40 protein-coding genes (1 of these 40 running past the window's edge) are annotated in these 57671 nt (G+C 41.8%); 18 read left to right on the forward strand and 22 right to left on the reverse strand.

Annotation, left to right across the window (positions count from 1 at the left end; translation table 11 throughout):
- Positions 1 to 877: 877 nt before the first annotated feature.
- The 12 genes from ACESPU_RS11430 to ACESPU_RS11485 all read left to right on the forward strand — a co-directional run bounded on the left by ACESPU_RS11430 (position 878) and on the right by ACESPU_RS11485 (position 15755).
- Entirely contained in the window at positions 878 to 1414 is a 537-nt protein-coding gene (locus ACESPU_RS11430) for a DUF4255 domain-containing protein (RefSeq protein ID WP_158532588.1), read from the forward strand.
- A gap of 90 nt (positions 1415 to 1504) precedes the next feature.
- On the forward strand, positions 1505 to 2260 hold the full coding sequence (locus tag ACESPU_RS11435) for a hypothetical protein (RefSeq protein ID WP_158532589.1): 756 nt from the start codon (positions 1505 to 1507) through the stop codon (positions 2258 to 2260).
- Between the two features lie 19 nt (positions 2261 to 2279).
- Positions 2280 to 3788 carry a phage tail sheath C-terminal domain-containing protein gene (locus ACESPU_RS11440; RefSeq protein ID WP_005867035.1) on the forward strand — a complete coding sequence of 503 codons (1509 nt, stop codon included), beginning with the start codon at positions 2280 to 2282 and terminating at the stop codon, positions 3786 to 3788.
- 37 nt (positions 3789 to 3825) lie between these two features.
- The gene (locus tag ACESPU_RS11445; protein WP_005861441.1) at positions 3826 to 4278 is read left to right on the forward strand and encodes a phage tail protein; all 453 of its coding nucleotides are present in this window, start codon (positions 3826 to 3828) and stop codon (positions 4276 to 4278) included.
- A complete protein-coding gene (locus ACESPU_RS11450) occupies positions 4278 to 4781 on the forward strand; it encodes a phage tail protein (protein WP_005861439.1) in 504 nt (167 codons plus the stop codon). The genes ACESPU_RS11445 and ACESPU_RS11450 overlap by 1 nt, the downstream gene beginning before the upstream one ends.
- A 161-nt stretch (positions 4782 to 4942) precedes the next feature.
- Complete coding sequence (locus ACESPU_RS11455; RefSeq protein ID WP_005867031.1) at positions 4943 to 5599, forward strand: hypothetical protein; 657 nt, start codon at positions 4943 to 4945, stop codon at positions 5597 to 5599.
- Positions 5600 to 5604: 5 nt separating this feature from the next.
- The gene (gene vgrG / locus ACESPU_RS11460) at positions 5605 to 7362 is read left to right on the forward strand and encodes a type VI secretion system tip protein VgrG (protein ID WP_217773512.1); all 1758 of its coding nucleotides are present in this window, start codon (positions 5605 to 5607) and stop codon (positions 7360 to 7362) included.
- Between the two features lie 90 nt (positions 7363 to 7452).
- Complete coding sequence (locus tag ACESPU_RS11465; RefSeq protein ID WP_228002619.1) at positions 7453 to 7779, forward strand: GPW/gp25 family protein; 327 nt, start codon at positions 7453 to 7455, stop codon at positions 7777 to 7779.
- The gene (locus ACESPU_RS11470) at positions 7776 to 11147 is read left to right on the forward strand and encodes a hypothetical protein (protein WP_373133368.1); all 3372 of its coding nucleotides are present in this window, start codon (positions 7776 to 7778) and stop codon (positions 11145 to 11147) included. The genes ACESPU_RS11465 and ACESPU_RS11470 overlap by 4 nt, the downstream gene beginning before the upstream one ends.
- A 63-nt stretch (positions 11148 to 11210) precedes the next feature.
- Positions 11211 to 11900, forward strand: coding sequence for a hypothetical protein (locus ACESPU_RS11475; RefSeq protein WP_226766670.1), 690 nt, complete (start codon positions 11211 to 11213; stop codon positions 11898 to 11900).
- Positions 11901 to 11902: 2 nt separating this feature from the next.
- On the forward strand, positions 11903 to 13621 hold the full coding sequence (locus ACESPU_RS11480; RefSeq protein WP_057325979.1) for a hypothetical protein: 1719 nt from the start codon (positions 11903 to 11905) through the stop codon (positions 13619 to 13621).
- Between the two features lie 10 nt (positions 13622 to 13631).
- Positions 13632 to 15755, forward strand: coding sequence for a hypothetical protein (locus ACESPU_RS11485; RefSeq protein ID WP_057325980.1), 2124 nt, complete (start codon positions 13632 to 13634; stop codon positions 15753 to 15755).
- A 1-nt stretch (position 15756) separates the two neighbouring features.
- Here ACESPU_RS11485 and ACESPU_RS11490 read toward each other — a convergent pair whose 3' ends face one another.
- Genes ACESPU_RS11490 through ACESPU_RS11500 form a run of 3 tightly spaced genes read right to left on the reverse strand, consistent with a single transcriptional unit; the run spans position 15757 to position 20798 of the window.
- The gene (locus ACESPU_RS11490; RefSeq protein WP_005867019.1) at positions 15757 to 17064 is read right to left on the reverse strand and encodes an ATP-binding protein; all 1308 of its coding nucleotides are present in this window, start codon (positions 17062 to 17064) and stop codon (positions 15757 to 15759) included.
- Positions 17061 to 17648, reverse strand: coding sequence for a DUF4157 domain-containing protein (locus ACESPU_RS11495; protein ID WP_005867018.1), 588 nt, complete (start codon positions 17646 to 17648; stop codon positions 17061 to 17063). Before ACESPU_RS11495 ends, ACESPU_RS11490 begins: the two co-directional genes overlap by 4 nt.
- A 21-nt stretch (positions 17649 to 17669) precedes the next feature.
- The gene (locus ACESPU_RS11500) at positions 17670 to 20798 is read right to left on the reverse strand and encodes a contractile injection system tape measure protein (protein ID WP_158532585.1); all 3129 of its coding nucleotides are present in this window, start codon (positions 20796 to 20798) and stop codon (positions 17670 to 17672) included.
- Between the two features lie 410 nt (positions 20799 to 21208).
- Here ACESPU_RS11500 and ACESPU_RS11505 point away from each other — a divergent pair, with 410 nt between their 5' ends.
- Both ACESPU_RS11505 and ACESPU_RS11510 read left to right on the forward strand, forming a co-directional pair.
- On the forward strand, positions 21209 to 22501 hold the full coding sequence (locus ACESPU_RS11505) for a DUF1080 domain-containing protein (protein ID WP_008773813.1): 1293 nt from the start codon (positions 21209 to 21211) through the stop codon (positions 22499 to 22501).
- Between the two features lie 104 nt (positions 22502 to 22605).
- Positions 22606 to 25422: an NPCBM/NEW2 domain-containing protein gene (locus ACESPU_RS11510; RefSeq protein ID WP_258989453.1), complete on the forward strand. Its 2817-nt coding sequence runs from the start codon at positions 22606 to 22608 to the stop codon at positions 25420 to 25422.
- Positions 25423 to 25479: 57 nt separating this feature from the next.
- Here ACESPU_RS11510 and ACESPU_RS11515 read toward each other — a convergent pair whose 3' ends face one another.
- The 13 genes from ACESPU_RS11515 to ACESPU_RS11575 form a co-directional block, all read right to left on the reverse strand.
- Positions 25480 to 25863: a hypothetical protein gene (locus ACESPU_RS11515; protein ID WP_005861419.1), complete on the reverse strand. Its 384-nt coding sequence runs from the start codon at positions 25861 to 25863 to the stop codon at positions 25480 to 25482.
- Between the two features lie 121 nt (positions 25864 to 25984).
- The gene (locus ACESPU_RS11520; protein ID WP_009276504.1) at positions 25985 to 27163 is read right to left on the reverse strand and encodes a glycoside hydrolase family 172 protein; all 1179 of its coding nucleotides are present in this window, start codon (positions 27161 to 27163) and stop codon (positions 25985 to 25987) included.
- 33 nt (positions 27164 to 27196) lie between these two features.
- A complete protein-coding gene (locus ACESPU_RS11525; protein WP_158532583.1) occupies positions 27197 to 28612 on the reverse strand; it encodes a glycoside hydrolase family 140 protein in 1416 nt (471 codons plus the stop codon).
- 17 nt (positions 28613 to 28629) lie between these two features.
- Positions 28630 to 29970 (reverse strand): glycoside hydrolase family 28 protein, encoded by a 1341-nt coding sequence (locus tag ACESPU_RS11530; protein WP_158532582.1) that lies wholly within the window; start codon positions 29968 to 29970, stop codon positions 28630 to 28632.
- Between the two features lie 111 nt (positions 29971 to 30081).
- A complete protein-coding gene (locus ACESPU_RS11535; protein ID WP_005867004.1) occupies positions 30082 to 31671 on the reverse strand; it encodes a RagB/SusD family nutrient uptake outer membrane protein in 1590 nt (529 codons plus the stop codon).
- 12 nt (positions 31672 to 31683) lie between these two features.
- Entirely contained in the window at positions 31684 to 34860 is a 3177-nt protein-coding gene (locus tag ACESPU_RS11540; protein ID WP_373133369.1) for a TonB-dependent receptor, read from the reverse strand.
- A gap of 281 nt (positions 34861 to 35141) precedes the next feature.
- Positions 35142 to 36152, reverse strand: coding sequence for a FecR family protein (locus tag ACESPU_RS11545; RefSeq protein ID WP_122297773.1), 1011 nt, complete (start codon positions 36150 to 36152; stop codon positions 35142 to 35144).
- A gap of 68 nt (positions 36153 to 36220) precedes the next feature.
- Positions 36221 to 36793, reverse strand: a complete 573-nt coding sequence (locus ACESPU_RS11550) for an RNA polymerase sigma factor (RefSeq protein ID WP_008773822.1) — start codon at positions 36791 to 36793, stop codon at positions 36221 to 36223.
- A 145-nt stretch (positions 36794 to 36938) separates the two neighbouring features.
- Positions 36939 to 38450: a Gfo/Idh/MocA family oxidoreductase gene (locus tag ACESPU_RS11555; RefSeq protein ID WP_158532581.1), complete on the reverse strand. Its 1512-nt coding sequence runs from the start codon at positions 38448 to 38450 to the stop codon at positions 36939 to 36941.
- 13 nt (positions 38451 to 38463) lie between these two features.
- Entirely contained in the window at positions 38464 to 39135 is a 672-nt protein-coding gene (locus ACESPU_RS11560; RefSeq protein ID WP_009018302.1) for a DUF1080 domain-containing protein, read from the reverse strand.
- A 16-nt stretch (positions 39136 to 39151) separates the two neighbouring features.
- Positions 39152 to 40840: a RagB/SusD family nutrient uptake outer membrane protein gene (locus ACESPU_RS11565; RefSeq protein ID WP_158532580.1), complete on the reverse strand. Its 1689-nt coding sequence runs from the start codon at positions 40838 to 40840 to the stop codon at positions 39152 to 39154.
- Positions 40841 to 40857: 17 nt separating this feature from the next.
- Positions 40858 to 44118 (reverse strand): SusC/RagA family TonB-linked outer membrane protein, encoded by a 3261-nt coding sequence (locus ACESPU_RS11570; protein WP_227713538.1) that lies wholly within the window; start codon positions 44116 to 44118, stop codon positions 40858 to 40860.
- Positions 44119 to 44302: 184 nt separating this feature from the next.
- Positions 44303 to 45361 (reverse strand): FecR family protein, encoded by a 1059-nt coding sequence (locus ACESPU_RS11575; protein ID WP_009018305.1) that lies wholly within the window; start codon positions 45359 to 45361, stop codon positions 44303 to 44305.
- Between the two features lie 323 nt (positions 45362 to 45684).
- Here ACESPU_RS11575 and ACESPU_RS11580 point away from each other — a divergent pair, with 323 nt between their 5' ends.
- The 4 genes from ACESPU_RS11580 (at position 45685) to ACESPU_RS11595 (ending at position 51744) form a co-directional block, all read left to right on the forward strand.
- A complete protein-coding gene (locus ACESPU_RS11580; protein WP_008773829.1) occupies positions 45685 to 46236 on the forward strand; it encodes an RNA polymerase sigma-70 factor in 552 nt (183 codons plus the stop codon).
- Between the two features lie 130 nt (positions 46237 to 46366).
- Entirely contained in the window at positions 46367 to 49186 is a 2820-nt protein-coding gene (locus ACESPU_RS11585) for a TonB-dependent receptor (protein WP_195205472.1), read from the forward strand.
- Between the two features lie 264 nt (positions 49187 to 49450).
- Positions 49451 to 51010 (forward strand): sensor histidine kinase KdpD, encoded by a 1560-nt coding sequence (locus ACESPU_RS11590; RefSeq protein ID WP_005861390.1) that lies wholly within the window; start codon positions 49451 to 49453, stop codon positions 51008 to 51010.
- Between the two features lie 2 nt (positions 51011 to 51012).
- Positions 51013 to 51744 carry a response regulator transcription factor gene (locus ACESPU_RS11595; RefSeq protein ID WP_005861388.1) on the forward strand — a complete coding sequence of 244 codons (732 nt, stop codon included), beginning with the start codon at positions 51013 to 51015 and terminating at the stop codon, positions 51742 to 51744.
- Between the two features lie 53 nt (positions 51745 to 51797).
- Here the strand turns inward: ACESPU_RS11595 and ACESPU_RS11600 are convergent, their stop codons facing one another.
- From ACESPU_RS11600 to murC, 6 genes are all read right to left on the reverse strand, one after another.
- Positions 51798 to 53207 (reverse strand): carbon starvation protein A, encoded by a 1410-nt coding sequence (locus ACESPU_RS11600; protein WP_221734911.1) that lies wholly within the window; start codon positions 53205 to 53207, stop codon positions 51798 to 51800.
- Between the two features lie 115 nt (positions 53208 to 53322).
- Complete coding sequence (locus ACESPU_RS11605) at positions 53323 to 53772, reverse strand: GatB/YqeY domain-containing protein (protein WP_005861384.1); 450 nt, start codon at positions 53770 to 53772, stop codon at positions 53323 to 53325.
- Positions 53773 to 53791: 19 nt separating this feature from the next.
- The gene (gene ftsZ, locus ACESPU_RS11610; RefSeq protein ID WP_057325988.1) at positions 53792 to 55156 is read right to left on the reverse strand and encodes a cell division protein FtsZ; all 1365 of its coding nucleotides are present in this window, start codon (positions 55154 to 55156) and stop codon (positions 53792 to 53794) included.
- Between the two features lie 33 nt (positions 55157 to 55189).
- On the reverse strand, positions 55190 to 56548 hold the full coding sequence (gene ftsA / locus ACESPU_RS11615) for a cell division protein FtsA (RefSeq protein WP_048927970.1): 1359 nt from the start codon (positions 56546 to 56548) through the stop codon (positions 55190 to 55192).
- Positions 56549 to 56553: 5 nt separating this feature from the next.
- Positions 56554 to 57282 (reverse strand): cell division protein FtsQ/DivIB, encoded by a 729-nt coding sequence (locus ACESPU_RS11620; protein ID WP_005866972.1) that lies wholly within the window; start codon positions 57280 to 57282, stop codon positions 56554 to 56556.
- On the reverse strand, positions 57279 to 57671 hold the end of the coding sequence (gene murC, locus ACESPU_RS11625; RefSeq protein ID WP_005861375.1) for a UDP-N-acetylmuramate--L-alanine ligase. Its footprint extends 996 nt past the window's final position; 393 of the gene's 1389 nt are visible here — the last part of the coding sequence; its start codon lies beyond the right edge, outside the window; its stop codon occupies positions 57279 to 57281. The genes ACESPU_RS11620 and murC overlap by 4 nt, the downstream gene beginning before the upstream one ends.

Genomic DNA, 57671 nt, shown 5'->3' on the forward strand with positions numbered 1-57671 from the left:
GTTTTATTATCCTCGCTCCGGAATCCGTTATTGTAGTCCAAAGTCATACTTCTTTGACGGTATCAATCCGGAAAATTAATTTTCCTAATACTTGTACTACTTGTTGAATTATGTAAATCTCTCAAAGAACTCTTTTGTCGCTTTCGTTTTGCGAACGTGGATGCAAAGATAAGGACTTTTATTTTAAACCTCCAAATTATTTCGGAACTTTTTTTCTAAAAGTTTGTTTCATCATTTTGGACCGACGTTCTCTCTCGAATGCGGGTGCAAAAGTAGTGCTATAAAACATAACTACCAAACATTTTCAGTATTATTTTTCAAGTTTTTTTCAAGACTTAACAAGTTATATAATGTACGTGTGATAAAGCCATACTACTCGATTCTCACCCTATTGGAGACATCCTGTTATAGAGACATAGCATGCCGCACTTCTACATGGAGGTATATTATGATTTATTGAGTGGCGATGTGATAATTTTCCATACAATAAGTGCGTGAATGATACAAAAACATAAATCACTGAACATTAACAGTTTAAAAACACGATTATGTTTTACCGGAAAGTCGTACATGTTTATGAGAAAAGTCGTACGTGTTTTCAAAAAAAGTCGTACGTGTTTTTCCGAAGTCACATAATAGAAAATAAGAGTAGATAAAAAATACACAATAAGCATAGCCCAATCTCAGGATCAACATTTCTTTCAATCTTTTTCAGGAAACCGCCAAGACGTAATTATCTATGATAATCAAAAAACAATTTTAATTCTTATCACGAATCGAAACGAAGGTAATTTGCTAGAAAGAATTCAGACAATGAAATTATAAAGCTGAAAAACAAATTTATTCCTTACCTTTAGCACAAATAAAGCAAAAGACCATGATACACGTATTAATAAACACACTCGCAGAGAAAATGAACGAATTTCTTTCCAACTATTATGAACGGGCAGAAATTATAGTGGAAGCCGGAAGTATTGATGCGACTCCAAATGAGGATCAATCGGATAAAATCATACTTTCTATCGTGAATATAGAGCGAGAGACAGCAATGGGAATCTCTGCCCCCTATAGGAACACAAAAAATAACACATTCCAACAAACATCTCCACCATGGTACTTGAATATATATATTATGGTTGCCGCTGTTTTTTCATCTAAAAGATACTTAGAATCTATACAAATATTATCGGATTCAATCTCCTTCTTACAACAAAATTCCATTCTTAAATTACCAGACCAAGGTACCATAACGCTCGAACCCGTAACAATTAGTATGCAAGAGCTCAGCAATATATGGAGTATATTAGGAGGGCATTATTATCCATCAATCCTATGTAAAGCACGAATCATATCTTTTGACGGAACAGAAATCAAGGATATAAAACAACGAATATCAAGTCAAAAAATAAATTAGAAATAATGTTATCAAACATATAGCATTTAATATCATGCCATATTCTTTTTATCTACTTTTGGAATATTATAACTATAAAACAAACCAATGATGAAATTTGACTTTTTGATTAACATTATATTTAGCCATGAATATTATAATGAATGTATTCCTTCTGAAATCTTCGAGATAGAACCCAGGAGAACGAATAGAGTCGTATTAGGAGGACCTAAATATCCTTTTAGGCAAACGGGTCGAAATCAATATGCACTAATTGGAGATCGAGAAGAGCTTCTTGATCACCTTTCAACCTCCCCGGATGGTCTCAACCTTGAGTTTCAAGCACATTCAAAAGATCCGAATTTTTTACTGTATACACAATCCCTGCTACCGGAAGAGCTAAATGATTCAGATATACAATTAAGTGTTATCGATAACCGACTGAATCGGCTCAATGTGATCATTCATGTTACCAAAGAATTATTAAAAACGAAATGCCCAATACAGAAAGAAATCCATTATCACACAAAAGAAGCCTATTGGGATTTTATCTTGATACCTCGTAATCCAGAAAATGCGTCAATGGATATTTTTATGGAGGATAATGGACCGGAAAATATTAGCTTCAAGAATCCCGAGCAAATCCGTTTCATGAATAAGGACATTTTTCGTATCAGCACAGAATATCCGATAAAGATTAAGGAAGAGTCTTATTACCAAAGAAGATCAGATATCACGATTTACGAGAAAAGAGAATATGCTAAAAGAATGCTATTAAGGCATGTTCCTGTTCCCTCTTTGGGACGTTTCCTTATAAAGGAATTACAATCTACCGAGAATTCTATTATACAAATTCTTTATATCTAAATCCTTAAAAAAATAACGTATGGCACAAATGAAAACCCCTGGCGTTTATATCATAGAGAAAAACGCTTTTCCTAATTCAGTCGTAGAAGTCGCTACCGCCATCCCTGCCTTTATCGGGCATACCCAATTCGCACGGGACGGTAACAAGGATTTGACCGGTATCCCTTTCCGTATATCTTCTATGGCTGAGTTCCATTCGTTCTTCGGTTTCGCTCCCACCTTGCGATTCGGAATTCGTCCGGAAGATTCCGAGAGTGAGGACACCACCAATGACATAAACGTATTATTCCCCGACGGAAGTTGCCAGCTTACTTTGCCAAAAACGTTCTATGCTTTATATTATAATATGTTGTTGTTCTACGCTAACGGTGGAGGACCGTGCTATATCGTCTCCGTAGGAGATTATGAGCATGACTTTAAAAGCATAGACTTTACAAATGCGCTCTTAGCCTTAAAAAAAGAACAGGAGCCCACGTTGGTCGTCGTTCCGGAAGCCGTATATATGGAGGAAGGCGATTGTTACAAAGTTCAAACTGCCGCTTTGATGCACTGTGGTAACGATATGAAAAATCGCTTTGCCATATTAGATGTTTTCAACGGATACAAAGATGAAAACGGTGCGGTTATCAAAAGTTTCCGGGAAAATATAGGTAGCAATTTCCTTGCGTACTGTGCCTCCTATTATCCATGGATAAATACATCTATCGTCACCGAGAAAGATATCACTTTTTATAATATAGAAAAGGATAGTTTAGAGAAATTGGAGGAACTGATCTTGAACGAATTCTCAAAGAAGTCCGGTGTAACGAATGAGGCTGTCAATGAACTTATGGACAAGTTCAAGCTTTTGCTTACCATGAAAGAGGACGAGGCGGAACGTTTCCATACCTTATTATACCAAGTCAGTTCCGTATACCGCTCCATTTTGAGAGAGATTCGCTTGAGGATCAATTTACTTCCGCCTTCAGCTTCGATGGCCGGTCTTTATACTATGGTAGATAACACCCGGGGAGTATGGAAAGCCCCTGCGAATATTTCCATCAATAACGTAGTCACACCCGCACTCTCGATCACAAATGCCGAGCAAGAAGATCTGAACGTACCGATGAACGGAAAAGCCGTAAACGCAATCCGTAGCTTTCCCGGTGAAGGAATCAAGGTTTGGGGTGCCCGCACGATGGATGGTAACTCGTTAGACTGGCGTTATATTAACGTAAGGCGTACGATGATCTTCCTAGAGGAATCGATCAAGAACGCCGCCCGTGCCTATGTATTCGAACCGAATGTAGCAAATACATGGGTAAATATGCGTAGTATGATAGACGGATTCTTACGGGGCGTATGGAAACGAGGTGGATTAGCAGGAACTTCCCCCGAAGACGCATATAGCATTCATATCGGATTGGGAGACACGATGACTCCCGAGGATATTCTGGAAGGTATCCTCAGGATATCCGTATTCGTGGCTATTACCAGACCTGCGGAATTTATCGAGATCACATTCCAACAACAAATGCAAAAAAGCTGATAATTTAAGAATTAAAACCTATTAAAGAAATACGAATATGGCAGGAGAAGCACAAGATAATGTATGGCCGTTACCCAGTTTTTATTTTAAGGTAGAATTAGGTAGCCTCGGGGAAATCGCTTTTAAAGAGGTATCTGGTCTGGATATGGAAGCCCAAGTAATTGAGTACCGACATGGTAATAGCCCGGTTTTCTCAAATATCAAGATGCCGGGACTGAAGAAGACGAGCAATGTCAGTCTAAAGAAAGGGGTTTTCAAAGCGGATAACAAATTATTCGATTGGTTTAACAAGATAAAAATGAACACAATACAGCGAGAAGATGTAACAATCAGCTTACTGGATGAAGCAGGAAGCCCTACGATGGTTTGGAAATTATCGAACGCATGGCCGACTAAGGTTACCGGTGTCAGCTTAAAATCCGATGGAAACGAGGCCGCCATCGAAACCTTAGATTTAGCGCATGAAGGATTGACCATAGAAAACGCTTAATGCTAAGGTTTGATCATATTGTCCCTCCTCCGGTAGCGTTTTATTTCAACGTGACTTTCGAAGGATTGATCGAGACCTCTTTCCAAGAGGTCTCGGGACTACAACTTGAAATGGAGACGGAAACGATTAAAGAAGGGGGAGAAAACAGTTTCAGCTATCAGGTGCCTACCCGACGAAAGCACGGTAACCTTGTGTTGAAACGTTCTTTAATGCCTTTGCCTCATGTGCTAGAGACATATGTGGTTAAAGTATTGGAAAATAATGGAAGTGCCCAGATCGTTCCCGTCAATTTAACTATATCATTGCTGGATGCCGGGCATTTTCCCCTAAATAATTGGTCTGTGCTCAATGCTTACCCTGTAAAATGGGACATTAGCGCATTGAATTCCCAAAAGAATGAGTTGGTGATTGAAACATTGGAGATGGCTTATACTAATTTGATCCGTATGTCGATAAGAGATACAGAAGATACGAAAAAAGAACAATTTAAGCAATGGCTATAACTATAAAAGAAATCCAAGTGTCCGCAAAAGTGACACAACAGAAAAAGGAACCCGACCTCCCTCTCTCCCGTGATTTGATACAACAAATCAAAGAGGAGATAATTCGTGAGGCCAAGAAAGATTTGTCTAACCTTTTTTCTTGTAGAAAGGAGCGATAAAACATGAACCAAAAGTTGATCATCGAGGCATATAAATCAATTGAATACAAAGGTGGCGAGAAATTGGGTAATATCACCGTCCAAATCAATCCGGATAGCTATAAGTTAAGCAAATCTACCTCCTATAAGAAAGACGAAAGCATAAAAGAGGATAAGCAACTACCGGAGTATAAACACACCAACCCCTCCACTCTCTCTTTTGATATACACTTCGATGGTACCGGTATTATCCCGACGGGGAAAAAAACCGTGACAGAAAGGATCAAGGATTTGGAGAATATCATTTTTCTACCTAGCGCGGAGATCGATCCACCCAGCCCTTGCTTCCTTAAAGTAATTTGGGGGAGTCTCATTTTCAAGGGGAGATTAACCAGCCTAAATTGGGATTACACCTTATTCTCGCCCAATGGCAATCCTTTACGAGCTAAAGGCTCCTTGTCACTAACAGAGGCGATTAGTAGTAGAGAGACACAAGCAAAAAAGAAAAATCAAAAAGCTGAGGGTAAATTCGTTACTTTTAAACAAGGAGACAGTCTAATCGGGTTATGCGCAAAAGAATATAAAAATTCTGGTTACGCTCCAATGATTGCCTCCATTAATAACCTAATCAGCTTTAGAGATATAAAACCCGGAACTCAATTATGGTTCCCTAAAATATAATGAATATGGATAATTCATTTATAATCAAACTATTCCTAAATGGTAAAGATGTAACGGAGCAATACTCCGTAATCAATGCAAAAATATACAGAGCATGTAATAAGATCGATAAAGCAACGATCTCCATCAGCGCTGATATTATCGACAACAGCCAATTTGAAATACCAGACAACAAAATATTCAATCCGGGTACGGAGCTTAAGTTTCAAGCGGGTCCAACAGATAAGGTCAGCACCTTATTTGAGGGGTGCGTTACAACCCATCAGTTAAAAATCAATAGCGAACAACAAACTCTATTTGTTTTAGAATGTAGGGGGTTCGCATATCCTGCAACCTTTGGACGTAAAAATAATGTATATGAAAATAGTAAAGATGATGCCGTTATCAAGAAGATTCTGGGACAATACGGGCTTTCTGCCAAAGTAGATAGCACCGGTATAGAAATTCCACAACTGGTACAATATTATTGTACAGATTGGGATTTTGTACTCACACGAGCACAAAATAACGGATTAGTCGTTATCACTGACGGTAAACAAGTCAAGGTATGTAAACCGAATATATCCGCCTCCCCGGTCTTAACCATCACCTATGGAGATAATTTAATCGCTTTCGATGGTTCTATATCCGCTTCCGAGCAATACACAGATACAAAAGCCTGCGCTTGGGACGTGAGCCGTCAACAAATTATCAAAGCCACCGCCAGCAAACCTCCTCTCAATGCCCAAGGCGATATCGCCGCAAAGGATCTATCCGGTCTGGCAAATGAAGTGATGCTTTATCAAACCAACGCTCCCATCGGCGACGCTTCTTTACATGCTTGGGCCGATGCGCAAGCTTTATGGAGCGGTCTGGCACGTTTTCAAGGCTCCATCACAATTTACGGGAATGCGTCTATTATTCCGGGCTGTATTATCAAATTAGAAGGATTAAGCAAACATTATAGTGGAAACGCATTTGTTCAATCAGTAGAACATACACTACAAGGAGGCGAATGGAAGACACAAGTCTATATGGGTTTCAATCCGGTAGTCATTACCGAAGAGCCCGATGTAGTGGCTCCCGCAGCTAGTGGTTTCTTGCCCGGCATACGAGGATTACAAATAGGGATCGTTAAAAAGATCGGAGATAATAAAGATTTCGAGAATTTTATATTAGTCGATATACCCTTGTTACAATGTGAGAAGACGGAGATATGGGCTCGGCCGGTCAGTCCGTACGCAAGCAATGGGGTCGGCATGTTATTTCTACCGGAAGTCGATGATGAGGTAGTCCTGCAATTCATCAATGAGGACCCCTGCCACCCTGTGATTATCGGAAGTTTGTACAGTCGCAAACGAAAAACGCCGGTTTCTTTAGATCCAAAAAATAATTTAAAGACAATTGTTACAAAAAACCAGTTGAAAATTACTTTGGACGATGATAAAAAGATTATCACAATAGGGACTCCCGGAGAGAACACGCTCATATTGGATGATGACAAAAAGCAAATTCTGTTATCCGATGCTAATAAGAACAAGGTCTGTATGGATAAAAACGGAATTATGGTAGAATCCGGCAAAGATCTCATATTTAAGGCAAGAGGGAATGTCAAGACAGAAGGAATGGGTATCGAATCCAAGTCTAAGCAAGATACCAAGATAAATGGCTTGAATATCGAGGTTTCCGCACAAATGGGAGTTAAAGTAAAAGGGTCTGCCACCGCCGAAATATCCGCATCCGGCCAAACCGTTGTAAAAGGAGGCGTTGTAATGATTAATTAAATCGAATGATTTATGCAGAACAAAAATAGTTTTTTAGGTAAAGGATGGGCATTCCCCCCAGAATTCAGCCATAATGATAATCCCACCCGCATGTCTAATTATGAAGAAGACATCCGGCAAAGCTTGATCATCCTTCTCTCCACTCGCACAGGGGAGCGAATACATCGTCCGGATTACGGTACGGAACTATATCGTTATCAGTTTGAACAATTAGATCTTACCATGGAGACCATGATTAAAAGCGCTATCGAGAAAGCTGTTCTCTTATACGAGCCTAGAGTCTCGCTTGATCGCATAGAAATTAATAAGGCTTCGATTCAAGATGGCATTCTGATTATCGAACTTTATTATACGATACGTATGAATAATGTCCAACAAGAATTGACCTATCCTATCTATTTTGATTCTAACCGATGAATAAACAATGGAATAAAGATGGATTGACAAGAAAAAAATTGGAGAATGATTTCCGGATACATGAGCCTTTTCAAGTACTCGAGAAAAATCTCTCCAATTTATTGGCTCGTGCCTTTTCGAAATCATCCTTTTTATATCATTACCAATCCTTAGCCATACTCAATGAGATCAAGCAAACAGATACAATTAGGATCGAACAGAGTTTCATTTTGTGGCAAAATGAGAACTCACCGGAAAGTAACAGAGAAATCACCTATCTAAGAAACGCTCTATACCATAAGTTCTCTGATTGGTATCAAAGATTGAATCATCGGATCTTTAGAGATTCCATGTCCGATTTATTTCTGGATATGGAGAAATATAACCAGAGACTTCAGCTAATAACCCTATCCAATCCTAAAACGGTTCGTAGAAGTCTCTACCTATTATTACGTATCCTCCGTAATTTACAAAACAAACGGGAGATTTACATCCAAGAAATCGCTAAAAGCGGAGAGACCGATCCCTCATTAGCTGTTTTAATCGCTTTCTTGAAAAACTATCAATATCTGGTAGATCAGTTCAATAAACGCTGGGAAGCTTATCCGTTATTTTATGTCAACCAAATATTGAAGGAATCTCCCCAAAAAGCGATTATTCCTTCCGCTTGGTTTATCGCCGTGAAGAATAATACCGCACGGCAAGCCCAGTTACCCAAAGGTACAGGTATTATAACACAGGTACCATTTCCTGCGCAAGATATCCAATTTTGTTATCGTACGGACGAAGATTATTCGGTCAATGACATGAAAATAACGAGTATACATTCGTTACTATTGGAAAAAGATCCGAAAAAATATCCAGCGAGCCGATTAGGCTTCGTTACGTCCATCTGGCAAAAACAGTTGAATGACAGGATCGGAAACGTTCCTTCTAAGAAGCCCAATCTGGACTCAGAGCTAATCTTTGAGAACCAATCCTCTATACAAGCCGGACTGATGATCGAATCTCCCATGTTATTACTTCGGGAAGGACATCGGGATATACATATCACATTCGGATTAGAAGAAGACTCCATATCATATTTCAAAGAATTAATCGCTACCACGGAACAATCTTCCCACGAAACCGGGCGTGTATTAAACGACGCTTTCCTATTGGAGTTAAGCACAGAGAAAGGTTGGGCCCCGATATACGCCTACACCTTGACATTCATCAACGAAAACTCCTTTTATCTGAAATTCGTCCTTAATGAGAAATTCGACCCTACAACACCTTGCTCTGAAACTCATGGTTGCCAAACACGGAACCCAGCGCTCCGTATATTGATGAACACGGATGCTTGGTTATTCCCCTACTCTTGGGTACACCGTATTTTTATTACTAGCTTAAAGATAAAGGTACATGTATCCGGCATGTCATCCTTGAAAATCTATAATCCTCTGGGAGAAGTAGACGCAAGCGTACATTTCCCTTTATTCGGGTTAGAAGCTCAAAAAGGCTCATGGTTCGCATTCGGTAATTATGAGATAGCGATCAAGCCTATCCAATCCATAGGTATTACTTTACAATGGGCGGATCTACCTTATTCGGAAGGAGGTTTCTATGATTTGTATCAAGCATATAAGACACCTATCGATAATACCACCTTCAAAGTTGAATGGGAAAAACTAACAGACCAGAAATGGGTAAAATTACCGGGAAGTACATCTTGTCTCTTCAATACGAAAGACAAGCATACTTCCCCTAGGGGAAAGCTCTCGGAGTACAGCGAGATCGTTTACGACAAACCGTTCAAAAACATTACGGTCTCCACGGAAGAAGAGCAATATCAATATACGAAAACCCAGCAAGGCTTCTTCAGGATTAGACTCACAGATCCGAACGGCGGATTCGGGCAGACGGAGTACCGGATGCTCTTTGCGGATATCATGATAAGAAACAGCCATACCCGTAAACAGACCCCGGTGCCCAAACCTCCTTACAACCCTATGATTGAAAGTATAGGTATCGGTTATAGCGCCGAGGAAGAATACTTTTTCAATGGCGATACCCCAAGAGATAGATGCCGTATCTATCATATCCATCCATTGAGGCAAAAGGAATTACATGAAATCGATCTACGTCATCCGTTCCCAATGGTGGAAGTACCCACAGAAGATGGGATTATTCTATTCGGTATTGGTAACTCGATCGGTAACGACCAGATCCGTTTATTCTTCGAGATGGCTGCCTTGAAACGGGAAATCGGAAAAGAATATCTTCCTTGCGTACAATGGTCTTTCTTCAACGGCAAGCAATGGGAGTTTATCAAACCGGGTAATTTACTTTCCGATACAACCGGGAATCTGTTGAATACAGGTTTGGTAGACGTCCTGCTTCCCTCACCTATTAGCGAGGAAATGCTAGACATAAATGGAGATTTCTGGCTTTCGGCAAAAGTATCTTGCCACACGCAAAATTGTTCATCCATACGAAATGTCTATCTAAACCCAGTGAAAGCCCGGTTAGAAATCCCCGAAGAAATGGAAGCCCTGATCAGTGAGGAACTCGAAAGCTTCACGGGACTCGTTTCTTTCGAGAAAAGTATGCCGGGACTTACGGATATTTACCAGATCATACCCGCTAAAGGAGGACGTTCGCCGGAAACGCCAGAGGATATGCGGCTCCGGATCACCCAAGAGATGTCCCATCGGAAACGGGCTGTATTGCCTAGGGATTACGAGCAAATAACATTGGCTCAGTTCCCCGAAGTCAAAAAAGTACTTTGCTTGCCCGGAATAGACAGTAAAGCTCAAAACAGGAGCCCGATCGTAACATTGGTCGTGATGCAAAAGGAGAAAGATAAAAAGATCTTGCCTTTATGCGAACATAGGCTACTCATGCGAATCGAAGATTATATAGGTGACAAGACAAGTCCGTTCATTACCGTTGACGCTATCACTCCGGTCTACGAGGAAGTAACCGTTTGCTGTAACCTCCGGATAAAGCCCGGATATCCCGTAGGAGATATACTCCGCCAGACAGAGGCACGCATTAATAATTGTATCGCGCCTTGGCGAGATAAGGAAGAGATCCCGGTATTTGGGCTTTCGTTCTCATCGACAGATCTTTATAACTCCATACGAGAGTGTGAAGCCATCGTGGACATTGATATATTAAGCGTAGCGCATGTCGTATATACGGCAAAAGACCAACAAAAGAGCTATTATCTAAACCGCTACCCGGAAGAGGCAAGGCAAAATTTCAACGTTAGCCCTTCCCAACCTTGGTGCATATTAGTTCCTTCTGATAGGCATTTGCTATATATTGACCAAAAAGACGAACTACTGGAACAACTCGGACTCGGATATTTAGGAGTTGGAAGTAATTTTATTATTAACAAATAAAACAAACCGGATATGCCTCGTACAAACAGAAATACACTAAAAGAATACTTTAAGCGCGGAAGTATGCCCAACCAAAAGCATTTCTACGAATTAATCGATTCCATGGTCAATATTTCCGACGACGGGATCGATAAAAATCCGGATGATGGCTTACGGTTAGCTCCTTCCAAGGAAAACAGTCCCGTCATCAGCTTATTCACGAACATACAAGACAATATTCCAGAGTGGAAAATATACCTAGGTAACAATAGCCAACTCCATATCATACGTCAAGGGCAAGATGAACCGATACTATCGCTTCATCCAAACGGTCGCATCGAGATGAACCAACCCGGTATGGATATACGTATCAACGGCAGTCTTTCCGCAACCCGCTTCGACGGTGCGATACGGGGTAAATTTCCCGCAGATGGCGAATGGCATACCCTGCAAATACCAACGGAAGGATGTCGTGCCTACCGCATCATGGCTGGATGCGGTAAGTTAAAAAGCGGACAATACGCATTAGTGGAAGCCACGGCTATCCATTGTTACGGAAAACATCGAAAAATCCGTACGAATCAATCCTGGTTCGGTTCCTTTTTTAACAAGATCAAATTCCGTTGGTACGGCCCCGGACAAAAATGCAAGTTGCAAATACGTAGCGGACGGGATTATGGAGACAACATCTTTGTTTGTTTCCAGATAACCGATTTATGGAAAGATTACCGGATGGACGCCTCCGACCGGAGAAACACCTTTAATCAAGAATAGCCATGGATGATCTGCCCAACCTGCAAGAGCTAAAAAAGGAGGAATCCATATTCGATAGCCTCCAAAAGAATGCCTTGGAAACAATCCGGGAGCTTTCAGGGCAACTGTGGACAGACCATGCCCCACACGACCCGGGAATCACGACTCTGGACATCTTAAATTACGCCTTAAGCGAATTGGATTACCAAATGAGTTTCCCATTAGAACAATATCTCACCGGATCGGATAATCGTTTCAATCCGGAGGATTACGGCTTGTTCAGTCCTGAACGGGTTTCCGGGATGGCCCCTGTGACACCCAAAGATTACCGAGACCATTTTTTAGATCAATTAGATAACACTGACTTCTTAGTTAACTTATCGGACATACAAATCCATCCCTATAGATCCAATGATCAGATCTGTCACGGATGGTTCGACATATTTATAGAACTCTCGTCCTTTATCTCAGAAGATCAACACAAACAGGAAGAAAAGAAAATCAAGGAAAAGATTAAGAAACTATATCACGCAAACCGGAATTTAGGTGAACACCTACACGCAATCCATTTCGTAAGAAGGAAACCTTTATTACTCATTGGAAATATCGATATAGACGGTAGCATCTCTCCGGAAAAAACCTTGATCGCCATTTATACGGAGGCGATTCAATTATTCGCACCGGGAAGTCATTATACAGGTAGCGCACTTCCCATATACAAGCTTTTCAAAGGGATCAAGCAGATACAAGGGGTTCTATCGATACACTCTTTGGAATTTCAAGGTTTTGAAGAGGGTGAATACGCCTATACATTGGCATTATCTTCCCCTGAGCAAATCAAGATACGACTTTACCAAAACCAACAAGCGGTAGAGATTAATGCCACAAAAGTATTGAATCGTTTGCATTCGCGGAATAATATCAACCATGCAATACGAGAACAGAAAAAACAAGCCAAATCGATCCTCATGGACAGTCGCCATATTCATCTGAATGATTATAGCGTCACAAATGATTTCCCAATTTGCTACAAGGACTCGTTTACCGATTCATTCAAGGCATATCTTTCTATATTCGACCATCTCTTTTCGGAGGGACATGAAGAAATGAATCATCTAAAAGATTGGATGGCCTTAAATATGGAAACACCCGGTTCCGCTTCTATGGAACAAAACAAAGATCTGCTATTGGATACGTTGGATAAAATCTACGGAGAAAATAGCAACCAGCCTTTTCTCCGCTACTCCCATAAAGAGATAAACCGTCAACGAAGAGTCCGGTTCCTGCGACAACTACCGGAACTTATCCGGGACCGGTATCTGGGCTGTAATCTATTCGACGCAGACTCCCTTTCCGGATTGGAAAGATATCTCTATTCCATACTCGGATGGGAAGATGCGGAAGAGCAAATTTTCATTCTGGAAAACATACTCCTGCATTCACCGGAGGCGACTGATCATTCAGTCCCCTCCCGGGAATTTACCTTAACGGCAATCCTCTCGCAAACAGAACGTACGCAGCAACGGCCGGATTTTCAGCTTCGTCTTGAAGAATTCTTGCGAGAGAAGATACCGGCACATCTACGATTCACGGTTCATTGGCTTCCTCCGAAAGAGCTAGCCCTATTTGTCAAGGACTATAAGGCATGGAGAAAAGCTTGGGCCGATAATGACAACAAAGAGATTGGCCGCACCGGAGAAATCTTAAAGAATAATCTGATACGAATAAATATCGAACTTTAAATTTACCCTTATGTCAACCAGATATCGAACTACCTACCACGGCATTTTATTGGGCTTATTACTTCATGTAATCATGGCACAAGCCGTTAACGCCCAAAGAAGTCTCTCGGAGCGATTGGATTATTTCCGGAGTTTAGGAGAGCGGACCGAGTTGGAACTGGAAGAGATTCGTACCCCGATCGTCTCTTACCAGACTCTTATGGACTCGATCACCCAGCGTATCTTAACGGAACAATGCGGTTATATCGTTTATCCCGCTGAATTGGGGAATGCTTTCACTTTCGTAACAAACCCGGACGCAAACCAAGCGATCTCACGTTTGGGTTATTTACAGTCCCCAAGTTCTTTATTACCCGATCATGTAGAGCAATGCGCATATACACCTTGGCTGTTCGGAAACGAGTTATTAACCGCATCCAAGAATAAAGCCAATGCGGATCCTCTCTGCCGCTTCTTCGATGAAAAGCTTGGCCCAGTCAAAGTAACGCAAGCTTTGTGGTATTATTTCAATAAAAGAGAACCGGAAAAGATCTTGCCTCCCCCTACCGTCGAGAATATGTATTTCTTCAAAGGTAAAACCGGAGATCTGGATAATATGCAATCGTTGCTCAACTCCGATAAACAAGGCTATATCATTTGCCCCGTATGGACAGAAGACGTTACAGGAGTTCTGGACAATCCGGACGAGAATCCCTCCATCAGAGGAAGCGGAACGATTGAGTTTTTCATCAAGGAAGCTCCTCTTTCCATCGCTCTCAACATTACGCCCTGGGAAGAAGACGCCATCGGATACAGGGAAACCGGCTTCATCCCATTCGTCTACGACACCACTTACACGCAGGCCGTAAAGAACTGGTTGCTATCCGTGCGTGAACTGCGCCCCTCCACGGTTCGTACGTTCTTCTGTTATTTCGATAAACGTAGCAAAGAAGAGATCGCCGCACAAAAGAAAAAGGGAAATTGCAGTATTCCCGTATTCAAGGTAGATGGCGCATCATCGGAAACCGAACGCCTATCCGAACGTCTAAGCCAATACAACCAACGAGCTTTTCCGATCGTACCATATTGGCTGCAATCCGTATATGAGCAATTACCGGCAAACCTTATCCGGAAATTCAGCCGAATGGAATATCTAGGGTATGTAGTGGATACAGAAAGCAGGCAACCTAGCCAAGTAAGCGACTGGCAACAACAGGAGTGCTTGATAGATATGCCCGTTTATTCGGATACACCCGTCGATTTACTAGTCCTATTCCGAAACTCAAAAGCGACGAATGATTTCTTAAGATCGAAAGAATCCCAGATGGCTCTTTTAAATAACTTATTCACAAAGGGTACCGGTACGATCAACCGAAACCCGTCTCTCCGGAAACTCAACGGATTGACTCTTTACTTCCCTGATTTCGATTTTAAACTGGAGAACCGGAGAGAACTTGTACAATTCGTGAAGTCCACTAGTTTCGTAATTGATTCCTTTTGCGTGGATGGTAATAAAATATATAAAAACTACGATCTAAATGTCATATTCCCTATCAAGGAGAAAAAACATATCGGTTATCTATCCATTCTATTGAAATACCAATTGGTAGACCGCCTTTGTTTCGTCGATTACGATGAAATGGGCGTTCCCGTAACTACTTGTGAAAATCGAGAGAATAAGCAAGAACCAGTACTCAAGATGGTCATGTATGAGGAAGAATGCGAGGTATCCTTACTAGATAATCTTTTCAACTCTTTATTCTATTTGCTAAATCCTTTTCCGCAAGGCGAGCAACTCACCAGTTGCTCCGATGATCTGGCGCAACTGGCAAATACGGAATTCTCCAACCCGATGCTTATTTATTTCGTATTGGGTGATATATTCCTATTTCTCATACTATTAATCCTAATCACCCTGTATATGACATCCAGTAAGTTCTACATGTTGGCACAACATTATAAGCGATATGTCTTGCCTCTATTACTGGTATTCATATCCGAGATCGTATTGGTATTATACCTAATCACCAATATCGTATCCTCACGGGAAACTTTCGATATATGGACTCAAATGATACTGTTGGCGCTCCCACTCTTCTTTTTTCTCTTAATCATCGTACCGATCGGGCACCGGGAAAGAGAGCCGTTGCCTTAAATCACCACCGGCCCTCTTTATTCAATTCCCGGCGGATCGCCATAGATAAGATATCGGAATCTAGCCGGGGAGTGTCTTGCTTTAGCAACCGAAGGGCACAACGCCTGATCACATTCGAGATGGAGCCACCCGATAACTCATAAGTAGCTGCCATACGGATCATCTTGTCCGCATCCGCAGGTAGCCAAGAAGAGGGAAGCATTCTACGCCATAATTCCTCACGTAAGTCTTGATCCGGCATCGGGAAATAGATAATAGACTGGAAACGACGGGAGAAAGCTTCATCAATATTACTCTTTAAGTTTGTGGCCAAAACAACGGTTCCCGGGAAATCCTCGATCCGTTGCAGCAAATAAGCGATCTCTTGATTCGAATGGCGATCATTAGAAGTGTTCGTCGAGGTTCGTTTACCGAATAAGGCATCCGCCTCATCGAAAAAGAGAATCCAATTCCGGTTTTCCGCTTGGTCGAATACATTCGCAAGGTTCTTTTCAGTCTCGCCGATATATTTGGAGACAATCATGGAAAGATCGATACGATATACATCCATCCCGTTCTTCTTGCCAATCAAGGTTGCGCAAAGCGTCTTACCCGTTCCCGGCGGGCCATAAAACAAAGTGCGGTAACCGGCCTTCAAAAAACGACTCAATCCCCAGTCCGAAAGGATGACCCGATGACCCGTAATCCAATTATTTATCTCCTCCAACTCCTCACGCACATAATAAGGCAATACGGCATCTTCCCAATTCAAAGCCGTACTAATCCGTTTGGCCGGAAAACCCATATTATAGTCCGGCTTATATTCTCCCTCAAAAGATAAACGGTACAAGAAATCCTCCGATATACGCAGTTGTCCGCTCAAGAACGGTTCACCATTCCCGGCTCCTTCCAAGCCAACAACGTGATACATATGGAACCAATGCTCCTCACGAAATAGACGAACCACTTCCAGACGGCGTTCCACACGATCGCCCGCCAACAGGAAAACGGCCGTCTCGCCCGTTGGCAAGAATCCTCCGTGCGATAGTCCTTTCCAACCGCCAAATTCCGTATAAGGACGGTCAAAATTCTTATTATGCACAAAGAAAATATCCAACACCTGCGGAGAAAGATGAGGCATTAAGGCCAACATCAACACCATCCACTCATCGAAAGTAGGATCAACCTGTTCCGGCAACAACGCCTTCCAAAGCGGTCCTGCCTTCGGGAGTGGGATATCATAGACGGAAGATAAATCGCACTCCTGCCGGAAATACAAACGAATGGAGACATCCAATACCCGCTGGAACCAATCGATCCACTCGTTCATAAGACAGAAGCAGCTTTAGCACCCATCACATCCGCCTCGTGTTCCAAGGATAAATCATCGTTAACGGCCATTCCACCTACCTCGGTAGTAGGCTGCACACGTCCCTCGGCTTGCTGGATGACGTGTGTCAACTCATGTCCCAATAGCTGCTGTCCGGCAGACGTATCCGGTTTGAATTGTCCCGGGGCGAAATGGATATCCGTACCTTGCGTATATGCCAAAGCCCCAACCTCCGGCGCTTTCGATGAATCCGGGTGTACACGTACCGATGAGAAATCCGTCCCGAAGGAAGACTCCATGCCTTGGATTACATGATCCGGAATCCCTGTCTGGTTCTTAGTTTGCCGTTGGGCCACAAATTTTCCTTGAAGAAGCTCATCCTCATCTTCCACATCCCGCTGAACGGCGAACTTACCTTGCAGCAAATCATCCTCATCCATTGCGTCACGTTGCATAGTTTCCACCATTTTAGCCTGCAAGGCAGATTGTACCCGGTTATCTTCCATCAATTGTGTTGATTCACCTTTACGGTTTTGAAATACCCGCGAAGGTCCTTCTTGAATCTGTATCCGATCCGCATTCATAATGTTATCTTTTAATGTTATTTACCGCCACTTTACTCTAAGTATTTTTTCCATCCATGGAGTTTTAATGAACCTGAAGTTCCAAGCAATCGAATCTAACAAGACGTCAAAAGCTCTCTCCTCGACCGTTAGCGTCCAATTATTCTTCTCCATCTTTAACACTCCCTTTCTCCGGATAAAAGTACTTTGAAGACCTTCCCAGCTCGTATTCCTCATCTTATCCCAATTCATAAGTACCGCTTTCTTCAATTGCTCTATCATCTCTAATTCATTCTCAGCTAAATCACACGAGCGAGGAAGCGGTTCCGGACTATCATAGCCCGTCAAGACTTTGCTTAAGAATAATTCTGGCTCCGGGATTTCCTTCTCATCCGTTACAAAACGTTGAGACGCAAAAATGGCCTTCACTTGGCATTCTCTCGATTTAAAGCCACGTCTGTCATCACTCAAGTAGCCTAACCTATGAAAAAGTATTGGCAGATAGACGGCTATGATCGTCAAGCCCGCATTGTTAATAGACACGCCATGATCTTCTAACTGGCCATTCAAAACATCCATATCCATATTATTTTTAAGTTGATATATAAAAACTGACAATTCAGATAAATTAGTTGTATGTCGACATATAAAAGTCTCTATCTTATGTAATTCCTCCTCGGGCACAGACTCCCTCAAATGCTGCCAAAAGAGGAACAACAATCCATCTTTGGAGTAATTCCGGTAAACGTTGCCGGAAAGAGCCTGTAACCACCCCAACCAAACGTTCTCTTCCAACCCGAAGTTATTGAGACGAAACAAGCGGATTACCTCCTCGACAAGTAAGCGCAAAGCGGGAGTCGCCCCTGTATATAATTCCTCCAATAATTCCATCTTTTGGGAATTGGACGGATAGATAGAGGGAAAAGCAGTACGGATGGGAAGCTCGGGCGCTTTCCCCGGTTTCGTGCCCAGTAAAGCATCCATGGTACGTGTAAACGCATCCATATTCTCCAACATACACTCATGCAATAACAAGCGCAGCCGAGCGGCATCTCCAAATGTACGATTCTCTTTTACATTCGTAAGGTATTGGATCAAGGATACCTGATTCGGAAAAGCCAGACCGTATTCACGGATGACAAGCAGTAATAAGGAAGCGAAGATACGAGCGGCCTCTATCGGCTCTTCAACCCTTATTCCGGATGAAGGAATATCCTTCAATTGCCGTAATTGGTCCAGTAAGATTTTCGGGTTCGTCTTCTCCAAACCACTCACGTACTCGAATAGATCGCCCAGCGGTTCATCGGAACGGCCTGTGATTATAAATTGTCCCAACCGATACGCTTTCCTCTCCTCATTCAACCAAACAGAGAATAAAAGCTCGGGAGATTCCTTATCCATATCCTCGTACAGCAGGTCTATTATCTCACGTAACTCTTCCGGAACCCACGGATATTCCCCATGTGTTCCCTCATGAAAATAGGAGATCAACTCCCGCACCGTGATATTATAATGAGCAGAGAACTGTCCCAACACCGAACGTACGAATTGTTTCCGGCTAAAAGCGGTTAATGGCCCGCTAAACAGTACCAGAAAAATAAACTCCCATTTCAACAGCCGGAACTCGCCGCCCACCCTTCCTTCCAAACGCCCTTGCTCTTTCCCCTTATCCAGCGTCTGCGCATACCGGATAATGAAATGGCTTTCCACCGGAACGATTTGCCTAACCACCGAATAGATTTGCTCCTCGCGCAAGGAACGGATAAAGCGACGGCACAAACCGGAATTAGACAACCGATCTTTCAAATCTTCCGGGTAATAAACGGATATATCGGAGGGAGAATCATCGAGAGCATTCAAGTACAAAGCAATGATCAATTCCCGAACGGCTGGATAAGCCGTTAGCAGCCCACTTGCCAAGGTACGGTAAAAATATCCCAACAACTCCATTACCGTCAGATTGTAATGCGCCGCCAATTCCTTTAACACGGAGAAGGCGAACTGATGGCGGGAAAATACGCTCCCCCCCCTACCGAGAATAACCTCGAAGATAAACACCCATTTCAGTATCCTGAAATCATTCCCGGCTTTCCCTTCGAGCATACCCAATTCCTTCTCCTTATCCAACGCTCTCGCATAGTCGATGACAAACGGACTCTCCGCAGGGATCATCTGTTCCACGATCTGGTAAATCTGTTCCTCATTATACCCGGATAAGAAAGTCAAGCTCTTCTCCCGCCGCACGAGCAAAGCCTTCAATTCTTCCAGAGAAAAAAGAGAGAGATTTTTAGTGAATTCCTTTTCCGATAATGTCTCTAGCCGGATATCCTTCAAGAGCGACAATAACTCGGGCATGAACAAGCGGGTAGAGGCGAACTTATCTAAATCATACGTCAGCATCCCCAGTAAATCCACAAAAGAAATGGAATAATAGCCGGATAATTCCCGCAGCGTGTACGTCACCATTTGTTTCCGGTTGAAATAGCCTTGATCCTGAGATAATAAATATCCCCATAGGATTATCCAGATGGCGTTTCTGTAATCATTCTTCCCTATCTCCGGACGCTTTATCTCGGGATAAGAGTCTTGCAAGAAACGGGCATAAGCGTTTATAAACGAGCTTTCCGAGGGTGCCACCACATGTACCAAACGTTCTTGATAGATATCATCCAATTGAAAGACCAGACGTTTACGAATGGTAAGCGCCTTTCCCTTCTCACGCAGGAAATGACTTAATTCTATCGGGGATATTCGTACTAATTTATCTAGAAGTTCCGGTAAGGTGAGCCTCTCCTCTTCCAGCCAAGGCCAATATCCGTACGACATATAATAGGTAAATACTTCCAGCCAAGATTGCCTGATGGGAACAACAGCGATTCGGTCGGGATGCTCTTCCTTACTTCGCAAATAAGAAGCGAAAGTCTCGTCCAGTCTCTCTGCCAGTCTACGGGGGAATTGCTCATAGAATTCATCTTCTTCTAGCTCACCTAGATCCAAGTCTAAACTCTCGATCCGGATCAACTCATCTTCCGTATCATAACGGCTTAAAATCTCATCCACGATCCCTTCTAAAGAGGTTCGGTTAAAGGTATCCCAACGACCATATAAATCATGAACGAAAGGTTCCCGATCCGCAACTAAATCTAGTTTTAAGGTGCCTATTGTTATCATATGGTTTGCAGGGTATTTCAGTCTTTATTAGATGCATGCAATATCTATATTATTCTTCGATTAAACAAGTATTATCCAGATTCTTTTCCACAAAAACATATAAAAGTTGATTGTGCCAGAATAAAACTTATGCGTACCTATAGGTAAGCCTGATCGGTACCTATTCTATTCTTAAATTATCGCCACTGATTTTACAATCAGCGGCGGCATTTGTATATTCAGCGGCTGTGAATATAAATTCAGCGCCGCCAAATTAAGAAATAGAGCTTATTCGACAAAGAATATATAGGCTCTTGGAGAAGTATTTCGTAGGGAGAGAAGCGTTTTTCCTCCAACAGAGAGAGATATCAAAGATATTTACGTAAATTTGCCATTCAGTTACAATTTATCAACCTAAATTCTTTATTTACATGGAATCTGTAATGAAAAAAACAGCCGCCACAAGCTTGTTAGCCTCTTGTGCGGTATCGCTGGCCTTGTTTTCCTCTTGTGCCAGTCAAGAACAAAACACACTTACTCCCGAGGAAATCGCTGACGGATGGGTTCTGCTTTTTGATGGAAAGACATTGGATGGTTGGAAAGATTACAACGGGACTACATTGACACAGCCTTGGCATGTAGTGGATGGTTGTATACAAGCCAAAGGAGATGGCAGCGACGCTAGTGGCTACATCGTAACCGATAAAGAGTATGAGAACTTCGAGCTTTCTTGGGACTGGAAATTGTCCAAGGGTGGCAATAGCGGTATGTTGTACCATGTGGTAGAGCGTCCCCAATTCGCTGTTCCTTACGTAACGGGGCCGGAGTATCAATTGATCGACGAGCCGAACTTCCCGGACCCATTGGAAGAGTGGCAGAAATTAGGTGTGGATTACGCAATGCATTTGCCGGATAAATCCAAGATGAAGGTGAATCCGCAAGGCGAATGGAACAACTCCAAGATCGTATTCGATAATGGACATGTGGAACATTGGTTGAACGGACAAAAGATCCTAGAGTTCGAGGCATGGACAGACGATTGGCACGCTAAGAAAAATAGCGGCAAATGGGCCAACGCGCCGGAATACGGATTGGCGAAAAAAGGTGTGCTTTGCTTGCAAGATCATGGTTATCCCGCATCTTTCCGTAACTTGAAGATCAAAGAACTTCCTCGTAAGGCCGGTAAGGAAGTGAACTTGTTCAACGGCGTGGATTTGACGGGATGGGAACCATACGGTACGGAGAAATGGTACGTAAAAGACGGTTTATTGGTTTGCGAAAGTGGTCCCGATAAGCAATACGGTTATCTCGCTACCCGTGATTATTATGATGATTTTGATCTGACCGTAGAGTTTAAGCAAGAGGCTGACGGAAACTCCGGCGTATTCATCCGCTCTTTCGTTGAGGAAGGCGTGAAAGTAAACGGCTGGCAGGTAGAAGTAGCTCCGAAGGGTCACGATACAGGTGGTATCTATGAGTCGTACGGACGTGGCTGGTTGGTTCAGATTCCGGATGAGAAAGAGAATATCTTGAAAGAAGGCGATTGGAACACGATGCGTATCAAAGTACAAGGCGATAACGTACAGACTTGGCTGAACGGACAGGAAATGGTAAACTTGAATGATGAGAAGATCGGAGCGGGTAAAGGCCGCATCGCCCTTCAGATTCACGACGGTGGAGGCATCAAGGTTCTTTGGCGAAATTTAAAACTTACGACATTATAATAGAACGAAGCTAGATTATAAACCAAATAAGGTGTTTCAAAAGAAGTCTTTTTGAAGCACCTTATTTTTATCATTGATAACACCCTCTTTTATCACTGGATTTTATGAATAAACTTATCTTTACAGCTATCCTTTCGGGATTTGCCGGCCTCTACGCCATGGGCCAGAACGAGATCCGGCTTATGGACATGGACCTAAATAAATCCTACCAAACTTACGGTGGCGCCGTCAAAGGGAAATCAGTTACCAACGAGCCCGCCTCTATACAAGGAAAAACGTATGATGACGTGATCGGGGTACAAGCCAAAAGTCATATCAAGATCGATTTACACAAGAATGCGTCACGCTTTCAAGCGCAGGTCGGGATCGCCGACTCACATATCGATTATACGGATAAAAGCCTCACGGTTATCCCTTTTGTTGACGGAACGAAAATGTATTTCGATACCCGAAAAAACGCCAAGACATTTGTTGGTCTAGAAGGTAAAGACGGAAAAGTACATCCGGGCTCGGCCTTATTTATCTTGAAAGGAGATGACAAGGAGCTTTATAACAGCGGTATCGTCAAACTTGGCGATGCCCCGAAAACAATCGATATCCCCCTAAATGGCATAAAGATATTGGATCTTATTGTAGAGCCTACCGACGATGGACCTAGCGGAGATCATGCCTTATGGATCACGCCCCAAATAGAGTATATGGAGATCATCCCCTCGATCGTCTCCACGAGCTATCAAGGGAAAGGGCCGGAAGTATCATCCGGTACGGAGAAGAAATTACTTGATAAAATCAAGCAATTACCCCAACAAGGGCTTCCTTTGGAAAACACCTCTTTCGACTGGCTTTTACAACCCTCACGATCAAAAGCCGGCATATATGCGACTCCCGATGGCAAAAGCATCTTATTGTCAAACGGAATGGTAGCACGTATGTTCCGTGTCTTACCCAATCTTTCCACTCTCGATATCTTTAACCGGATGACCGGAGAAAGTATGCTTCGTGCCGTAAGTAGCGAAGGTAGTTTGACGATTGACGGGAAACGTTGGGAACTTGGCGGGCTGGCCGGCCAGCCCGAGCGCGGATACTTCCAAATGGAATGGGTCGACCAGATGACTACTCGCCCCGGTTCTTTTCTCATTGAGGATTTCCGCATAGAAGAGCTGCAGGAAGATATCAAATGGGCCAGAAGCCGCTGGGCACTGAATAAGAACGTACCTACAGGGAAAAGACTGACTTTCGTATTGAAAGGAGAGAAAGAAACAGAAGGTGTCACCGTAGAACTCCATTACGACTTATACGATCACATCCCGGTTATCCGGAAAAGTATGGAGGTTACCAACAATACCCCGCAGTCCATAGATATCGATGCCTTTCAATTGGAATATCTGGCATTCGCCGAACCGGAGTCGCCCGGCGGTGGAGATCCCTCTAAATTCAGGCTCCCGAACATACATGTAGAAAGCGATTATGCTTGTGGCGGAGAGTTTACCGAGCGGGAAACCGATATCACGGAGAAATGGGTGGCCGATCCGGAATATACCTCCCAACGCAATTATCCTTTGCTAACACCTTGTATATTAGATATATCGCCCAAGATAGGTCCTGATTATACCCTAGCGGCGGGCCAGAAATTCAAATCTTTTAGCGTATACGAGATGCCGTTCGACAGCGATGATCGGGAACGAAAGGGTTTGTTTAAACGACGCTTACATTATACGGTAGCTCCATGGGCTACGGAGAATCCGATCTTCATGCACCTTACCTCTTCCGATCCGGATGTTATTCGTACCGCTATCGATCAATGCGCTACCGTTGGATACGAGATGGTTATCATCAGCTTTGGATCCGGATTGAACGCCGAGGATATCTCAGAAGAAAATATCGCCAAATATAAATCTTTGGTGGATTACGCCCGCAACAAAGGTGTAGAGTTAGGGTGTTACTCCCTCTTATCAAGCCGTTGGATCAGCGACGAGGTAGATGTTATCAATCCCAAGACAGGTAAACGAGGGGGGATGCGTTTCGGTAGCGCTCCCTGCCTTTGCAGCGATTGGGGATATGAGTATTTTCATCATATACGAACCTTCTTCGAGCGTACGGGCATGCGTTGCTTCGAGCACGACGGCTCCTATCCCGGCGACGTATGCGCATCTACCCACCATACCTATCATAAAGGGCTGGAAGATTCCGAATGGAATCAGTTCCATAAGATAACCGATCTCTATCGTTGGATGTGCGAGAATGGCATTTATATCAATGTTCCCGATTTCTATTTCTTGAACGGGTCTACCAAGACAGGCATTGGTTACCGTGAAGCCAACTGGTCGCTTCCCCGGGATCGGCAGATCATCCATGCCCGCCAATTGAATTATGATGGTACATGGGATCGGATGGCTTCGGCATGCTGGAGCTTTGTTCCTCTCGTGGAGTATCAAGGAGGAGGAGAGGCCGCTACCTTGGAGCCCCTCCACGAACACTTGTTCGAATACAAAACACATATGATGCAAAATTACGGAGCTGGTGTCCAAGCTTGCTATCGAGGCCCACGTCTGTATGATACCCCGGAGACCCAAGCGGCCGTAACCGAGGTCATTCAATGGTATAAGAAATACCGCGATATACTCAACAGCGATATGATCCATTTACGCCGACCGGACGCACGAGACTGGGACGGGTTCATACACGTCAATCCCCACAAGAAGGAGAAAGGTCTAGCCATGTTCTTCAATCCGACCCATCAAGAGATCACCCGTACGATCCATATCCCACTCTATTATACCGGCCTGACACAAACAGCCCGCATCCGGGAAAAAGAGCAAAAGCCTGTCACCTACAAACTGAACCGGGACTATACGGTGGAGCTTACGGTTAAAATCCCTGCCAACGGATATACTTGGTATGTGGTTGAAGCAGCCGATTAGAACTAAAATGGCCGGGATAATCGCTACCCCGGCCATTTTATCTATCTATAGACTTCTTTATCTACGTCCGTTACCTAGATGTTTTCTGCCATGTTTATTCCCTTTAGGCTGCTGTTTCTCCAGATATTGTTTGTATTGTTCCTCCGTCAATATCTTTTTCATCTGGGCGTTCTTATCCTCACGCATGGCCAACATCTTTTCCCGTTGCTTCTCACGCTCAGCCTTCATCGCCTCACGTTCTTTCTGAGCCTTTTCCATATACTCTTTTTGAAGTTTACGGAACTCCACCGCTTGTTTCTCATCTAACTTCAAGTCGGCGATCATCTTCTCGCAACGTGCGGACGGATCCATCTTACGCTTGTCCATACGCCTGTTCTCACGAGCGAACACAGAAGTAGAACTCAACAATACAACCAAACACAATCCTATTACCTTTTTCATAAACTACTACTTATTACTTTTATTATAAATTACCTGTTTATGAAGCGCTTCGAAAGAATAGACATCGATAAAAAGGAAAGGTTTAATCGGAAATAACATTTAACATTTTACCACAGGCCATTTACCATCTCGGAATCTCCAAATCATCCTTACTGGGCAATGCCGGGAATTTAGCGTGTGGTTCCACCTGATACCAGAAAGTAGTCGATGAGATATCCGACTTTTGATTATTATACCTACCGTCGTGCCGCCAACCCAAATCTTGAATCGTAACCTTCAGATCCTTTTCAAAACGAACCGGGTCCAAGATATGCCAGCGATACAAGCCGAACGCCGTAACAGCCCGATATAGGCCATCCGGACGGATCACTTGGTGCATTCCCGCATAAGGAGTGGTGAATTCTTGGTATTGATGTGTTTTCTGATTCTCGAAGTTATACGAACCGCAGAAATAATCCTCCGTACCTGTTCCACAGATTGTCGGGTATTCCTTGTCGCCATCCATATAGAACTTGATCTCTCCTTCACCCCACCAACAGTTATCATTGACACGCCAAGCTAAATAAGTTCCGACATATTGTCCCTTTCCCTTGATTCCATCCACCAACGTATGGATAGAGCCTTGTGTCGGGTTGGAACGGCGGAACTGCGCATGGAAATATCCCTCATCCTCCGGCACTTCCGTCAAGGTATAATTAATCTGGTAATACAAACGCATCTCTTCCGCATTATTAATATTCTCCAACGTTATGCGTGCTTTCTTACGGAACGGCATCTTCCAGTAGCAATTGAAAGCGCTCCCGGGATTTACACAGACCGCCAACGAGGAAAGTTGGGCATACTCATTAAAAGCACTGGCGAAGAAATCCCCGACCGGACATTCAACCGAAGGCTCTTTCTCGTCGTCCCAATACATACGGAGTATCGAGAATCGCCAGTTGCCAGTGGGAGTCATCCATATCTGCTGGATAGCCCCCGGGCCATCAATCTCCGCGATAGTAACTGTCTCCCCCGGTTTCACGATAATAAAAGGATTTACTTTCCAGCCTTTCCCCAAATCTTTCGCTGGGCCAGCTGCATTCGCCTTATTCCGGACATCCTTATCTCTCACGGGATCAGCCATCGCTCCTTTCCCTTTCTCCCCCGTAAAATTCTCCGGACTGATCGAACGACTCTGCGCATTCGACAAACGAGAAAGGTTTCCCATATTCATATCCAACCCGTTAAAAGGATACTGCTGGGCATTCGCCCAAAAACTTAACAGCAAAAAGGCTAACAGCAAAACATTGATCTTCTTCATAATGACTTTTATTATTTAAAATTTATACATCGTCTACCTATCATCCGCCTCCAAAATTAAGATCCAATCATTTCCCCTCTCTCCCGCTTCTCCGGGCGCATTGAATGTACGAATTCCCTTATTCTCGACCGCTCCGATCAAAGTTCTCGCCCCATTCCTCGGATTGAACCAATAAGCTTTACCAAAAGATCGCAATTTACTCATTTGTATTCTTACATCCTGCCCTTGACTCAAATAAACTAAAATAAAAGTCTTATCTTTTGCTAAAACTGGAGTGATATAACTTGCGTCATTGTAATTAATTCCAAACAAAACGGATAGATCCGGACGGAAACGATCTAACGGATACATCGTAAACAAAGACTTTACATAGCGCATACATTCGGCTCCCGGCCTATCCAACGCACCATCCCAAAACGTGAGGCATGGTACATGATATTTACCTCCGGGCTTATACATTTGCCAAATAGCGTTATTCCCATATGTATATCCGGCAGCTCCAGACAAATAAGTCCAATAAGCCTGCATACGAATATCATAGTCATCGTAAATTCCATCCGTAAAATAAGTCGTATCCTTAATCAACCCGTTATCACCTATTATGTCCTCCTTTTTCTTCCCGAATTTAGCATAATCAAAATATTCCCAGAAACGAACCGGTATGTCCTCGTATGAAGGTTCCGCATTTACAAACGGTTTAATCGGACTCAATTGAGCATACATACCCGAAAAACGATATACCGGATCCATCCGGCGGTAATGTCCGCTTTGGAGAATATTGAATGATAGCCAAGACTCATTGTGGAACCAATAATGCGAGGAAATCTCTCCTGTCGGATGATAGGACATTAGTTGTGTTCCTCCATTTCCTTCTTGAATTCCTTTCGCCATAGACTGCCAGATTTCAAACTCCTTATCCGTAACTACATTTCTATCGCCACCAAGAATCCATATTACAGCTTCGTTTTTATACCGGGTTCCCAGTATTTTCCCGTACGTATACGCATTATCTGGGTTAAACAAAGCCGGATTTCCGTCTTTCTCTACCACATTACTCGCCCAAGTAGGTAAAAGCCCAATATACAGTCCTCGTTTTCCAGCCTCTCGAATCACGAAATCCACCAACTCAAAGTATCCTTCCGTGATTTGGGTAGGATTCTTATCAATCAAGGGCAAATATCCGTACGCATTCGGTTTATCCAAACCATCCAGTTCAGATAAGATAACAGCCTGTATTACCGTAAAGCCCTTTTTTTGCCGGTTATCCAGATAATGAACGATCTCCTCCTTATCCAATACATGAAATAACTCCCAAGCCGTATCCCCCAGCCATAAAAAGGCACCGCCCTCTTTCTTATAAATAATAAGATCGTTCGGACGGACGATCAAATCTTGAGCCAAACAACCCAATACACAAAAAGCTAGACAAAACAAAAGATATTTTCGCATACTAATTCTTTTTAAGATTAAAAACTTACATTATAAATCTCCACGGACCCCACATTATCGAAGCATGAGGCTGGGCTAACTTTCCCTCTCTCACAAACTAATCGAACATTCCGTAAAATCACTCGATCTAAATTATGAAGGTAAAGCCCCCAGCAAGGGAGCGCACGATAATCTGTCAATGGCTTCGAGGGAGTACGTCCTACTATTTCTTGACCTTTATTTCCAACATACGATAAGGAAACATCCGAAAGCCGGACATCTTTCAAACTACTATCTCCCCAACTCTCTACCGAGGCGGCCGCTTTCATTAAACGTGTACCTCTTATATGCTCCAAACAGATCCGCTCTCCCCGGTTCCCCTCATTCAATGTGACTAGAAACGGATTATCCAATTGATCAAAAGAACAGCTAGATATCAATATATCCTTTACTTCCCCAAACGCTGGAAACCATGCGCCCGGTTGGAGCAATATACCAGAAAGCATATTCCTACGTTTTTGCTCACCGGAAGTCCGATGTGGATATTTTCCCGGACCTCTAAATTCACAATCAACGATCTTTAAACCAGTAGCCGGCATTATCAACCTTATCCCATTGCACGATGAGTTCATATAACAATTCTCTATTACCACATTCTTCCATAGCCCACCCGCAACAGCATCATCACCCGTATTAAAACGGCAATTTCGGATACGGATATCTTTTCCGCCACGAATATGAATCCCATCCCATCCTTCCTCCACTAAAAGATTATCGAAAGAAGCCCTTTCAATATCATAACTCATAAAAGCATAGTTCGACGCTCTTCGTAGTTTAACTCCCGATATCTTAATCCCTTTCGATCTCGACAAAAAGAGAATATGAGGGCCTCTCATCCCTTCTTCACCTTTTTTATCTTGAATATGGGCACCATCGATTACCCCCTCTCCTGTAATTGACACATCTTCAACTTGATCTCCTAAAAGCAATGCCTTGTTCCAATTCCGGGGTTTTACTTTATAATAAGCCTCATCTTGATTAAGATCGGATATAGAACGGTACTTTTCCAAATTATTTATGCCTTTCACTACGGCATTACTTTCTAAGAATAAGTTTACTTTACTTTTCAGCAGAATACTTCCTGTCAAAAACGTTCCCTCCGGAATGATAACCGTTCCTCCCCCTCTCAAGGAACAATCTTCTATTGTCCTGTTGATGAACTGGGTATTGTCTGTTATTCCATCTCCTTTAGCTCCAAAATCCACGATATTATAGGTGCTATCATCATTTGAGGCCCAACCTATCCGCATAAAGAGCATAAACAATACAAAGAGACACACCCGAAAGACTCTTACTTTCGACACATCTATCATCTTCATTATTCAATAAGATTTAATATGATCATAAAGGAATAAAAAAAGAATAGGATTAGCGATCCCAAGAGAACCATCCTATTCCTTTTCTTTGATGAACTTTTCAACAAGTTATATCTACTCGTTCTCGTAACCTATGCTTTGTGTCATATTCGGATTATTCTCCATTTCAACCTTGGGTATCGGGAAATACAAATCTTTCGCATCATAATGCGGATTACCAACACGTGTCTTTCCATACCAACGGCTAATCTCCTCATCCAAGACCTTCCAGCGGCAAACATCTTGCCAATGTTGTACGCCCTCACCGCAGAACTCCATGAAACGTTCCTCCCGAATCGCATCTCTCAAAGCTTCTCCACTAGCCGTTATATCATGGGAACTATCTCCATTATAAGCTCTTCTTCTTACCAGATTCATATAGTTCCGGGCATTTACCTCATCTCCCGTAGCCTGACAAGCTTCCGCATACATCAAATATACATCCGCCAAACGCATCAAATACATATTAATACCAACCCCTAAATTCAACTCATTCACCGTACTTTTCAACGGATTGTATTTTCGCATGCTCCAACCTTGAATGTCAGCCTCCGTATCCTTATATTTCAGAACCTGCGTCTGCTGTCCATTCATAATAACAGGAGTTCCCGGACGCAAAGCGGCGATATCCAAACGAGGATCTCCATTAAAACGTTTAATATTCGCATCATGAAAGAAAATATTACCCCAACCGGCCGCCTCAACATCTCCACTTGCGTTCTGGAAACATAAGGCAGCGATCAATCCATATTGAGAACCTTCTCCATACCAAAAATATCCGGAAGTGTCCCCATTACGGAAATTAATCTCTAAGATCGATTCTCTATTAAATTTCTCCTGATCCTCATTAAACATCTTCGCATATTCATTGAAAGGGAGCAATTCTTTTCCGGAAGAATCAATAACCTCTTTCAACGCTTTCTTTGCCGCATCATAATTACCCATATACAAATTCGCTTGCCCGATGTAACTAGTAACGGCAACAGAGGTTGGACGTGGATAGTCCGCCCGCTCTTCCCATACAGCAGGTAGCAAAAGTTTGGCTGCCTCATAATCTTTCAAGATCTGATCGTAAACCTCGGCCACCGTGCTACGTTCTATATTTAGCATATCCGGAGTCGATGCTACCTGTAAACGAACTGGTACACCTTTTCTATCGCCCTCCCCGTTGCAAGGATATCCCTCTCCAAAAAACGCTACTAACTGTTGGTGTGCCCAACCTCTCCAAAACAAAGCTTCTCCCTTCATCTGCGAAAGCCTTACTAAATCCGCATCTGTAAACTTCTCCTTGTCGATTCTTTCCAATTGCTCCAATACGGTATTCGCACAAGAAATCATTTTATAATAACCAATCCATAACGTCCCAATGTAAGCATTATCAGAAGTCACTTGATTGGTCGCCAACTGGTTCCAGTTGGCGTCACCAGTCCAAGCCATATCTACCGTATGATCCACACAGAATGTCCCTTTCGCCATAACCCTCTTTCCATACAAAGGCACAGCGACCATATTTGCATAAACTGATGTTACGATAGTCTCCATATCCGCCATAGATTTAGGGTAGACACTTGGAGATAACGCACTGGGATTTGATAAATCCAGAAAACTATCCGAACAACTATTAAAAGTTAACGCAGCAGCTAATAATATAACTAATTTCTTCATCTTCCTATTAATTTAGAGGGTTAAACTTAAACCGCCCATAATGGTGCGGGTGGATGGAGCCCGTTTCACAGAATACATATTTCGTTCCAAATATCCACCACCCAATTCAGGATCTCCTTGAAACTTTGTGATAATAAATAAATTATCGCAATTAATATAAAACTTCAAACCTTCTATCTTCAAATGAGAAAGTATTGATTTCGGTAAATTATAGCCGAAATGTAAATTCTTCAATTTAAAGAAAGAACCATCCTCCACAAAATAAGAGGAGACATTCTTGAAGTTTCCATTCGGGTCCTCTTTCGTTACTCGAGGATGTGAAGTAGCCCGGTTCGTCGGACTCCACGCCTCATATACCTTATAAGTCGTATTATAGTCGCCATAGAAACTTCTTTCATAAAGCTTAGCGCTATTAAAGACATCAACACCTGCGTTTCCTAACCAGCCCATACTTAAATCAAAGCCTTTCCATGACAAATTTATATTCAATCCATACATCAAATCCGGCCAAGGATTACCGATATATGTCTTATCCTCATTCGTCACCTTTCCGTCTCCATTTAAATCCTTATATTTCAAATCACCCGGAGCCGTACCTGCTTGTTGGTACAATCCATCCGGAGATTGAGCGTTTAAGGCATCGATTTCCGCTTGGTCTTGAATAATACCATCCACGACATATCCATACATCTGTCCCATCGGTTGTCCATTTTCCGTACGATAAATAGAACTATTCAAAGCCGCATCGCTTCCAGCCCAAATGATCGGATTCACTTGGTCACTTAACTTTACCACTTTGTTCTTGTTGGTAGACAACGTAAAAGCCACGTCATACCTGAAATCTTTATAGGAATCCCTCCATTGAACCATCCATTCGAAACCTCTATTGCTTATCTTTCCGATATTAGCCCGATAAGAAGAAGTCTCGCTAAATGGTTCCGAAGAAGGTCCGGCAGAAGGTGGCACACCTACTGAATATAACATATCGGAAGTTTTCTTATCATAATACTCGATTGTCGTATTCAAGCGATTATCCAGAAAACTTGCGTCAACACCTATATTCCATTGGGCCACGTCTTCCCATTTAATCGTAGCATTCGCAACATTTGAATACCAGAATCCTCTCTGCGTATTTTGCCCATCATATGAATAATATAGATAATTATTCGTAAAAGAAGGTTCATACAAGAATTGAGGAATTGTATTGTTACCAATTTTACCATAACTTCCTCTCAATTTCAATTGAGACATCCATGTTATATTATCCTTTACGAAGCTCTCTTTTCCCACATTCCAACCGACAGAAGCAGAAGGAAACACACCAAACCGATTCTCTGGACCAAAGTTATCATAACCATCCCGACGAATACTAGCCTCTAGCAAATACCTGTCATCATAAGCATAGTTTACACGAGCGAACTGGGATAAACTACGACCTTCCGTTTTCGTTCCGGATACATCTTTATCTCCCGTACCTAAACTAATATCATCCGAAGGCTGAACCAAAAAGCCGTTTTTCCAACCACCTGCCGAAGAAGCCGTCGCCCGATAAGCCTCGTAGCCAACCATACCTTTTACATAGTGTTTCTCCCCAAAAGTATGGTCATAGGTCAATGTATATAACATACGTAAATCATAACCGGAGCCATAATCTTTCGAGTAATAATCCTGTTGAGATAAAGATCCCAAATTCCATGACTCTAAGAACAAATTATTCGCATGGGAGTCAAAATTGGCAGAGAAATTCGCTTGGAATTTTAAATCATTGATAATCTCCCAATCCAAAATCGCATTTGCCCGGGCCCAAAACCTACGTTCATTCTCATGATGAGACATTAGTGTAGCCACATGATTAGGTCCCTCGTAGTAACCACCTGCCGGATGTTTTCCCCAACCTCCACCAGCTTCGTTGGTATTATCATAAGGCACCATCGTAGGAACTTGGCGGTAATAAACATAATCATTATTCGTCTGCCCATACAAATGGGGATCCGTATTATTAAAACCAACAGTCAGGATCTCGGAAAATTTCACGCGTTTACTTATATTTGTCTGGCTAGCCACACGGAAATTACCCGCATCCTCAAATGAATAACGTTCGATAAACTGATTCTTGTAGAACTCCGCAGACATATTAAATGTAGTTTTCTCATTACCACCCGTCATCTGTAAAAAATAGTTTTGCCTAAAAGCATTACGCCAAACCAGATCTTCCCAGTCTGTATCTGGTAGCGAAGCGGGATTATCCCAGCCGGAATTGGGATTATTAGGGAAGCCTGCCGCCAATTTCCGGTCAATAAAGTCCGCGGTATGCAGCATATCCGGCAAATCGATCGGAGTCTCTATTCCAAAGTTTACTCTCGCATTAATAGAAAGTTTCCCTATCTTTCCCTTTTTAGTGGTAACAAGGATCACACCTCCTGCTCCCCGGGCACCGTAAATAGCAGTCGAAGCCGCATCCTTCAAGATATCGATAGATTCTATATCATTAAAATTAGGAGCGCTACCCGGCACTCCATCCACGATCCACAACGGATCTGCGCCATTGATAGAAGCCGCTCCACGAATGATAATATTCCCATTGGAAACATTGACACCTGCCACACGGCCTTGAATAACATGCGACACATCCATATTTAAATCATTAAAATCATCCGTCTTAATAGAAGCCACAGATCCCGTTACATTCGACTTTTTCTGCACGCCATAACCAACAACGACTACCTCATCCAGTTTTTGAGTATCTTCCTTCAAGTTTATCATTAAACTTGATTTTCCGTTCACAGCTACATCTTGAGTATTAAACCCAATATACGAGACCTGTAAAATACCGCTATCATTTATATTTAATGAGAAATTTCCCGAAATATCCGTTACCGTTCCATTCGTAGTCCCTTTCTCAACAACATTCGCTCCGATAATCGGTTCACCGTTACTATCCACGACAGTACCAGATACCAGCTTTACATTACCGGCAGTCTTTAAAGTTACGACAATTGAATGCCCTGTCATCGTATATTGCAAGTCTCTTTGATGCAGTACATCATCTAACAAACGCCGAATCGGCTGATTCGTCACGTTTAAAGTTACCTCTTTCTTTCCTTCCACTATAGCATCCCGATAAGAGAATATATATGTGGTTTGTTTCTCTACAGCCTCAAAAAATTGCTTTAATGTAGCATTCTTCATGGAAAGAGTGACACTTCCTGTCTGAGCTAATACCAAAATAGGATTAAAAAACAGAAATAGAGCCAAAAAAATTATATAGCTACATTGATTTTTTCTACTTTTGAACATATATTATTTTTTAAAATTGATACAATCCGTTTTATGGCTTGATCGCCATTCTCGTAAATGGAGTATTAATTGGGGAACCGGAAAATCTCGACCATTTTTCGGTTCCGTTTTTATTATGAAGAATCTTGTCGCATAAGAACTGATTTAAGGTTATACATTTTATTTTCACTCGCTCAAGGATGTATAAAGATATCATCTCCTCGTATATCATATGTAAAGTCATAATGCCTCTCTAAAAGGTCCATTACCTCTACGATATATTCACTATCAAAATTTCCGGTAAATAAGTCATTCGCTAAAGAAAAATCATTCAAATGGATATTCACGCCATATCTACGCTCTAGTTTGGCCAAGACATCACTTAATTTCGTTGATCGAAAAACGAGGTCTCCTCTTAACCACGCCGTTTCAAATCGATTATCTGTTTTCTCCACGGTTATAATACCCGATTCTTTATTGAACAATGCTTTTTCATTTGGTTTTAGATAAACGACACGAGAAGGGTCTGAACAAGTCTGTATCTTGATCCGTCCCGATATCAAGGCCATTTCCATGACATTCTCCCGCTCATACGAATACACATTAAAACTTGTGCCCAACACTTCTATATCCAGATATTCAGTATGTACCACGAAAGGTTTATCCTCATTCCGAGTCACCTCAAAATAGGCCTCTCCCTCTAAATTAACCTGTCGAAGCTCTCGACCGAAATCGTGAGTGTAACTTAAGCTCGATTCCGCATTTAGTTTTACTTGTGTTCCATCCGGTAAAGTCACCCCCGATCTTTCCCCTCTATCGGCATGAACCACTAAATTGCCAATGCTACCCTTCTGATCGACTGGATTGAAATATAAATAACCAGACAATATACTTAATAAAGGTATTAATAGTATTGCGGCGATACGAGCCAGTTTCCTAAACACCATAACGAATCGTTCTTTTCTCGTTCGATTTTGAATCTCACTGAACATATCTCGTATGATTCTCTCATCAACCTCTTCAAAGGGTCGCCCATTTTCCCATAAATGAGACAATGACAGCGATAATTCATCATCATCAGACAAATTAACCAAAAGCCGTAGTGTTTTCAACTCTTCCGTAGAGATCGTATGATCCATGTGCTTTGAGAGCAAATAATATGTATGTGATTCCTGCATAATATCCTTTTTATAAGGTATACACATGAGCCGTTAATTTATAACATGCCTTTTTAGATGTTATAAAACATAAGAATATTATTTTTCAATTTTATTTATCCGATAAAGAAAAGAGAGAACAGCAAAGCATACTTACCGAGCTCCTTTCTTAAAACATGTAAGGCTTGCGATAACTGGTTACGCACAGATTGTTCTGAAATTAAGGCTTTAGCCGCTATTTCTGTTATAGTTATACCTTGTTCCTTATTTAACTCAAACAGTTCTCGTTGGCGAGGTGTCAACTTTTGTTTCGCTATTTCCAGTCTATGGTTAAATTCCTCAAAAGATAATTTACGTTCAATCGCTGTTTCCTCTCCATCTCCAGACTCATTCAGTACAACATCTTCCAAAAAAAGCGGACTATTTGCCTGCCTACGAAACTCATTCAATAATTGGTTCTTGGCCATCGTAAATAGGAAAGCACTGAAAGACATATCTAAATCAATTTGTTCTCTCCGCACCCACACTTTGATAAATGTCTCTTGTACAATATCTTTTGCAAGAGCATCAGAATGAGTCAAGTGCAATGCGAACGCATATAGGCGTGAAGCGTATGATTCATACAGTTTCGTAAAGTCTCTGTATGAACCGCTTCGTAATCGTTCTAGGTATATCCGTTCTACATCCATCTCCTCTAGCACATATTGACCGAACAAATATAAAATAAAAAAATAAGAAGAGGTTATTTCCTCTTGAAAAGAAATAACCTCTATCTACTACAGATACTCTTTAACTAAATGACATCCAACAGAAGTTCACGACCTTTCTATGTTCTCAGAATGGCATACTGGGTAAACTAAACCCATTATTATAAGTATGCTTAATCCACTCATTCGCAACATCAAGAGCATTAAAGTCCGCAAAACGACGATCAAAACGAGGATCACCATCAACAACTTTAAAATCATCAACTGTTACAATCTTAATTGTGTCAGTAGGAGATATATTGGTAAATTTCATATTCTCTCCATCCCATAACAATTCTCTATGTAGCCCATGAAGACCAGAAAGACGTACCGCAAGAACTCCCATTACTACCATTTCATTAAAAGGTCCGGAGAATTGGAAATTTGAAGATGATTCTACTCGGTTTTCTGGAGATTCTTTACAAGCACGAATCCAATCTTGCTCATGGGCATTCGTAGACCAAATATTGCCATTACCTCCTTTAACTCTTGGTATTGAAGGCTTAGGCTGGTTAAAATGTTCCATATCAGATACGGGCAATAAAGTTGGATTCATTCCATAACAGCCACTCATGATTTTCCCTTTTGTCCCAATAAAAATAATACCACCATTTTCATCTCCCATCATTTGTCCATCTTTTAATTCCTCCGGACGAGGAGGCATTAAACCTCCATCATACCAATATACCTTAACCTCAGGCATTTTTGTGTTTCCTTTTGGGGGACGAGCCGGGAACGTATAAGTTACAATTTGTGCATGAGGTGGCGAATATAAATTACTCAAGGTTGAACTACCTATCACACTTATCGGATACTTCAAATCAAGTGCCCAATAAAGTGGGTCCATAATATGGCAAGCCATATCTCCTAAAGCACCCGTTCCAAAGTCCCACCATCCCCGCCAATTCCAAGGTGTATAAACTGGATTATATGGTCTTTTTTGCGCCGGTCCAATAAACAAATCCCAATCAAGAGTCTTCGGGCATTTCGGATTATCGCTAGGCCGCATTAATCCTTGAGGCCAAATCGGACGATCTGTCCAACAATGAACTTCATATACTTCCCCAATAACACCGGATTGAATCCACTCTGCTATTTGACGACACCAATCAAAAGAATTTCCTTGATTACCCATTTGCGTCGCTACTTTATATTTTTTAGCGAGTTTTGCTAGTAAACGAGATTCATAAACAGAATGAGTTAAAGGTTTTTGAGTATAACAATGCTTCCCTAATGTAATAGCATGAGCAGTAACTCCTGCATGTGTATGGTCTGGAGTAGCAACCAATATCGCATCAATTGATTTTCCGAACTCATCGAACATAACACGCCAATCTTTAAATTTTTTTGCTTTTGGATAATCATTGAAAGTCTTCTCTGCATATCTCCAATCTACATCACATAAAGCCACAATATTCTCTGTACTCATATTCCGTAAATTACCACGGCCCATTCCACCGACACCAACTCCAGCAATATTCAATTTATCACTTGGTGAAGTAAACCCATGCGTTTTACCTAAAACAGAATTTGGTACGATCGTTAAACCTGCTGCTAAAGCTCCTGTCTTCAAAAAATCTCTTCTTGATATATGTCTCATAATAATGATGATTTTAAAGTTGTTTCAGTTGAATATTCCTAAACCAAATATTAGATTCTCCATGTTTCCCTTGCAAACCAATATAACCTTTTGTTGGCATATTCGCATACGGGATTGGTAGCCATTCCGGAATCTCTGTTCCATCTGGATTTGTTGTTCCAGAAGTCCAATCTGCTAAATTAGCCGAAACAATATGTTTTCCATTCAATTCGATATCTATCTGCTGACCTTTAGCAGTGATAATCATTCGGTTCCATTCTCCCGGTTTCTTCACGACCAATTGTTCATTTGCTCCTTTATGTCCATAAATAGAACCACAACGCCAATATTCTGGATATGATTGCCATTCAGGATGATGATCATCCGCTATTTGAATCTCAATGGAAGATGGGATCCAATTACCCTTATCCGTACAATAAATCACAACCCCACTATTTGTATTCACATCTGTCTTGAATTCTAAATCCAAGATAAAATTTTCATACTGCACCTTTGTCCAAATAGATTGATCGGCTGTGGCAGTAAGTATGCCATTTTTAAAGGTCCAAACCGAACTATCATAATCAGCATTTGATAAATCTTTGTCAAATAATGGTCTATAATCAGTTTCGACCCTACACGATATTAATAACAAAAGTATAATCAATACGGTAAATACTCTTTTTACATTTATAAACTGTTTCATATATCGATTCTATTTATTAAAAGCCAGCTGTTGTTTGTTTTAACAAAGGATTCGCATTCAATGCACGATAAGGAATCGGAAATACGTCTTGATTCGTCGCATCCGGAGTTTTATCCCACCACGCACCTTCACTAAAACGATTCCATCGTATTAAATCAATACGACGATGACGTTCTCCTATGAACTCACGACCTAATTCATCGACAAATTCATCATCGGTTAATTTCGAGATATTAGATTCGTAACTAAATTTAGACCAATCTTCCGCTTTATAATAACGTTTCCTAACCACATCCAGCAACCGAGCAGCCCCTATCTTATCCCCTGATCTATATTTACATTCAGCTAACGAATAATAAATCTCTGCCAATCTGATCTCTGGAATAGAGTTCATTTGGAACAAATCTTTCGATTGAGGTAACCAAGGGAATTTTATCAAACGATATCCTGTATTCTCTTCTCCGTAAATTACATGAGATCCTTTGGCTAAACCAGTCTCTCCCTCCGAAAAACGTCCAACTTGATCCACATAAACTAGAGGTTTACCATTATATTCTTCCGTACCAGTTATTACTTCATCTGTAAATCCATACCCTTTTTCATAATCAAATTTATATTGAGTTCCCATCAAGAAAAAGCCCTCATAATCTCCATCATTTGAAATAACTCTAAAAGCTTTCTTTCGGATATCTCCATCCGGGAATTTTTCAAACGGCATACCTAATTTATCTTGGTATAAATTTCCATATAAGTCCCGAGACGGTGCTAAATTACCTCCATTCCAACCTTGCCAGTCATTATCCAAGGAATAACGATCTTGATAGTGCATCCACATATTATATAGCCAAGATGCCTCAAAATAATTTTTCTTAATCGCAAATTCCATAATATTCTCTTTAGATCTATAACCGTTTATCCCCGAGCGGAACGGGCCTCTATAATCAAGGTCAATACTATATTCTCCATATTTTCCATCTAATATAGCCTGAGCCATTTGCTCACATTCATCATATTTTGAGATTCCTATCCATTTTTCCGCATTCAAGTATAAACGGACAAGTATAGAAGCTACTCCTGCTTGATCAAACCTAGATACCCCCCTATTTTTAGGTAAGTCCGGTAATATAGCTAAAAGCTCTGACTCCATAAAGTTAAATACTTCTAGGGGTGTAGATTGAGCCTTCACTTCTTCTATATCTGTAACAATTGGTACATGCCTAAAGAAATCTATTAAAAACATATAATTCCAAACCCGAAGAGCTCTTAATTCGGCTATATATTCATTTTTCGTTTCTTCCGTCAATTTAAACGTAGAGAAATCTAGATTTTCAAAATCAGACAATGTATTATTACATAATGCTATACCTTGAAAAGGAGCAGCCCAACCATTATATACGAAATTCTCCTCCACAGTCCATTTATGCTCATGCAAACGAACATACTCCCCACCATTATAACCATGTTTTCCTCTTGTCGGAATCATTAACTGGTCGGCAGTAACTTCCTGTAAAAAGTATCGAGCATCAGACCAACCCGTACTAAAAGCCTTAGCATAGTTATTCACCAACGCCGCATAAATATTATTGCTATTTTGATAATAGTTATCCGTTGTAATCTCACTAAAAATCTCTTCATCTAAATCTGTACAAGAAAATGAGATTAATCCCATTACGAAAAGAACTATTATATATTTAAACTTCTTCATAATAAATGAAATTAAGATTAATATGAAATTTGAATTCCAAATGTGAATGATCTGGCAATAGGATACACATTTAGACCGCTAATACCTGGTTCTAGACCATTTATATCCACAGATGTCGGGTCCATTACTGAATATTTCGTAATAGTAAACGCATTTTTAACTGTCGCATATACCCGTAAATTGCTAATCCACTTTGTATCTAATTTTGGAGTCCATCCTAAAGTTATGTTATCCAACCTAAAATAATCTCCATCCTCCAAAAAATAATCACACATCACTTTTCCTGACTTAATATGCCCATTCTTTCCATAAGCATCTTCTAATAAATTCATACCCGGTTCAGCAACTAATCCATAATACATTTGATACATATTCAATATTTGATAGTCAAAGCGCCCTTGGAAATATAGACTTAAATCAAATCCTTTATATCGAAATGTATTCCCCCAAGACAAAGAATATCTAGGTGTTCCATGGCCAATATAATCTTTGTCTGTATCACTAGCTTCACCATTAGCGAGTATTTTTTCTCCTCCAATTTTAGCGTCTTTCCAAACCAACATATTGCCATTATCATCAACTCCCGCATATCTTAAGCCATAAAAAGAACCAATTTCCACTCCGTCTTGTAAGCGTTGGGCATAGCCGGGATTTCCGGGAGCTGGCAGTAAATATCGATCCATATATCCTTTCTGATATGTACCATTCGAGAATTTATCCAGTTTAGATTTCGTAAAAGAAGCAACTAGATTAGTCGAATAACTAAAATCTTTCATGTTTACAACATCCCAATTTAAAGTCAGTTCCAAACCTTTTGAACTAGTAGAAGCTACATTTGTAAATATCTGATCAAACATAAAAGGGGGTAGTGGAGCGTCATAATTAGAAATTACTTCTTTACCTTGTTTTACATAGGCATCCAAACTACCTGATAACTTATTCTTTAAAAGAGAAAAATCCACACCCAAGTTATAAGATATCTGCTTTTCCCAATGTAAATCAGGATTAGGATTATTCGTAGGTCCCCACGCTTGGGTCCATTGTCCATTATCGTCTAGCCAATACCCACCTTGCTCATAACGAGCCAACGCTGAATACTTTGGGAAACCAGAGCGCCCTGTAACTCCATATGAAAAACGGAGTTTTAAATCATTGATGGCCTCTATATTTTTAATAGCAGGCAAACTTGACATTCGCCATGCCGCAGAGGCTGCAGGGAACCATCCCCATTTATGATTTGCCCCAAATTTACTATTTCCTTCATATCTAACAGAAGCCGTCAAATAGTAAGTATCATCATAGTTATAAATCAATCGCGCAGGAAAACCTATTGTCTTTTCTTTTTCTTTCAACGAAGATACCCCTAAACGACCTGCTGCCATATTCCAATCTCCAGCTTCCAGATTGTTATAGGACATCGCATCCGAAGGAAAATTTGCATTCTCTGAAGAAAAACTACGATGATTAAACTCTTGATACGAATATCCAGCCATTAATTTAATTGTATGCTTGTCAATTGTCGTAAAATAATTACCGATCCATTCCAATGTATAATCCGTATAATTTTCTTCCTGCAGAGTTCCTCGTCCGGAACGCATATTATCTATAGATTCCTTATGATTTGAATTAACATATATACGTTTAAAATACTCTTGACTCTGTCTAGCTAGAGATAATTCAGTATTTAGCGTCGGTAAAATATTTAGTTTCACTTTAAAATCAGCAAGGGAAAACTGTCTATCACCTCCATCCTCCTTATCTTTCAACCATCCTACAGGATTATAGGTATCAAACCCATACAGAGTACTATATTTAGAAGGATCTTTTTCATCCATCAATGGATGAGTCGGATTCAATTTTACCGCTTGCTGAAATACGCCATAATCCACATATTCCTCATTGATAACTCGTGTGGACAAGTTTCCTTGAATCTCTAGCAGACCTTCTAATGTCTTTGCGGTGAATCCCATTCTAACTCCATACTCTTTTCTAGAAGACGCTATATCCAAGCCATCTTTCTTCTTATAATTGGCTGAAGCTCTAAAGGTCAAATTTTCACCTCCTCCTGAAACAGCTAAATAATGACTTTGACCCAGATTACTCTTATTCAACAATTTGTCATACCAATCCACCCGATGACCAAAATCTACATCTCTTTCATGCGCAAGAAACTCATCCACAGAAAGTACTTCTGGTTGATTAGCTACCATATCATGATCGATATAGCCATCATAAGATATAGAAACTTTTCCAGCCTTTCCTTTTTTTGTTTGCACCAAAATAACTCCATTCGCTGCACGTGAACCATAAATCGCTGCAGCCGAACCATCTTTCAATATTGTAATTGATTCAATATCTTGGTTAGCGACACTTCTTAAATCTGCACCCGGCATTCCGTCTATAATAACCAATGGCGAATTCCCTGCCTCTATGGAAGAAGCACCTCGCATCTGGATATTAGGAGAAGAGTTAGGATCTGCCGCCGCCGCATTCGAGACATTAACGCCTGATACTTTTCCATCGATCATTGACAGCGGACTTGTAAATGCTCCTTGTAAAAAGTCTTTACTAGAAACAGCGGTTACAGCAGAAGTCAACTCTTTTTTGTCAACTGAGCCATAACCAACAACGACTACCTCATCTAATTTTTGTGTATCCTCTTTCATAATGACCTGAAGTACATTTTTATTTTTCACGGCTTCTTCATGAAGAGAAAATCCAATATAAGAAATCTGGAGTACCGCATCGGAAGACACTACAATAGAGAAATGACCATTCAAATCAGACATAGTTCCATTTGCTTTACCCTTCTCTACAATATTTGCACCAATAATAGGCTCCCCCGTCTCATCAACAACAGTACCTGTTACTGTCTTTTCATTTTGATCAGACTTACTGCCTTTTACTGATAGAATCACATCTTTTCCTACTATTTTATATCGTATATTCGAATTCTCAAATATATGATCTAATGTAGTGAACACATCTTTATCCTTTATATCAACAGATATTACTTGATTGATATCAACTAATTTACTATTATAAAAGAAGTGGAAATCAGTTTGACTTTCAATCAGTTCCAAAACTTCTTTTATAGATTGATCTGTCGCTTTAAAAGAAAGTGAGGTGCTTTGAGCATTTGTTGTCATAGCAAATGACATACTAATTGATAAACATACAAGAAATAAGGTCAACTTCATAATTCTTGATATTTTAGATACCAACCTGACAAACGTTGATTTATCTCCATCAAGTTGGAAATATAAATTATTCATCATATTTTTGTAATTGATTTAAGATTAAAAAATAAATTTCTTAGTCGGTTTAAAGACCTTCTATCAAATTGTTTCATATGGGAAGATGCTGGTAACATTTTCCCATATGTTTTTTAGATAGACCAAGTCTACATTCTTGTTCTTTTATTCCATAGGCCCATATTATTTAATTATTATACATTTTTCTTTATTTTCCTTTCCAAAGTATAACTCGAGTACGGTTAGTACCTTTGCTGTCATCTGTCTTCATATCTTCTATACGATAATCAATATTTGAAGATATTCTCAAATAGTCTAGTGTCTGAGATAGCAACCTATTATCTAAAATACCGGTTAAACAATAGCTTTTAATCTCCGCATCCTGAATCACAAATTCAACATTATAGTAATATGACAATTTTTTCAAAGCCTCAGGTAAAGGCGTATCCTTGAACATCAGTTTGCCATCCATCCATGCGGTTTCATACATCGTGTTTATTTTCATCACAGAAATTTCTTCTTTATCCAAGTTGCAAATCGCTTTTTCGGATGGTAGTAACGTCCTATGACTCACATTCCCTGATTTATTCTTCACCTCGAGATTTACGGAGCCCGTCACTAAAGTAGTCGAAATTATATTCTCATCCCCATAAGCTTGTATATTAAATTCCGTGCCTAAAACTCTAACCCTATGCTGATCTCCTGAAGTACTGACAATAAAAGGTTGTTTTTCGTTGTGAGTGACTTTAAAATAGGCTTCTCCTGATAAATATACTTTTCTTTCTTTTTGGTCATAAGACATCGGATAGGATAAAACACTACCCGAATTTAGATAAACAACAGTACCATCCGGTAAATTAAAGCGTGTACGGACTCCCGCATTTGCCTGAAGTGTTATAATTTGAGGATCTCCAAATTCAGAATCAACCTTTCTATGGGAAAATAAGGTTGATAGTCCAATGATAGCAATTATACAAGCCGCAGCGACAGAGAACCTCTTCAGCCAATATAAACGGGTCCGTTTTGCTAATCGTTGTTCCAGCTTTTCGTAGGCAATCAATGGATTTCGGCTAGCGATCCGTTCCATCGCATTGTTCGCATAATATATACGGGCGGTCTGTAATAAGATCCTCTTATTATTTTCATCCGCTTCCAGCCAAGCTTCAATATAAGATTTTTCCTCATTGGAAGCTGTGTCCTTTATATACCGTAAAAGCATCATACCTTCCGGCTCTTGGAAATTAATATGTCTATTTTCAGTTTTCATTCTTATCTGTTTCTATAACTAAGACAATCCTGAAAGAACACACCCTTAACTAAAAAGCAATTTTTTTCAACTTTCTCATTTTTAGTCCAAGGTAACCGCATCAATTTTTTTTACGGAAGACCGTTAGACTTTTACTACTTACTTTCCCATTGGATATATACTTCATCAGTAAAGTAAGTAGTACTTCATCGGTAAAGTAAGTATATCTTGCGATAAGGATGTCCTAAAAGTGATATTTCGATGCGGTTACCCTAATTTTAACCTTGAATATCCAAGATAAAATATATCTTTGCTTACAGAAAAGAAAGGATGAAGAAGGTGCTATGGATGATTCTACTTTAATTGAACAAATACAATTAGGAAGTAAAGACGCTTTTAAACAGATGTTTATCAAATTTTATTCGCCGCTATGCGAATATGCTTCCCAATATGTTTCTGATGAGGATGCCGAAGAACTTATTCAGGAGCTAATGTTATTTATATGGGAAAACCGAAATTCCTTATTTGTAGAGATATCCCTAAAATCCTATCTTTTTATGGCTGTTAAGCATCGTTGCCTCAATGCGATCAAAAGGCAATTGTATCATGAGCGAGTACATAGCCTGATTTATGATAAGATTAAAGATCAATTTGAGAATCCTGATACCTATTTCGTAAACGAGCTTACAGAGAATATCACGAAAGCGATCGAAGAATTGCCTGAGAATTACCGGGAGACATTTAAACTTAGCCGATTCGGAGAGCAATCTAATCCCCAAATCGCAGAGGCCTTGGGGGTTTCTATCAAAACCGTGGAATACCGGATTACACAATCCTTGAAAATATTGCGGGTTAAATTGAAGGACTATTTACCTTTTATAATGTTCTTGTTCTAAGAATACTCTCCATAAATCCAAAGGCCTGCACGATTGTTAATAATATCAAATCCATAAAAGTTATATTAAACTATTTTGAGTGAACCTTGTCTATCTTTTCGTAATTGTAAACAATGTAATCCATATAGTTATGAAATCGGGAAAGTGCCTTTTGATGTTGTTGATGATCCTTTTTTCACCGATGGCTTTCGCACAGCAAAGCGGTGTTAATGTTACCGGATCTGTCGTTGAGCAAGGTAGTGATACCCCCATCGAGCAAGCAACGGTACGATTGCTGAACGTAAAAGACAGTGCCATGGTACGAGGTGTGGTGAGCGCCCGTAATGGTAGTTTTACCTTGAAAAACGTAAAGAAAGGAAGTTATTTACTACACATCACATTCATCGGATACGATCCATTGTACCAACCCTTGCAAATCACCGGAAAGAAAAACCCCGTAAACGTAGGTAAACTTGAATTAAGCGACGGAGCGATCGAGTTGGGAGAAGCCGTAGTTATAGGTAAGGCACCCGAGGTTACCGTTCGCAACGACACTGTGGAATACAACGCGGATTCTTATAAAGTAACCGAAGGCTCCGTTTTGGAGGATTTATTGAAAAAGATGCCCGGTGTGGAGGTAGATAGCGAAGGCAAGATCACCGTCAATGGAAAAGAGGTGAAAAAGGTAATGGTGGACGGAAAGGAGTTCTTCTCCGATGACCCGAAAGTGGCCTCCAAGAATCTTCCAGCCAAGATGATCGATAAATTACAGGTACTTGATAAAAAAAGCGATATGGCCCAAATGACTGGCTTCGACGATGGAGAGGAAGAGACCGTCATCAACCTAACCGTGAAACCCGGCATGAAGCAAGGTTGGTTTGGCAACGCATATGGCGGATACGGAAGTAAAGATCGGTATGAAGGCAACGCCATGGTCAATCGTTTCGTGAATAATGACCAGATCACGTTCATGGGGGGAGCGAATAACACGAATAATATGGGCTTTTCCGATCTAGCCTCAACAATGTTCTCCGGTATGGGAGGCGGTGGAGGCCGACGAGGAGGTTTCGGAGCGGGTAGCGGTATCACCTCTTCCGGAAACGCAGGTTTGAATTTCAGCAAGGAATTCAAGCCGGATAAACTAACTCTTGGGGGAAATACTCGTTATTCCCATTCCGACAATGACGCTCGTAGCAAGAGCGACCGGCAGAATATTCTTCCCGGAGATAGTTCCTCCTACGATAATAGCGAGGCGATGAGCCGTACGAAGAGCGATAACTTTGGCGTAGACTTTCGCTTGGAATGGAAACCGGACACGATGACTCAACTTATCTTCCGCCCGAGTTTCAGCCTCAGCCATAGCATGAATGACAATTTCAGTGATGCTACCACCTTGGATAACGAACGGGATACGGTCAATACCAACAAATCCAACAATTACTCGGAAAGTAACGGGTACAACCTAAATGCCAGCATCGATTTCAGCCGTAAGCTGAATAACAAAGGGCGTGTGTTCAGCGCCACCCTTTCCGGAGGCAATAGCGATTCGTACAGTGACGGCATGAACCGTTCCGACATCGTTTATTTCAACCAGACTGATGCCTTGAAGAATAGCATTATCGACCAGCGCTCACGTTACGACAACAAAGGTTTCAATTACCGGGCCTACGTATCGTGGGTAGAACCGATCGGGCATAATAATTTCATCCAAGCCACTTATAGCATCAGCCAACGGAAACAAGAAGCCTTGAAGAATGTTTACAACCAAGACGCTGATGGTATATATAATGTATTAGATTCCGCCTACAGCCAAAGCTATCGCAATAACTTTATCAGCCAGCGGGCCAGCTTGAGCTTCAAGTCTCAACGGGCAAAGTTCAACTACACGATCGGCTTGAATCTGGACCCATCCTATTCCAGCAGCGAGAATTTCGTTGGCGACACGACCTTATCCAAGATAACCCGTAAGGTGGTCAACCTCTCCCCGATGGCTCAATTCAACTATATGTTCGATAAGCGTACGAATCTTCGTATCATGTATAATGGCCGTACCAGCCAACCGAGCATGACTCAATTACAACCGGTAGCGGATATCTCGGACCCGACGAATATCACGATCGGTAACCCGGATTTGAATCCCCGCTATACGAACAACGTATTTATTCGTTTCCAACAGTTCACGCCGGAGAAACAACGGGCCTTCATGATCATGGCAAACGGTAGTTATATCATCAACGATATCGTAAGTTATACCTCTTATAACCAAGAGACAGGTGTAAAGACCACCACTTACAAAAACGTAAATGGCAACTATAGTGGCAACGTCCGTATGATGTTGAACACCCCCTTGAAGAATAAGAAATTCTCCATCAACTCCATGACAATGGCCTCGTTCGCTAATAGCAACGGATATATCAACGAGGAGAAGAATACGAACCGGAATCTCATATTGTCCGAACGTGGTGGTATCGACTTCCGCTCCTCTTATCTGGATCTGGGCGTAAACGGGAATATTCGTTACAATGCCACCAGCAACTCTCTGCAAAAGGAAAATAACCAAAACACCTTCAATTACGGAGCCGGCGGTTACACGACAATCTATCTGCCCCTCAATTTCAAGATAGAGAGTGACGTGAACTGGTCTACCAACTCTGGCTACGGGGACGGATTCAAACAGAACGAAGTCCTATGGAATGCCTCAGCCTCCAAGTCTTTCTTAAAGAATAACCAAGGGACGCTCCGTTTCAAGATCTACGATATCCTGCAACAACGAAGCAATATCTCCCGTTCCGTTACCGCTAGCTATATACAAGACTCAGAATATAACACGCTAGGCAGTTATTTCATGGTACACTTCATCTATCGGTTCAGCATCTTCAAAGGTGGAGCCAGTGCCAGCGACGTGAAAACGCCGGGTAGAAGCGGACGGGGAAGAGGTCCAATGGGTCCTCCTCCGGGACATCGATTTTAATCCCCTAAGTGGAGACTTTATAAAGTCCGGGCGCAACAAAGAACGCACCGGACTTGTTTTTACGTAGGATAATATATAAAAAACTTAGGATAAAATAACGCTAACTAGTGCATTAACAGCGGAGTTTCAATGCTTAGCTAGCATATATTCTCTATGCCCACAAAGTATTATTAACATTTTAAACGAATTATTTTTACCTTTTTTGTGTAAATATTAAACTAAAACATACGTTATTTGTTGCAATATTAAGAGAAAGATATTGATATGAGGAAGTCGACAATTTGGTTGCTTGCGGTAGTTATGGCTTTTGCCTTCGCCGGGTTATTATACCTACAGGTAAACTATGTGAGCATTATACTTAAGACACGCAGCGAACAGTTCAATGAGACTGTCAAAAGAAGCCTGCGCCAAGTATCTAAGAATCTGGAATTGGATGAGACCCGTAAATACCTCGAGGATGATATCAACCGGGATGAGACAAATTTCATGTATCAAAATGCCCCGGATGCCCAAAGCCTAGGACAAGTGATCAACCATGAGAAATACCAATTACAGATCAAGGATTCTAATGGAACCGTTCAACAAATAGAGATGCAAAGTTTTAGCGCCCATAAGTTCGAGCCGCTCTCTTCCTTGTCAAAACGGCAGTCTGCCAACAGCATCGTAAACACATCTAAAGATTTACAGAAGACACTAAAAAGACGTTACCAGTACCAAGGTGGACTGATAGAGGAGGTGATTTACAACATCTTATACACCGCGAATCTAAAGCCGATCGAGGAACGTATAGATTTTAAAAAGCTGAACAATTACTTAAAAACAGAATTTATTAACAACGGTTTGAACTTGCCGTTTGTGTTTTCTGTTATTAACAAAGATGGAAATGTAGTATACCAGAGCGGAGAATTCCAAAAGCAACCGATCGCCTCTGACGTGATCACCCAAGTGCTTTTCCCGAACGATCCCCCATCGAAACTAAACTACTTGAGAGTTTATTTTCCGACGAAAGGGGATTATATCTCAAGCTCTATTACTTTCATCGTTCCATCGGTTATATTCTCATTGATCCTGTTGATAACCTTCGTCTTCACGATTTACATCGTATTCCGTCAGAAGAAGTTATCCGAGATGAAAAACGACTTTATCAACAACATGACGCACGAGTTGAAGACACCGGTATCCACGATCTCGCTCGCCGCCCAGATGTTGAAGGATTCGGATATAACGAAGAGTCCGGACGTATTCAAGCATATATCCGGCGTAATCAACGACGAGACGAAGCGATTGAGCTTCTTGGTCGAGAAAGTGCTACAGATGTCTTTGTTCGAACGACAGAAAGCAGCGCTTAAATTGAAAGAAATTGACGCGAATGATTTGGTAGCGAACGTGGCTAACACCTTCGTTTTAAAGGTCGAGAAGTACGGCGGTACAATGGATATAGACCTGCAAGCTACAGAATCGGATATATATGTGGATGAAATGCATATCACCAATGTATTGTTCAACTTGATGGACAATGCGGTTAAATACCGCCGCCCGGAAGTTCCGCTTACATTGATGGCACGCACTTGGAACGAGAACGGAAAGCTGTTGATCTCCGTGGAAGATAATGGTATCGGTATCAAGAAAGAATATCTGAAAAAGGTATTCGACCGTTTCTTCCGCGTACCGACAGGCAACGTACATGACGTGAAAGGGTTCGGTCTCGGACTCGCTTACGTACGCAAAATTATTGAGGACCACAAAGGTACGATCCGTGCTGAAAGTGGTGCCGGAAACATTGGAACAAAATTTATTATTACTTTACCTCTTATAAAAAGTTAGTTATGGAAGAAAAACTAAAGATCTTCTTTTGTGAAGACGATGAGAATTTAGGAATGCTTTTAAGAGAATACTTACAAGCTAAAGGGTATGTAACGGACCTATTCTCTGACGGAGAAGCCGGATACAAAGGTTTTACCAAAGGTAAATACGATCTTTGTGTGTTGGATGTCATGATGCCAAAGAAAGATGGTTTCACCTTGGCACAAGAAATTCGCTCTATCAATCCTGATATCCCTATTATCTTCCTTACAGCCAAGACTATGAAGGAAGACATCTTGGAAGGATTCAAGATCGGTGCGGATGACTACTTGACAAAACCGTTTAGCATGGAAGAGCTATTGCTTCGTATCGAGGCTATCCTTCGCCGTGTGAAAGGTAAGAAGATGAAAGATATTCCTTTCTACAAGTTAGGAAACTTCTTGTTCGATACCCAAAAACAAACGTTGGCTATCGGCGACAAGGTTACGAAACTTACTACGAAGGAATGCGAATTATTAAGCTTGTTGTGCGCCCATGCAAATGAGATCCTTGAGCGTAACTACGCCTTGAAGACAATCTGGGTAGACGATAACTATTTCAACGCTCGTAGCATGGACGTTTATATCACGAAATTACGTAAATTGTTGAAAGACGATCCGGGTATCGAGATCATCAACATCCACGGCAAGGGTTATAAATTAATCACTCCTTCCGGGGAGGAACAAGCCCGTGAGGAAGGCATACAAGTGCTTTAATTCACTTGAACAATAACGACAGAAAAGGCTGGCTAAATGTAAGCCAGCCTTTTTTATACTTTCTTTCTTTTCCAGACTAAGAAGATCCCGAAAACGTTCAGTGTAACTAGTAGCCCCAAAAGTTGAGAAAAACCGGAGGAAAGACCAAACCCTTCCGGAGCTACAAAAATATAGGTAGAACATACCGCCGTCATGAATAAGGCGGGAATCAAGGTTATCACATATAACTTCTTTGCTTGTACCAAATATACGGTTAAGGCCCATAGGGTAAATACTGCCAACGTCTGGTTACTCCATGCGAAATAACGCCAGATCATATCGAAGCCATCCTTATCTTTTTGACTATATAATAAGATTCCTATCGCAACGATAAACATGGGAATACAGATCATCAGACGTTTGACCACCGTTTTTTGCTCCATATGCAGGAAGTCTGCGACAATCAGACGAGCCGAGCGGAAAGCCGTATCGCCAGAAGTAATCGGAGCTGCTATCACACCCAGTATCGCTAATACACCTCCGACAGCGCCCAGCCACTCTTTCGTGATACTGTCTACTACGACAGCGGCATTGTTCTCCTCCATTCCGTTATTATGGAAGAAATACGTAGCAGCGGCGGCCCAAATCAAGGCTACGATACCTTCGGTAATCATCGCTCCGTAAAATACGGGACGGGCGTATTTCTCACTTTTCATGCAACGGGCCATCAATGGACTTTGGGTAGCATGAAAGCCAGAGATAGCGCCACAAGCGATACTAACAAACATGATCGGAAAAATAGGCAAGCCTCCCGGATGCGTATTACCAAGTCCATCCGTAATCTCAGGTAACGGCGGCTGGTTAATAAATAACATAACCAAGATACCTACGGCCATAAATAGCAAAGCGATGGCAAATAATGGATAGATCTTTCCGATAATCTTATCAACAGGTAATAGAGTAGCCAGTATATAATAAATGAACACGACGATAATCCAGAACGTAGCATCTAGATATTCCGGAGTCAGTTTAGCCAGCAACCCTGCAGGCCCAGCTACGAAAACAGCACCCACCAAGATCATCAAGATAACCGTAAAGCCCCGCATAAATTGCTTAAAGTTATTCCCCAGATACCGTCCGATCAATTCAGGAAGACTTTCTCCATCATGCCGCAACGAAAGCATTCCCGATAGGAAATCATGGGTAGCGCCCGCAAATATACTTCCCAATACGATCCAAAGGAAAGAAGCTACCCCAAATTTAGCCCCCATGATAGCGCCGAAAATAGGTCCCAGACCCGCTATATTCAAAAATTGGATCATGAAAATCTTCCAAGTAGGCAAGGGTATATAATCGACACCATCTTGTTTCGTGAAAGCAGGAGTAACCCGGGAGGGATCTACGCCAAACACCCGCTCGACAAATTTACCATACGTAAAATATCCAACGATAAGGGCTATCAGACAACATGTAAAAGTAATCATGGTTTTCTAAAGAATTAAATTGTCAAAGGAAAAGGTATATACGAGAAAACCGTACCAAGGGCATTCTAACGAGTAATTGTCAGAATGCCCTTAGTACGGTCTTCGTATGAATCAATTAATTAAGTAAACGCTTAACCGTCTCGGAAATCATCCGTCCTTCGGCTCTTCCTGCCAATGCTTTTGAGGCTACACCCATTACCTTACCCATATCTTTCGGGCCAGCGGCACCGACTTGAGCGATAATAGCTTTCAATTCTTTCTCCAATTCCTCGGCAGACATTTGTTGAGGTAAATATTTCTCAATCACTTTTACTTGCTCCAACTCAACATCCGCTAGGTCTTGACGGCCCTGTTGCACATAAATCGTAGCAGAATCTTTCCCTTGTTTCACCAACTTCTGCATGATCTTCAAGGCATCCGCATCCGTCAGCGTATCATTGGCTCCCGGAGCGGTTTTCGCTTCCAAGAAAAATTTCTTTACATTTCTCAATGTCTCCAAGGCGACTTTATCTTTCGCCTTCATCGCGTTTTTAATGTCTTCACTGACTTGTTCAAATAAATCCATATCCTTATTATATTATTAACTATCGGAAACTGATCACTTGTTTACCCCCCCGCTGAGAATCTTGGCGAGGTTGGTTAGCCGGTTGCTTCGCCGTTGTCGGAGCCGATACTTGAATATCCTCTCCCGCTACTTTGGAACGGGCACGGGCTACGATCTTCGGATCCCGGTTATAAGTCGGATTATCCTCTATCAAAGCGATCAAGGCATCATCGTCCAACTCTTCCTGAGTCAAAACTACCGCTTTCGCACGAGAGGTAAAACGACCCACCTTTTGCGCGGAAGCACCATAATATTTACCAATCAAATCACGCTCCTTACGCTCTTTCTCGATTCGCTCTTCTTCTAAGCGCAATTCTTCTTCCGTCATCTGAGCGGCTTCATTCCTGCGTTTATCAGCGATCAATGGAATATCATCCATCGTAAATCCAGTAGCGAGGATCGTCATTTTCACTTTATTACCTAATGTATTATCCACGGCAGTACCCCAGATAACCTCTATATCACGGTTGAACTCGGACATAAAGTTATGCACGTCGTTCATCTCCTCCATGCGCAACTCGGCTTCCTCGCTGAAATATACGTTGAACAGGATTTTCTTGGCGTTCTTTACGTCGTTGTTGCTTAATAGCGGAGAATTCAGAGCGTCTTCCACCGCTTGGCGAACACGTCCTTCTCCTTCACCAAAACCATTACTCATCAAAGCGACACCACCATCTTTCATCGTGGTGTTAACATCGGCGAAGTCGAGGTTGATAATACCCGGAAGCGTAATGATCTCCGCGATACTCTTGGCGGCGATCGTCAAGGTATCATCGGCCTTGCCGAAAGCGTTCATCACGGAAAGGTCCGAATAAATCTCACGCAAACGCTCGTTATTGATTACCAATAAGGCATCCACGTTCTTCGCGATCTCCTCCACACCATTCAAGGCCTGTATAATCTTACGCTCACCCTCGAACAAGAAAGGAATGGTTACGATACCTACCGTCAATATTCCCATATCCTTCGCGATACGAGCGATAACCGGAGCGGCACCCGTACCGGTACCACCACCCATACCGGCGGTAATAAATACCATCTTCGTACCGTCGTTCAACATACCTCGAAGATCGTCCAGACTCTCCTCGGCCGCCATCATCGCACGTTCCGGCTTATTTCCCGCGCCCAATCCCTGCGTGATCTCACGTCCCAGCAACAACTTGATAGGAACATCCGAACGGTTCAAGGCTTGATTATCCGTATTACATAACACAAATGTAACATCGTGTATGCCCTCCTTATACATATGAGTAACAGCGTTTCCGCCACCGCCTCCAACACCAATCACCTTAATGATTTTGGGAGTATCCGTAGGATAATTAAAATTTAATATTGTATCGTCCATTGTCTTCCGGTTTTATTACATTCGTAGATCACGTTATTTACTCTCGTTATCATCGTCATCGAAGAGGGTTTTACCAAAGGTATCGATTCCTTTTGTCAACCGCCCGAACAAGCCGGGACCTTTTTTCTTCTCTTTCTTCGGCTTCTCCTTGACGGGTTCCGGTTCCGGAGTCGGTTCCACTGTCGGTTCAGGCTCAACCACCGGCTCAATCTTAGGCTCCGGTTTAGGAGGAATATATAACGCGCAATTCTTAGTTCCTTTCGCCAAGAGGCCGACGGCTACCGCATATTCGGGATTGCTGGCGACCACTAAATCACCACTAGCGACAACCCCCTTGCGAACCGCTGAATAGCGAACCTCCATCTTCAAGCGTTCGCTCATAACAGCCGGTAAATTCTTCAAAGCGGCGCCTCCACCCGTAATCACGATGCCGGCACCGAGAACGCTCATCAAGCCTGTAGCCTCCAGACGAGCATATACATTCTCTAAGATCTCATCCATACGGGCCTCGATCACGCCGTTCAACTCGGCCAGCTTAATCTCACGCAAGCCCATTCCATCCGCTAAACTCACTTGGATGGTCATATCATTATCCCGGTCCGCTTTCGCGCTACCATAAGTGATCTTCAAGCGTTCCGCCTCAGACTCTACGACCCTGAGATTGGTTATATCTTTTGTTATCAAATTACCTCCAAAGGGAACAACGGAAAGGCTGGCCAACTTACCACCCTTATAGACAGATATCGTCGTCACGCCGGCACCGAAACCGATCAAGGCGCAACCCAAGTCCTTCTCATTGTCGCTCAAGACAACATCTCCCAACGCAAGGGGTGACACCAGAATACCGGCGATCTCGATTTTCGCTTGTTCCGAGATGCTATTGACAATATTTAATTTCAAGGAAGGACGTCCAACAATCAACTTATAACGAGCCTCGATACGGCTACAAGGCACGCCCACCGGGTTGGACTCTGGCTTATCATCTAAAAAATAGGAAGGAGAAACCACGTCAAGAACGGTCAACATATCCGGACGATAATCCTTACACTCTTGATAAAGAGAGTCTATGATCTCCTCCGTAACCACTCCTTCCATTCCCAACACCTTGCAAACCGTATGCTCGATAGAACGGAGTGACTGGCCACCCAGTCCCACATATACCTGCCCGATCTTGGTCCCCCCCAGTTTATTCTCCAACTTGAGGATCAAGCGTTTTATCTTACTCGCCGTCTCCTTCACGTTATATACACATCCTCTTCGTATGCAGGTGCCGGAGTTCTCAACTTCGTAGGCGATGATTGAAAGAGCGCCCGTCGCATTCTTAGTCCCCACCATTCCTACCATATGGGAGGTACCTAGGTCAATAGCTGCTATAAAGTCTGTGTATGCCATATCATCTATTTTTTAGTACAAACAATCTGATTCTTATATTTTAAATTAATCATACTGTACTTTTCCCAACCCACTTTAGGGATCGCTTGTTCATAGAAAAGCTTTAAATTCGCAAGCTTTTCTTCGAATTCATCCAAAGTACCCAACATGATCCGGTGGTTACCCACTCTTGGAATAAGTTCTATATCATTATCCGGATAGACATAGATTTGTTCAATCTGGTCATTCCAGAACTCATTCTCTTGCAAAAATAATGCAAATTTGTATAAGTCGGTCACCGCAAGCTCTTTTTCCACATATCCACTCACAATTGGCACATGCGCAGCATACCGACGACTGATCGGCATGGTGGTTCCCAGATTATCCACGTAATAACTACCTCTTACGCCCATAATCCGGAGGATAGGCATCTTTTGCATGACCTCTAGCTTGATAATACCCGAAGGAGTCTTATACGCCTCCACTTGGGCGATCATCTCATTCTTAAGCAATTCCGTCTCTATCCGATCCGTATTCACGTCGGCCATTGACCGCTTGATCGGATCTAGCCCGGCTTTCTTCAGTATAGACACAAGGTCACTCTCGCTCACGAAGTGTTTATCCAGACTGTCTTTCACCACGACTTGCAGATCTTGGCAAATAGAGTCCTGACGTATTTCCCGAAAGAAAAACGACACAAACACGATGTAACAGAACAACAACGTGGCTACTACTATGGAAATTATTCGGATCACGGTTTCCTTATTTGTTTACATAAAATCTCTTTTACAGGCTCCACCAAACGGTCGATATTACCGGCGCCTACCATTAATACTACCTCATATTTCCCGGCGGCAACCACGTCCAAAAGCTCTTCCTTCTTACACAGCGTCTTGGAAGGGATCGTCACCTTATCAAAAATGATCCGAGAGCTCACCCCCGGAATCGGTTCCTCACGAGCCGGATAGATATCCAGCAAGATCAACTCATCCAATAAAGAGAGACTCGCGGCGAAATCACCAGCGAAATCCCGGGTACGGGTATATAGATGCGGCTGGAAAATACCTGTCACCTTACGACCCGCATATAATTCCTTCACCGACAAGATACTCTGTCGCAATTCGGCCGGATGATGGGCATAATC

Source organism: Parabacteroides sp. 20_3 (genome assembly GCF_964238835.1).
GTDB classification, from domain to species: domain Bacteria; phylum Bacteroidota; class Bacteroidia; order Bacteroidales; family Tannerellaceae; genus Parabacteroides; species Parabacteroides distasonis.

Excerpts from the sequence above, each read along its gene's own strand:
- ACESPU_RS11430 (WP_158532588.1), top strand. The coding sequence starts at position 878 with ATGATACACGTATTAATAAACACACTCGCAGAGAAAATGAACGAATTT.
- ACESPU_RS11435 (WP_158532589.1), top strand. The coding sequence starts at position 1,505 with ATGAAATTTGACTTTTTGATTAACATTATATTTAGCCATGAATATTAT.
- ACESPU_RS11440 (WP_005867035.1), top strand. The coding sequence starts at position 2,280 with ATGGCACAAATGAAAACCCCTGGCGTTTATATCATAGAGAAAAACGCT.
- ACESPU_RS11445 (WP_005861441.1), top strand. The coding sequence starts at position 3,826 with ATGGCAGGAGAAGCACAAGATAATGTATGGCCGTTACCCAGTTTTTAT.
- ACESPU_RS11450 (WP_005861439.1), top strand. The coding sequence starts at position 4,278 with ATGCTAAGGTTTGATCATATTGTCCCTCCTCCGGTAGCGTTTTATTTC.
- ACESPU_RS11455 (WP_005867031.1), top strand. The coding sequence starts at position 4,943 with ATGAACCAAAAGTTGATCATCGAGGCATATAAATCAATTGAATACAAA.
- vgrG (WP_217773512.1), top strand. The coding sequence starts at position 5,605 with ATGGATAATTCATTTATAATCAAACTATTCCTAAATGGTAAAGATGTA.
- ACESPU_RS11465 (WP_228002619.1), top strand. The coding sequence starts at position 7,453 with ATGTCTAATTATGAAGAAGACATCCGGCAAAGCTTGATCATCCTTCTC.
- ACESPU_RS11470 (WP_373133368.1), top strand. The coding sequence starts at position 7,776 with ATGAATAAACAATGGAATAAAGATGGATTGACAAGAAAAAAATTGGAG.
- ACESPU_RS11475 (WP_226766670.1), top strand. The coding sequence starts at position 11,211 with ATGCCCAACCAAAAGCATTTCTACGAATTAATCGATTCCATGGTCAAT.
- ACESPU_RS11480 (WP_057325979.1), top strand. The coding sequence starts at position 11,903 with ATGGATGATCTGCCCAACCTGCAAGAGCTAAAAAAGGAGGAATCCATA.
- ACESPU_RS11485 (WP_057325980.1), top strand. The coding sequence starts at position 13,632 with ATGTCAACCAGATATCGAACTACCTACCACGGCATTTTATTGGGCTTA.
- ACESPU_RS11490 (WP_005867019.1), bottom strand. The coding sequence starts at position 17,064 with ATGAACGAGTGGATCGATTGGTTCCAGCGGGTATTGGATGTCTCCATT.
- ACESPU_RS11495 (WP_005867018.1), bottom strand. The coding sequence starts at position 17,648 with ATGAATGCGGATCGGATACAGATTCAAGAAGGACCTTCGCGGGTATTT.
- ACESPU_RS11500 (WP_158532585.1), bottom strand. The coding sequence starts at position 20,798 with ATGATAACAATAGGCACCTTAAAACTAGATTTAGTTGCGGATCGGGAA.
- ACESPU_RS11505 (WP_008773813.1), top strand. The coding sequence starts at position 21,209 with ATGGAATCTGTAATGAAAAAAACAGCCGCCACAAGCTTGTTAGCCTCT.
- ACESPU_RS11510 (WP_258989453.1), top strand. The coding sequence starts at position 22,606 with ATGAATAAACTTATCTTTACAGCTATCCTTTCGGGATTTGCCGGCCTC.
- ACESPU_RS11515 (WP_005861419.1), bottom strand. The coding sequence starts at position 25,863 with ATGAAAAAGGTAATAGGATTGTGTTTGGTTGTATTGTTGAGTTCTACT.
- ACESPU_RS11520 (WP_009276504.1), bottom strand. The coding sequence starts at position 27,163 with ATGAAGAAGATCAATGTTTTGCTGTTAGCCTTTTTGCTGTTAAGTTTT.
- ACESPU_RS11525 (WP_158532583.1), bottom strand. The coding sequence starts at position 28,612 with ATGCGAAAATATCTTTTGTTTTGTCTAGCTTTTTGTGTATTGGGTTGT.
- ACESPU_RS11530 (WP_158532582.1), bottom strand. The coding sequence starts at position 29,970 with ATGAAGATGATAGATGTGTCGAAAGTAAGAGTCTTTCGGGTGTGTCTC.
- ACESPU_RS11535 (WP_005867004.1), bottom strand. The coding sequence starts at position 31,671 with ATGAAGAAATTAGTTATATTATTAGCTGCTGCGTTAACTTTTAATAGT.
- ACESPU_RS11540 (WP_373133369.1), bottom strand. The coding sequence starts at position 34,860 with ATGAAGAATGCTACATTAAAGCAATTTTTTGAGGCTGTAGAGAAACAA.
- ACESPU_RS11545 (WP_122297773.1), bottom strand. The coding sequence starts at position 36,152 with ATGTGTATACCTTATAAAAAGGATATTATGCAGGAATCACATACATAT.
- ACESPU_RS11550 (WP_008773822.1), bottom strand. The coding sequence starts at position 36,793 with ATGGATGTAGAACGGATATACCTAGAACGATTACGAAGCGGTTCATAC.
- ACESPU_RS11555 (WP_158532581.1), bottom strand. The coding sequence starts at position 38,450 with ATGAGACATATATCAAGAAGAGATTTTTTGAAGACAGGAGCTTTAGCA.
- ACESPU_RS11560 (WP_009018302.1), bottom strand. The coding sequence starts at position 39,135 with ATGAAACAGTTTATAAATGTAAAAAGAGTATTTACCGTATTGATTATA.
- ACESPU_RS11565 (WP_158532580.1), bottom strand. The coding sequence starts at position 40,840 with ATGAAGAAGTTTAAATATATAATAGTTCTTTTCGTAATGGGATTAATC.
- ACESPU_RS11570 (WP_227713538.1), bottom strand. The coding sequence starts at position 44,118 with ATGATGAATAATTTATATTTCCAACTTGATGGAGATAAATCAACGTTT.
- ACESPU_RS11575 (WP_009018305.1), bottom strand. The coding sequence starts at position 45,361 with ATGAAAACTGAAAATAGACATATTAATTTCCAAGAGCCGGAAGGTATG.
- ACESPU_RS11580 (WP_008773829.1), top strand. The coding sequence starts at position 45,685 with ATGGATGATTCTACTTTAATTGAACAAATACAATTAGGAAGTAAAGAC.
- ACESPU_RS11585 (WP_195205472.1), top strand. The coding sequence starts at position 46,367 with ATGAAATCGGGAAAGTGCCTTTTGATGTTGTTGATGATCCTTTTTTCA.
- ACESPU_RS11590 (WP_005861390.1), top strand. The coding sequence starts at position 49,451 with ATGAGGAAGTCGACAATTTGGTTGCTTGCGGTAGTTATGGCTTTTGCC.
- ACESPU_RS11595 (WP_005861388.1), top strand. The coding sequence starts at position 51,013 with ATGGAAGAAAAACTAAAGATCTTCTTTTGTGAAGACGATGAGAATTTA.
- ACESPU_RS11600 (WP_221734911.1), bottom strand. The coding sequence starts at position 53,207 with ATGATTACTTTTACATGTTGTCTGATAGCCCTTATCGTTGGATATTTT.
- ACESPU_RS11605 (WP_005861384.1), bottom strand. The coding sequence starts at position 53,772 with ATGGATTTATTTGAACAAGTCAGTGAAGACATTAAAAACGCGATGAAG.
- ftsZ (WP_057325988.1), bottom strand. The coding sequence starts at position 55,156 with ATGGACGATACAATATTAAATTTTAATTATCCTACGGATACTCCCAAA.
- ftsA (WP_048927970.1), bottom strand. The coding sequence starts at position 56,548 with ATGGCATACACAGACTTTATAGCAGCTATTGACCTAGGTACCTCCCAT.